Annotated in this window: 67 protein-coding genes (2 of these 67 only partly in view); all 67 read left to right on the top strand. The window is 38.1% G+C overall.

All coding sequences use genetic code 11. The annotated features are described in order from the left end of the window. Positions 1–10 carry the final stretch of a putative DNA-binding protein gene (locus tag CEF19_RS01865; RefSeq protein WP_406565377.1) on the top strand. It extends 299 nt beyond the left edge of the window, so 10 of the gene's 309 nt are visible here — the last part of the coding sequence; its start codon lies off the left edge, out of view; it ends in the stop codon at positions 8–10. A gap of 11 nt (positions 11–21) precedes the next feature. Then, positions 22–1,380, top strand: a complete 1,359-nt coding sequence (ffh, locus tag CEF19_RS01860) for a signal recognition particle protein (protein WP_100404506.1) — start codon at positions 22–24, stop codon at positions 1,378–1,380. Between the two features lie 85 nt (positions 1,381–1,465). Next, on the top strand, positions 1,466–1,738 hold the full coding sequence (rpsP, locus tag CEF19_RS01855; protein WP_100408167.1) for a 30S ribosomal protein S16: 273 nt from the start codon (positions 1,466–1,468) through the stop codon (positions 1,736–1,738). 22 nt (positions 1,739–1,760) lie between these two features. Then, positions 1,761–1,991, top strand: a complete 231-nt coding sequence (locus CEF19_RS01850) for a KH domain-containing protein (RefSeq protein ID WP_100404505.1) — start codon at positions 1,761–1,763, stop codon at positions 1,989–1,991. A gap of 67 nt (positions 1,992–2,058) precedes the next feature. Continuing rightward, on the top strand, positions 2,059–2,478 hold the full coding sequence (locus tag CEF19_RS01845; protein ID WP_100404504.1) for a YlqD family protein: 420 nt from the start codon (positions 2,059–2,061) through the stop codon (positions 2,476–2,478). Then, on the top strand, positions 2,462–2,977 hold the full coding sequence (rimM, locus tag CEF19_RS01840; protein ID WP_100404503.1) for a ribosome maturation factor RimM: 516 nt from the start codon (positions 2,462–2,464) through the stop codon (positions 2,975–2,977). The genes CEF19_RS01845 and rimM overlap by 17 nt, the downstream gene beginning before the upstream one ends. Next, entirely contained in the window at positions 2,974–3,705 is a 732-nt protein-coding gene (gene trmD / locus CEF19_RS01835) for a tRNA (guanosine(37)-N1)-methyltransferase TrmD (RefSeq protein ID WP_100404502.1), read from the top strand. The genes rimM and trmD overlap by 4 nt, the downstream gene beginning before the upstream one ends. A gap of 136 nt (positions 3,706–3,841) precedes the next feature. Further along, complete coding sequence (rplS, locus tag CEF19_RS01830; protein WP_100404501.1) at positions 3,842–4,186, top strand: 50S ribosomal protein L19; 345 nt, start codon at positions 3,842–3,844, stop codon at positions 4,184–4,186. Between the two features lie 144 nt (positions 4,187–4,330). After that, the gene (gene lepB / locus CEF19_RS01825; protein ID WP_100404500.1) at positions 4,331–4,882 is read left to right on the top strand and encodes a signal peptidase I; all 552 of its coding nucleotides are present in this window, start codon (positions 4,331–4,333) and stop codon (positions 4,880–4,882) included. A gap of 9 nt (positions 4,883–4,891) precedes the next feature. Further along, a complete protein-coding gene (gene ylqF / locus CEF19_RS01820; RefSeq protein ID WP_100404499.1) occupies positions 4,892–5,746 on the top strand; it encodes a ribosome biogenesis GTPase YlqF in 855 nt (284 codons plus the stop codon). Positions 5,747–5,923: 177 nt separating this feature from the next. Beyond that, positions 5,924–6,700, top strand: coding sequence for a ribonuclease HII (locus tag CEF19_RS01815; protein WP_100404498.1), 777 nt, complete (start codon positions 5,924–5,926; stop codon positions 6,698–6,700). 18 nt (positions 6,701–6,718) lie between these two features. Continuing rightward, entirely contained in the window at positions 6,719–8,479 is a 1,761-nt protein-coding gene (locus CEF19_RS01810; protein WP_100404497.1) for a hypothetical protein, read from the top strand. After that, positions 8,476–8,742, top strand: coding sequence for an EscU/YscU/HrcU family type III secretion system export apparatus switch protein (locus CEF19_RS01805; RefSeq protein WP_100404496.1), 267 nt, complete (start codon positions 8,476–8,478; stop codon positions 8,740–8,742). The genes CEF19_RS01810 and CEF19_RS01805 overlap by 4 nt, the downstream gene beginning before the upstream one ends. 127 nt (positions 8,743–8,869) lie before the next feature. Then, positions 8,870–9,046 (top strand): small, acid-soluble spore protein, alpha/beta type, encoded by a 177-nt coding sequence (locus tag CEF19_RS01800; protein ID WP_100404495.1) that lies wholly within the window; start codon positions 8,870–8,872, stop codon positions 9,044–9,046. Between the two features lie 218 nt (positions 9,047–9,264). Continuing rightward, a complete protein-coding gene (gene sucC / locus CEF19_RS01795; protein WP_100404494.1) occupies positions 9,265–10,422 on the top strand; it encodes an ADP-forming succinate--CoA ligase subunit beta in 1,158 nt (385 codons plus the stop codon). Positions 10,423–10,440: 18 nt separating this feature from the next. Then, positions 10,441–11,355: a succinate--CoA ligase subunit alpha gene (gene sucD, locus CEF19_RS01790; protein ID WP_100404493.1), complete on the top strand. Its 915-nt coding sequence runs from the start codon at positions 10,441–10,443 to the stop codon at positions 11,353–11,355. 133 nt (positions 11,356–11,488) lie between these two features. Further along, positions 11,489–12,295: a DNA-processing protein DprA gene (gene dprA / locus CEF19_RS01785; RefSeq protein WP_319830060.1), complete on the top strand. Its 807-nt coding sequence runs from the start codon at positions 11,489–11,491 to the stop codon at positions 12,293–12,295. Positions 12,296–12,463: 168 nt separating this feature from the next. After that, positions 12,464–14,536, top strand: coding sequence for a type I DNA topoisomerase (gene topA, locus CEF19_RS01780; protein WP_100404491.1), 2,073 nt, complete (start codon positions 12,464–12,466; stop codon positions 14,534–14,536). Between the two features lie 147 nt (positions 14,537–14,683). Beyond that, positions 14,684–15,994 (top strand): FADH(2)-oxidizing methylenetetrahydrofolate--tRNA-(uracil(54)-C(5))-methyltransferase TrmFO, encoded by a 1,311-nt coding sequence (gene trmFO / locus CEF19_RS01775; RefSeq protein WP_100404490.1) that lies wholly within the window; start codon positions 14,684–14,686, stop codon positions 15,992–15,994. Positions 15,995–16,056: 62 nt separating this feature from the next. After that, positions 16,057–16,962, top strand: coding sequence for a tyrosine recombinase XerC (gene xerC, locus CEF19_RS01770; RefSeq protein WP_100404489.1), 906 nt, complete (start codon positions 16,057–16,059; stop codon positions 16,960–16,962). 24 nt (positions 16,963–16,986) lie between these two features. Further along, on the top strand, positions 16,987–17,532 hold the full coding sequence (gene hslV / locus CEF19_RS01765; protein ID WP_100404488.1) for an ATP-dependent protease subunit HslV: 546 nt from the start codon (positions 16,987–16,989) through the stop codon (positions 17,530–17,532). Positions 17,533–17,557: 25 nt separating this feature from the next. Continuing rightward, a complete protein-coding gene (gene hslU, locus CEF19_RS01760; RefSeq protein WP_198510225.1) occupies positions 17,558–18,955 on the top strand; it encodes an ATP-dependent protease ATPase subunit HslU in 1,398 nt (465 codons plus the stop codon). A 22-nt stretch (positions 18,956–18,977) separates the two neighbouring features. Continuing rightward, a complete protein-coding gene (gene codY / locus CEF19_RS01755; protein WP_100404487.1) occupies positions 18,978–19,760 on the top strand; it encodes a GTP-sensing pleiotropic transcriptional regulator CodY in 783 nt (260 codons plus the stop codon). 442 nt (positions 19,761–20,202) lie between these two features. Next, positions 20,203–20,598, top strand: coding sequence for a flagellar basal body rod protein FlgB (gene flgB, locus CEF19_RS01750; RefSeq protein ID WP_100408165.1), 396 nt, complete (start codon positions 20,203–20,205; stop codon positions 20,596–20,598). A gap of 3 nt (positions 20,599–20,601) precedes the next feature. After that, positions 20,602–21,060, top strand: a complete 459-nt coding sequence (flgC, locus tag CEF19_RS01745; RefSeq protein WP_198510224.1) for a flagellar basal body rod protein FlgC — start codon at positions 20,602–20,604, stop codon at positions 21,058–21,060. A 21-nt stretch (positions 21,061–21,081) separates the two neighbouring features. Then, a complete protein-coding gene (gene fliE, locus CEF19_RS01740; RefSeq protein WP_100404486.1) occupies positions 21,082–21,384 on the top strand; it encodes a flagellar hook-basal body complex protein FliE in 303 nt (100 codons plus the stop codon). A 51-nt stretch (positions 21,385–21,435) separates the two neighbouring features. Continuing rightward, positions 21,436–23,004 (top strand): flagellar basal-body MS-ring/collar protein FliF, encoded by a 1,569-nt coding sequence (fliF, locus tag CEF19_RS01735; protein WP_100404485.1) that lies wholly within the window; start codon positions 21,436–21,438, stop codon positions 23,002–23,004. A gap of 21 nt (positions 23,005–23,025) precedes the next feature. After that, positions 23,026–24,030, top strand: a complete 1,005-nt coding sequence (gene fliG, locus CEF19_RS01730; RefSeq protein WP_100408163.1) for a flagellar motor switch protein FliG — start codon at positions 23,026–23,028, stop codon at positions 24,028–24,030. Continuing rightward, the gene (fliH, locus tag CEF19_RS01725; protein ID WP_157800861.1) at positions 24,023–24,817 is read left to right on the top strand and encodes a flagellar assembly protein FliH; all 795 of its coding nucleotides are present in this window, start codon (positions 24,023–24,025) and stop codon (positions 24,815–24,817) included. The genes fliG and fliH overlap by 8 nt, the downstream gene beginning before the upstream one ends. Before the next feature lies 1 nt (position 24,818). After that, the gene (gene fliI, locus CEF19_RS01720) at positions 24,819–26,135 is read left to right on the top strand and encodes a flagellar protein export ATPase FliI (protein WP_100404483.1); all 1,317 of its coding nucleotides are present in this window, start codon (positions 24,819–24,821) and stop codon (positions 26,133–26,135) included. 5 nt (positions 26,136–26,140) lie between these two features. Beyond that, positions 26,141–26,578: a flagellar export protein FliJ gene (gene fliJ, locus CEF19_RS01715; protein ID WP_100404482.1), complete on the top strand. Its 438-nt coding sequence runs from the start codon at positions 26,141–26,143 to the stop codon at positions 26,576–26,578. 14 nt (positions 26,579–26,592) lie between these two features. Continuing rightward, positions 26,593–27,153 (top strand): MotE family protein, encoded by a 561-nt coding sequence (locus CEF19_RS01710; protein ID WP_100404481.1) that lies wholly within the window; start codon positions 26,593–26,595, stop codon positions 27,151–27,153. Positions 27,154–27,185: 32 nt separating this feature from the next. Beyond that, on the top strand, positions 27,186–28,346 hold the full coding sequence (locus CEF19_RS01705; RefSeq protein WP_100404480.1) for a flagellar hook-length control protein FliK: 1,161 nt from the start codon (positions 27,186–27,188) through the stop codon (positions 28,344–28,346). A gap of 5 nt (positions 28,347–28,351) precedes the next feature. Next, positions 28,352–28,855 carry a flagellar hook assembly protein FlgD gene (flgD, locus tag CEF19_RS01700; RefSeq protein WP_227521893.1) on the top strand — a complete coding sequence of 168 codons (504 nt, stop codon included), beginning with the start codon at positions 28,352–28,354 and terminating at the stop codon, positions 28,853–28,855. A gap of 17 nt (positions 28,856–28,872) precedes the next feature. Continuing rightward, positions 28,873–29,259 carry a TIGR02530 family flagellar biosynthesis protein gene (locus CEF19_RS01695; protein WP_227521892.1) on the top strand — a complete coding sequence of 129 codons (387 nt, stop codon included), beginning with the start codon at positions 28,873–28,875 and terminating at the stop codon, positions 29,257–29,259. 78 nt (positions 29,260–29,337) lie between these two features. Next, positions 29,338–30,261, top strand: a complete 924-nt coding sequence (gene flgG, locus CEF19_RS01690; protein ID WP_100404478.1) for a flagellar basal body rod protein FlgG — start codon at positions 29,338–29,340, stop codon at positions 30,259–30,261. 81 nt (positions 30,262–30,342) lie between these two features. After that, on the top strand, positions 30,343–30,552 hold the full coding sequence (locus CEF19_RS01685; protein ID WP_100404477.1) for a flagellar FlbD family protein: 210 nt from the start codon (positions 30,343–30,345) through the stop codon (positions 30,550–30,552). A gap of 3 nt (positions 30,553–30,555) precedes the next feature. Continuing rightward, entirely contained in the window at positions 30,556–30,987 is a 432-nt protein-coding gene (gene fliL / locus CEF19_RS01680; protein ID WP_100404476.1) for a flagellar basal body-associated protein FliL, read from the top strand. A gap of 36 nt (positions 30,988–31,023) precedes the next feature. Next, complete coding sequence (gene fliM / locus CEF19_RS01675) at positions 31,024–32,016, top strand: flagellar motor switch protein FliM (protein ID WP_100404475.1); 993 nt, start codon at positions 31,024–31,026, stop codon at positions 32,014–32,016. Next, positions 32,009–33,190: a flagellar motor switch phosphatase FliY gene (fliY, locus tag CEF19_RS01670; protein WP_100408161.1), complete on the top strand. Its 1,182-nt coding sequence runs from the start codon at positions 32,009–32,011 to the stop codon at positions 33,188–33,190. The genes fliM and fliY overlap by 8 nt, the downstream gene beginning before the upstream one ends. Positions 33,191–33,211: 21 nt before the next feature. Next, positions 33,212–33,574 carry a response regulator gene (locus tag CEF19_RS01665; RefSeq protein WP_100404474.1) on the top strand — a complete coding sequence of 121 codons (363 nt, stop codon included), beginning with the start codon at positions 33,212–33,214 and terminating at the stop codon, positions 33,572–33,574. 36 nt (positions 33,575–33,610) lie between these two features. Next, positions 33,611–34,330 carry a flagellar biosynthetic protein FliO gene (locus CEF19_RS01660; RefSeq protein WP_227521891.1) on the top strand — a complete coding sequence of 240 codons (720 nt, stop codon included), beginning with the start codon at positions 33,611–33,613 and terminating at the stop codon, positions 34,328–34,330. Continuing rightward, positions 34,320–35,027: a flagellar type III secretion system pore protein FliP gene (gene fliP / locus CEF19_RS01655; protein ID WP_100404473.1), complete on the top strand. Its 708-nt coding sequence runs from the start codon at positions 34,320–34,322 to the stop codon at positions 35,025–35,027. Before CEF19_RS01660 ends, fliP begins: the two co-directional genes overlap by 11 nt. 14 nt (positions 35,028–35,041) lie before the next feature. Then, positions 35,042–35,311, top strand: coding sequence for a flagellar biosynthesis protein FliQ (fliQ, locus tag CEF19_RS01650; RefSeq protein WP_100404472.1), 270 nt, complete (start codon positions 35,042–35,044; stop codon positions 35,309–35,311). Next, entirely contained in the window at positions 35,311–36,087 is a 777-nt protein-coding gene (gene fliR, locus CEF19_RS01645; RefSeq protein WP_100404471.1) for a flagellar biosynthetic protein FliR, read from the top strand. The genes fliQ and fliR overlap by 1 nt, the downstream gene beginning before the upstream one ends. A gap of 3 nt (positions 36,088–36,090) precedes the next feature. Continuing rightward, positions 36,091–37,182, top strand: a complete 1,092-nt coding sequence (flhB, locus tag CEF19_RS01640; protein WP_100404470.1) for a flagellar biosynthesis protein FlhB — start codon at positions 36,091–36,093, stop codon at positions 37,180–37,182. A gap of 27 nt (positions 37,183–37,209) precedes the next feature. Then, the gene (gene flhA / locus CEF19_RS01635; protein WP_100404469.1) at positions 37,210–39,246 is read left to right on the top strand and encodes a flagellar biosynthesis protein FlhA; all 2,037 of its coding nucleotides are present in this window, start codon (positions 37,210–37,212) and stop codon (positions 39,244–39,246) included. Next, complete coding sequence (gene flhF / locus CEF19_RS01630; protein ID WP_100404468.1) at positions 39,243–40,379, top strand: flagellar biosynthesis GTPase FlhF; 1,137 nt, start codon at positions 39,243–39,245, stop codon at positions 40,377–40,379. Before flhA ends, flhF begins: the two co-directional genes overlap by 4 nt. A 1-nt stretch (position 40,380) precedes the next feature. Continuing rightward, on the top strand, positions 40,381–41,244 hold the full coding sequence (locus CEF19_RS01625) for a MinD/ParA family protein (protein ID WP_100404467.1): 864 nt from the start codon (positions 40,381–40,383) through the stop codon (positions 41,242–41,244). A gap of 32 nt (positions 41,245–41,276) precedes the next feature. Beyond that, the gene (locus CEF19_RS01620) at positions 41,277–42,329 is read left to right on the top strand and encodes a protein-glutamate methylesterase/protein-glutamine glutaminase (RefSeq protein WP_100404466.1); all 1,053 of its coding nucleotides are present in this window, start codon (positions 41,277–41,279) and stop codon (positions 42,327–42,329) included. Positions 42,330–42,350: 21 nt separating this feature from the next. Further along, complete coding sequence (locus CEF19_RS01615) at positions 42,351–42,992, top strand: chemotaxis protein CheC (RefSeq protein ID WP_100404465.1); 642 nt, start codon at positions 42,351–42,353, stop codon at positions 42,990–42,992. After that, positions 42,985–43,473 (top strand): chemotaxis protein CheD, encoded by a 489-nt coding sequence (locus CEF19_RS01610; RefSeq protein WP_100404464.1) that lies wholly within the window; start codon positions 42,985–42,987, stop codon positions 43,471–43,473. Before CEF19_RS01615 ends, CEF19_RS01610 begins: the two co-directional genes overlap by 8 nt. Next, on the top strand, positions 43,470–43,799 hold the full coding sequence (locus CEF19_RS01605; protein WP_100404463.1) for a hypothetical protein: 330 nt from the start codon (positions 43,470–43,472) through the stop codon (positions 43,797–43,799). Before CEF19_RS01610 ends, CEF19_RS01605 begins: the two co-directional genes overlap by 4 nt. 16 nt (positions 43,800–43,815) lie before the next feature. Then, a complete protein-coding gene (locus CEF19_RS01600) occupies positions 43,816–44,592 on the top strand; it encodes a FliA/WhiG family RNA polymerase sigma factor (RefSeq protein WP_100404462.1) in 777 nt (258 codons plus the stop codon). A 38-nt stretch (positions 44,593–44,630) separates the two neighbouring features. After that, entirely contained in the window at positions 44,631–46,010 is a 1,380-nt protein-coding gene (locus CEF19_RS01595) for a DUF342 domain-containing protein (protein ID WP_100404461.1), read from the top strand. Between the two features lie 18 nt (positions 46,011–46,028). Continuing rightward, positions 46,029–46,337 (top strand): hypothetical protein, encoded by a 309-nt coding sequence (locus tag CEF19_RS01590; RefSeq protein WP_100404460.1) that lies wholly within the window; start codon positions 46,029–46,031, stop codon positions 46,335–46,337. 11 nt (positions 46,338–46,348) lie between these two features. Further along, complete coding sequence (locus CEF19_RS01585; protein WP_100404459.1) at positions 46,349–46,846, top strand: DUF6115 domain-containing protein; 498 nt, start codon at positions 46,349–46,351, stop codon at positions 46,844–46,846. 157 nt (positions 46,847–47,003) lie between these two features. Next, positions 47,004–47,729: a 30S ribosomal protein S2 gene (gene rpsB, locus CEF19_RS01580; protein WP_100404458.1), complete on the top strand. Its 726-nt coding sequence runs from the start codon at positions 47,004–47,006 to the stop codon at positions 47,727–47,729. Positions 47,730–47,880: 151 nt separating this feature from the next. Then, positions 47,881–48,759, top strand: a complete 879-nt coding sequence (tsf, locus tag CEF19_RS01575; RefSeq protein WP_100404457.1) for a translation elongation factor Ts — start codon at positions 47,881–47,883, stop codon at positions 48,757–48,759. A 73-nt stretch (positions 48,760–48,832) separates the two neighbouring features. Then, on the top strand, positions 48,833–49,549 hold the full coding sequence (gene pyrH / locus CEF19_RS01570; RefSeq protein ID WP_100404456.1) for a UMP kinase: 717 nt from the start codon (positions 48,833–48,835) through the stop codon (positions 49,547–49,549). 1 nt (position 49,550) lies between these two features. Then, positions 49,551–50,108, top strand: a complete 558-nt coding sequence (gene frr, locus CEF19_RS01565) for a ribosome recycling factor (protein ID WP_100404455.1) — start codon at positions 49,551–49,553, stop codon at positions 50,106–50,108. Between the two features lie 121 nt (positions 50,109–50,229). Further along, positions 50,230–50,994, top strand: a complete 765-nt coding sequence (locus CEF19_RS01560; RefSeq protein ID WP_100408159.1) for an isoprenyl transferase — start codon at positions 50,230–50,232, stop codon at positions 50,992–50,994. 19 nt (positions 50,995–51,013) lie between these two features. Beyond that, a complete protein-coding gene (locus tag CEF19_RS01555; RefSeq protein WP_100408158.1) occupies positions 51,014–51,811 on the top strand; it encodes a phosphatidate cytidylyltransferase in 798 nt (265 codons plus the stop codon). Between the two features lie 50 nt (positions 51,812–51,861). After that, positions 51,862–53,007: a 1-deoxy-D-xylulose-5-phosphate reductoisomerase gene (locus CEF19_RS01550; RefSeq protein ID WP_100404454.1), complete on the top strand. Its 1,146-nt coding sequence runs from the start codon at positions 51,862–51,864 to the stop codon at positions 53,005–53,007. 22 nt (positions 53,008–53,029) lie between these two features. Continuing rightward, on the top strand, positions 53,030–54,286 hold the full coding sequence (gene rseP, locus CEF19_RS01545) for an RIP metalloprotease RseP (protein WP_100404453.1): 1,257 nt from the start codon (positions 53,030–53,032) through the stop codon (positions 54,284–54,286). A gap of 25 nt (positions 54,287–54,311) precedes the next feature. Then, the gene (locus tag CEF19_RS01540) at positions 54,312–56,018 is read left to right on the top strand and encodes a proline--tRNA ligase (protein ID WP_100404452.1); all 1,707 of its coding nucleotides are present in this window, start codon (positions 54,312–54,314) and stop codon (positions 56,016–56,018) included. A gap of 83 nt (positions 56,019–56,101) precedes the next feature. Further along, positions 56,102–57,671, top strand: the 5' portion of a protein-coding gene (locus CEF19_RS01535) for a PolC-type DNA polymerase III (RefSeq protein WP_100404451.1). 2,729 nt of this gene lie beyond the right edge of the window; 1,570 of the gene's 4,299 nt are visible here — the first part of the coding sequence; its start codon is at positions 56,102–56,104; the stop codon falls past the right edge of the window.

Here is a 57,671-nt window from a genome sequence, read left to right as displayed (position 1 = left end):
ATTGGATTAGGAGGCGACATCATGGCATTTGAAGGTTTAGCGGAACGGTTACAAGAAACGTTAACAAAGATTCGTGGTAAAGGAAAAGTAAGTGAGCAAGACGTAAAAGATATGATGCGTGAAGTGCGGCTTGCCCTACTAGAAGCGGATGTTAACTTTAAAGTTGTTAAGGAATTTATTGCAACAGTCAGAGAGAAATCACTCGGACAAGAAGTAATGAAGAGTCTTACACCTGGCCAACAGGTCATTAAGGTTGTTAATGAAGAATTAACAACATTAATGGGAGGCGAACAAAGCAAAATTGCTGTAGCGAATAAGCCCCCTACGATTGTAATGATGGTTGGTTTACAAGGTGCGGGTAAAACGACAACGACAGCAAAACTTGCGAATCATCTTCGTAAAAAGCATAATCGTCAGCCTCTTTTAGTTGCGGCCGATATTTATCGACCTGCGGCAATTAAACAGCTGGAGACGCTAGGAAAACAAATAAACATGCCTGTGTTCTCATTAGGAGATCAAGTCAGTCCTGTTGAAATTGCTAAACAAGCAATTGAAAAAGCAAAGGAAGACCATCATGACTATGTCCTGATTGATACAGCTGGTCGATTGCATGTTGATGAAATATTAATGGATGAGTTAAAGCAAATAAAGGAATTAGCAAATCCAGACGAAATTTTACTTGTTGTTGATGCAATGACGGGTCAAGATGCGGTTAATGTTGCTGAAAGTTTCAATGAACAGCTTGATATAACAGGGGTTGTTTTGACTAAGTTAGACGGTGATACTCGAGGTGGAGCAGCAATTTCGGTCAAAGCTGTTACGAACACACCGATTAAGTTTGCCGGTATGGGGGAAAAGATTGACCAACTTGAACCATTTCATCCAGAACGGATGGCCTCAAGAATTCTTGGCATGGGGGATGTCCTGACCTTAATTGAAAAGGCCCAAACCAATGTTGATGAAGAAAAAGCACGTGAGCTTGAAAAGAAAATGAGAAATAACGAATTCACATTTGATGATTTTCTTGAACAGCTTGACCAAGTGCGAGGTATGGGGCCCTTAGATGAGCTTTTAAACATGATGCCTGGCTTAAACAAAGCAAAAGGTATGAAGAATTTACAAGTTGATGATAAGCAAATTGGTCGTGTTGAAGCGATTGTTCGTTCAATGACAAAGCAAGAGAAGAGCGAGCCTAGTATTATGAATGGTAGCCGTCGTCGAAGAATTGCTAAAGGAAGCGGGACAACGATACAAGATGTGAACCGATTACTCAAGCAATTTGAAGATATGAAGAAGATGATGAAGCAGATGACGGGGATGACTTCTGGCAAAGGTAAGAAAAAAGGCAAAGGCCTTGGAGGCTTTAAGCTTCCATTTTAAGCGGAAATCGTTTTTTCTAGTTGACTCTGGGAAAATTGATGATATTATAAATAATTGTGTAAATATTTTTGGAGGTGTTCAACGAATGGCAGTAAAAATTCGTTTAAAACGTATGGGTTCTAAGAAAGCCCCATTTTATCGTGTAGTAGTAGCAGATTCTCGCGCACCGCGTGACGGTCGTTTCATTGAAGAAATTGGAACGTTCAATCCATTAACTCAACCAGCTAAGGTTGATCTTCAAGAAGAAAAGGCACTTGACTGGATGTTAAAAGGCGCGAAGCCTTCTGACACAGTACGTAATCTTTTCTCAAAAGCAGGTTTAATGGAAAAGTTACACAACGTAAAAAATCAAAAGTAATTCTTCCGCGAAGGAGAATGCGATGAAAGCGTTAGTTGAACATATTGCGAAATCTCTTGTTGACCAGCCCGATAATGTTCGAGTAGAGGAACAGCAAGAAGGACAAACTCTTTGCTTAAAGCTAACCGTCCATCCTGATGATATGGGGAAGGTTATCGGTAAGCAAGGTCGAACAGCTAAGGCAATGCGTTCTGTTATTTATGCAGCAGCAACAACGCAAAATAAAAGAGTGCGACTTGACATCGTTGATTAACAAAAAGGGTGAGGGATTCCTCTCCCTTTTTGTTATCTTTCGATGAAATTACCTTGGAGAGTGAGTCATGAAACTTTTGCGAAAGGTTACGGTAAAACAAATCTTAACCGAAGCTAAAAAGAAAACCCTGTTAAAACAATTTGATTTAGAGGTTATTCAAATCGAACGTGAAATAGAGCAAATGAAGTTTCAACTGCATAAAGCACTAAAGGATGTCACGGAGAAGAGTGAAAAGGTAATGGTCCGGACCCGCTTCCAGCAAGAAATTGAGAATAGAGAAGAACAATTAAAATCACTTGCGTTTAAAATTCAACAATTACATAAACTAGAAATCGGAACTGAAATGAATGAAGGCACGGTTGAATCAATAAGTGAGGTTCAAGTAGGGGATCGTTGGTCTGAAAGTGGCAGAACTGAAATTATTATAAAAGATGGGTTCATTCATGAATTTCGAGAAAGTAGGAATGAAGATGACAGAATGGTATAGAGTTGGAAAAATTGTAAATACGCATGGAGTTAGAGGAGAAATTCGAGTAATTTCTGCAACCGATTTTGCTGAAGAACGTTATGCAAAAGGTACGAAATTAATGGTGAAAGTGAATGATAAGGAAATTCCGGTCATTGTTGCCCATCATCGAACACATAAAAATTTCGATCTTCTTCAATTTGAGGGCTACAATAACATTAATGATGTTGAGGTTTTTAAAGGACATCAATTGTACGTGTCTGCAGACCAATTAAATGAACTAGATGAAGATGAATTTTACTATCATGAGATTATTGGTTGTACAGTAATGACTGAAGAAGGTGAAGATTTAGGTAAGGTGAAAGAAATCATTGAAACTGGAGCTAATGATGTTTGGGTTGTCAAACGTACAGCTGGGGGGAAAGACTTATTAATTCCATATATTGAGCAGGTTGTTCGTGAAGTTGAGATTGACAAGAAATTAATAGTGATTCATGTACTTGAAGGACTATTAGAATGAAAATTGATGTCCTAACGCTATTTCCAGAGATGTTTTCAGGGGTCTTTGGTTCTTCGATTTTAAAGAATGCTAAAGAAAGCGGAGTAGTGTCATATCGAATCATTAATTTCAGAGAATATGCTGATAACAAACATAAGAAAGTCGATGATTATCCTTACGGTGGAGGAGCAGGAATGGTTCTAAGAGCCCAGCCGATATTTGATGCTGTTGATGCGCTAACAAACCAAATGCAGAAGAAACCAAGGGTTATCCTGCTTTGTCCACAAGGGGAACGTTTCACCCAAAAAAAGGCAGAGGAATTAGCCGAAGAAGAACATATCATCCTACTATGTGGCCATTATGAAGGGTATGATGAACGAATTCGGGAGCACTTAGCGACCGATGAAATATCAATTGGAGATTATGTATTAACAGGCGGTGAACTTGGTGCAATGGTCATTGCTGATAGTGTGACACGTCTTTTACCTGGCGTACTTGGTAATGCAGAGTCTGCCATTACCGATTCATTTTCAACTGGATTACTCGAGCACCCTCATTATACGCGGCCTTCTGATTTTCGTGGCATGAAAGTGCCAGACATTCTTTTGTCTGGCCATCATAAAAATATTGATGCATGGAGAGAGCAGGAATCATTTAAACGTACTTGGGAGCGAAGACCAGACTTACTTGAGGATCGAAAGTTAACGACTGAAGAGGAAAAGCGGTTAAAGAATTTAAACAAAAGGTGACGTGAAAAACTGCAATAGAAACCTTGTAATCTGTCTACGCTTATGCTAGTATAGAGTTTGTGGCTTATGCCAGTTATTACGATGTTCCGCTGCGGGATTACTGATAAGAACATCTGTATGGAAGGAGTGGAATTATATGAACAACATTATCCGAGAAATTACTAGTGAGCAATTACGGAGTGATCTTCCTGCGTTTCGTCCTGGTGACACGTTAGTGATCCATGTTAAAGTTGTCGAGGGAACTCGTGAGCGTATCCAGTTATTCGAAGGCGTTGTTATTAAACGTCGTGGTACTGGAATTAGTGAAACATTCACTGCACGTAAAGTGTCTTACGGTGTAGGAGTTGAACGTACATTCCCATTACATTCACCTAAAATCGCTAAGATTGAAGTGAAACGTCGCGGTAAAGTACGTCGTGCTAAACTTTACTATCTACGTAGCTTACGTGGAAAAGCGGCTCGTATTAAAGAAATTCGATAAGTTACAAAAAAAGAAGCTTAGACAACTAAGCTTCTTTTTTCGTCAAAGACTAAATTTATTGGTATTGGAGTACATAACTACCTCACAAGAGAAAACGTATGGTAAAATAAGTAGAAATGAATGGACATGATGGAGGCTATCTAGATGACAAAAGGGAAATCTGATTCTTGGGAATGGGTAAAAGCTGTTGCAATTGCACTTATTCTAGCTTTTGTAATCCGTTATTTTTTATTCGCACCGATTGTTGTGGATGGACAATCAATGATGCCCACACTTGAGCATAGTGACAGAATGATTGTAGACAAAATAAGTTATGCCTTTAGTGAACCAGAACGTTTTGATATTATTGTATTCCATGCTCCAGATGGGAAAGACTATATTAAGCGAGTCATTGGTGTCCCCGGCGATAGGGTGGAGTATAGAGGAGATGTGCTATACGTAAACGACCAAGCTGTTGAAGAACCATATTTGGAGAATTTAAAATTAGTTTATGAAGGAGAAACTTTAACGGGTGATTTTCAATTAATCGATATTACGAGTGATACCGTGGTCCCTGAGGATCAGTTATTTGTTTTAGGGGACAACCGACGTCACAGTAAAGACAGTCGGGATATTGGAACAGTACACATTGATAAAGTGGTTGGGAAAGCAAATATTGTATTCTGGCCTTTCTCTGATATACGCATAGCAAAGTAGGTGGTACGAATGTCAAAGACCATACAATGGTTTCCAGGGCATATGGCAAAAGCAAGAAGAGAAGTGACGGAAAAGCTAAAGTTAATTGATGTTGTTATTGAATTACTTGACGCGAGAATACCTTTAGCATCACGAAATCCCATGATTGATGAAATTGTAGCCCACAAACCTCGACTTATCTTACTAAATAAATCTGATTTAGCTGATCCAAAGATAACAGCCAAATGGAAAAGTTGGTTTGAAAAGCAAGGTCATATGGTTCTTTCTATCAATTCACAAACTGGAAAAGGAACCGAACAAATTGCCTCAGCTTGTAACGAGCTTGCAAAGGTATTGTTTGAAAAGTGGAATACCAAAGGGATGAAGCCCAGGGCAATTAGAGCGATGATTTTAGGTATACCAAATGTCGGAAAATCAACGCTTATTAACAGACTAGCATCTAAGAAAATTGCAAAAGTTGGAGACCGTCCCGGGATAACCAAACAACAACAGTGGATTAAAGTTGGAACAGAGTTAGAATTGCTGGATACACCTGGTATATTGTGGCCCAAGTTTGAAGACCAACTAATAGGTTTTCGATTGGCTGCAACGGGAGCGATTAAAGATGAATTGCTTGATTTCCAAGATATTGCTCTTTATGTATTAAATTATTTAAAGGAAATGTATCCAGATAGAGTAAAGAATCGCTATAAGCTTGATGAAGTTCCTGATGACGGGCTGGCACTTTTTGACATGATTGGTATGAAACGAGGATGCTTGTTACCTCGTGGGTATGTTGATTACGATAAGGCTGCTGAAATTATTTTACGCGAACTACGATCCGGTACCCTAGGTCAAATTTCGTTAGAAAAACCTATTGACTAAAAGAGTGCGTTAAAGCGTCTGTCAAAAAAGGACCATCACTTTTGAACTGACACTAAAAAGAAGCTGTTAGAAGAACATTTTTTTTGTTTTTTCTAGCGGCTTTTTTATGGTCATATTCAGTAATGATTAAAATATTGTTAGCTTTAGTCGATATATATAGAAAGAAAAGGTGTGAAAATGAGACATTTAGCAATAAAAGAAATCGAGAAACGATTATATGAAAATATTAATGTAGAAGCAGGCCTTTTAGAAGAATTGCAATTAGATAATCGAAAAGGTGTTCAACGTTTACTAGAGAAATATAAAAGAGAACTAAATCGAAAAAAAGAACTAGAAACCATGCATGAAGAAATGTGGACGTATGAAAAACAAATTTGGGCAAAAGGTTATACAACCATTGCAGGCTTAGACGAAGTAGGCCGAGGTCCCTTAGCTGGGCCAGTCGTTGCTGCAGCGGTCGTTTTACCGCGCACATTTAAGTTACTAGGGTTAACAGACTCTAAAAAGCTATCCAAAGAAAAAAGAGAGCTATTTTTTCAATACATTAAAAAACATGCATTAGCCTATTCTATTCAAATGGTAGATGCAGCGACAATTGACCAGGTTAATATTTATCAGGCAACGAAAATAGCGATGACAAGGGCGGTGGAAGCGCTTGATCTTAAGACAGATTTTTTACTTTTAGATGCTATTAATTTGCCACTAGCTATTAAACAACAATCTTTAATTAAAGGCGATCAAAAGAGTATCACTATTGCAGCTAGTTCGGTTCTAGCTAAGGTGACACGCGACCGCTATATGGAAGAGCTTGCTATTAAATATCCTGAATATGGTTTTTCAAACCATGTAGGCTATGGTACAAAAGAACATTTAGAAGCGATTAAGAGGAATGGTATAACATCAGAGCATCGACGTTCATTTCGACCTGTAAGTGAAGCGGTTATCCATACATAATAGGGAAGGAGAGTCATGATGCTGAATCCACATATTGAAGGGCCTATTTCGCGTAAAGCAGAATGGTCGTCAGTAAAGTCTGTCTCTTTTTCAACTGGAGATGTGTTTTTAGGCCGAATAACCAAGCTTTTTTCACATAACTTAGCAACATTATCGGTAAATGGGGTAGCATTATCAGCCAGGCTTGAAGCGGCATTAACAACAGGTCAAAGCTATTGGTTTGAGGTGGAGGAAGGTAGTGGAGTGCCAAGATTACGCGTGATTGATGATAATCGACTCCGTCAACGTGAAGGACTTTCTGCTCAACCGTCAGCACAAGAATTGATAAAACAATTAAACCTACCAAATTCAAAAGCGGTCGAAGCTCTTTTAAAGCAGTTTTCAGATCAACAACTACCATTTACGAAAGAATCGATTTTGTCTGGTGCACAGTTGTTATCTCAGCTAAATCGTTATGATAAAGATACGATGCAACTTCTGCAATCGATGATTCATAGACAGCTACCACTTACCAAAGATACATTTCAAGCCTTTCAAGCGGCTATGCAGCAAGCACCTTTGAGTGAACAAATGAACCAACTCTTGCGTGAAGTAAAAGAGTCTAATCACCCCTTTGCACAACAGATAGGAAATGTTGTAAATCGTTTTTTTACAGAAAGCCAAGTACCACCAACTCGCTCTCCGGTAACTGAATTACTGATGATGTATTCGAGTAATCGTTATACTGATGAAGCTAGACAAGGTGCTCAAGCTTTTTTAGAGAAACTAGGAATTGTTTCAGGGAAAAGTCACGATCATGTCTACGAACAGTTTCGTGAAGCTATTTTTCGACCTGAAAATCGTGCAATTGTCCAACAATTATGGCCAAATATATCTGTTGGCCAAGGTCTACCAATTTCTTCTCTTGATCCTAAGACGTTATTTGAATTAATGGTTTCAAGGTTGGAAATTCCAGCGGGGAAGGAAGGAGTACCTCAACTTCAACAATTGTTACAGTTGTTTCGTCCTGGCCTTCAAGCGACTCAAGTACTAAACCAATGGATTAGCCTACCAAATGAGCAACTCCATCCAAGTGAGAGACTAGCGATGCAACAAGTGCTAGAAACAACGATTTCTCAGACGAAAACAAATGGTCAAGAACGGTCACCAATTGCGAATCATCTACAAAATGTTTTAGGTCTACTAGGATATAATCATGAAAACGAAGCAACAAGGCTTTTGCAAGGGGATTTAATAAGAGAGACAGTACAATCAGAACGCTTAAAAGCAACACTATTAATGATGCAACAACAAGACTCACCCACTTCAATTAAAGAAAAAGTTGACCAATTGATTCATCGTATTACTGGACAACAGCTTCTAGCGCAAGAACAGTCTGGTCCATTACAACATATTGCCTTGCAAATGCCACTTTCATTAGGTTTATTCAAAACAGACATGTCGATGCAGTGGGAAGGCAAGAAGACTAAGGATGGTCAGCTTGATGCAAACCATTGCCGTATTTTATTCTATCTAACGCTCGAAACACTAGACGAGGTCATTGTCGATGTTCAAATCCAAAATCGTTTAATGGCGGTGACGATTTTTAATGAACAAGATCGCCCAGATGGATTAGTGCAACACTTACTCCCTTCACTTAAAGAAGCATTATCTAGTCACAACTATCAGCTCTCTTCCTTTACGTGGAAAGAGATGAAAGAAGTGAATGTTCCTCAAACGAAAGCAAAAGACGCTTATCAACAACAGGTCGGTTATCAGGGAGTGGATGTTCGGATATGAATCCAGATAAGAAGAAACAAGCAATAGCTCTTCGTTACGACCCAAAGAATCAAGACTCACCTAAAGTTACGGCAAAAGGTAGAGGACTTGTTGCCGAAGAAATAGTCCAACGTGCGAAAGAACATCAAATTCCAATTCAGGAAGACCCTACGCTGGTAACTTTATTAAGTCAATTGGAAATAAATCAGACCATCCCCCCTGAGCTATATGAGGTCGTAGCAGAAGTGTTTGCTTTTATCTATCGAATTGATCGAAATCTTTAATTATTGAGGTACTGTTAGTAATTTTGGACATACTAACGGTGCCGATTTTATATTGAAGGTAGTATTCAAACTTTCATGTATAGTTAGGCATGCTTTTAAAGCCATATTTAATTGGAGGGATAAAATCATGCAAAGTAATAAATTAGTGGTTCCTGAATCAGAGGCATTTCTTCAGCAGTTTAAAGAGGAGTTTGCCCATGAATTTGGAGTCTTTCATTCAGTACAAGAAATTGATGCGCAAGCAAAGGATATGACTAAATCTGTTTTAACAAAGAGTGAGAAAAGCAAAAAATGTGATGATTAACGACAAAGCGAAGGCAAAACGCCTATAGAATTGAGATTTAATTATTTATGAATTCGAAGCACAATCATTCATATAAATAAATAATTAAATAAATTGTCACAGGGAGGGCATTTACTCTCCCAAAATGTTAAAAAGAGTGTTAAAATGAAGAAGGATTTGGCCATTCATCCAATAAAAAGAATGGAATGTAGGTAAATTGATAGGAGGCTGGAGAGAGAATGAATATCCATGAGTATCAAGGGAAAGAACTTCTACGTAAGTATGGAGTTGCAGTACCAAACGGAAAAGTAGCGTTCTCAGTTGATGAAGCTGTTGAAGCTGCAAAAGAATTAGGCACAGATATTTGTGTGGTTAAAGCACAAATCCACGCAGGAGGCCGCGGAAAAGCCGGCGGTGTTAAAGTTGCCAAAAACCTGGATGAAGTTCGTACATACGCTAATGAGATTCTAGGAAAAACACTAGTCACTCATCAAACTGGGCCAGAGGGAAAAGAAGTAAAGCGCTTACTAATTGAAGAGGGCTGCGACATTAAAAATGAATACTACATTGGCCTAGTTTTAGACCGTGCAACTTCACGTGTTGTTATGATGGCATCTGAAGAAGGCGGAACGGAAATTGAGGAAGTGGCAGAAGCGACTCCGGAGAAGATTTTCAAAGAAGTCATTGATCCAGCAGTGGGCTTACAAGGATTCCAAGCACGTCGTCTGGCGTTTAACATTAATATTCCAAAAGAGCTTGTTGGACAAGCTGTTAAATTTATGATGAGCTTATACAAAGCTTTTGCAGAAAAAGACTGTTCAATTGCCGAAATTAACCCTCTTGTTACAACGGGTGATGGTAAGGTAATGGCTCTTGATGCGAAGCTTAATTTTGATTCAAATGCTCTTTATCGTCAAAAAGATATCTTAGAGTACCGTGACTTAGAAGAAGAGGACGCGAAAGAGATTGAAGCATCTAAATATGACTTAAGCTACATCTCTCTTGATGGAAACATTGGTTGTATGGTAAATGGAGCAGGACTTGCTATGGCAACAATGGATATTATCAAGCATTATAGTGGTGACCCTGCAAACTTCCTAGACGTTGGTGGCGGTGCTACAGCAGAAAAGGTAACAGAAGCATTCAAAATTATTCTTTCAGATGAGAATGTTAAAGGAATATTTGTAAACATCTTTGGTGGGATTATGAAGTGTGACATCATTGCAAATGGTGTTGTTGAAGCAACGAAGCAAGTTGGTCTTGAGATTCCACTTGTTGTTCGTTTAGAAGGAACAAATGTTGAATTAGGAAAGCAAATCCTTAAAGATTCAGGTTTGAATATTACAGCTGCTGATTCAATGGCTGATGGCGCACAAAAAATAGTTTCATTAGTGTAGAAAGGCGGGACGTGGAGAATGAGTATCCTTATTAACAAAGATACAAAGGTAATCGTACAAGGAATTACTGGAGCAACTGGTTTGTTCCACACAAAACAAGCAGTTGAATACGGTACAAATGTAGTTGGTGGTGTAACACCTGGTAAAGGTGGAACAGAAGTTGAAGGTATTCCGGTATTTGATACAGTGGAGCAAGCCGTAAATGCAACCGGAGCAAATGCATCGGTTATTTATGTACCACCTGCATTTGCAGCTGATGCAATTATGGAAGCAACAGACGCTGGATTAGATCTTGCGATATGTATTACTGAAGGAATTCCAGTTATGGACATGGTTAAAGTGAAGAGATACATGGAAGGCAAGAAGACTCGATTAATCGGGCCAAACTGCCCAGGTGTTATCACACCTGACGAATGTAAAATTGGCATTATGCCTGGTTATATCCACAAGAAAGGTCATGTGGGTGTAGTTTCTCGTTCGGGCACATTAACATACGAGGCTGTTCATCAACTCTCAACAAATGGCATTGGACAATCTTCTGCTGTTGGTATTGGTGGAGACCCTGTAAATGGTACAGACTTTATTGATGTATTAAACCTTTTCAATGAGGATCCAGATACGTACGCGGTTATTATGATCGGTGAAATCGGTGGTACGGCTGAAGAAGAAGCAGCTGAATGGGTAAAAGCCAACATGACGAAGCCAGTTGTTGGATTTATCGGTGGTCAAACAGCACCTCCAGGTAAACGTATGGGCCATGCTGGTGCGATTATCTCAGGAGGTAAAGGTACAGCTGCAGAAAAAATCAAAACGATGGAAAACTGCGGTATTAAAGTAGCAGAAACTCCTTCTGTTATGGGTGAAACGCTTATTTCTGCTCTTAAAGAAAAAGGACTACTTGAAAAATGTGTCACACACGAAGTAGCTAAATAAAATAAGGCAAAGAAAGCTCGTCATTTGATGGGCTTTCTTTGGTTTTTCATAAAGTGAAAGGATGTGGCTAGACGTGTCAATTCGTGAAAGGTTGATACATATCCATTGTTGTCGAGGGGTGACATGGTCCGTTTTGAAACGAATCTACGATGACGATACAACCCTTGAAAAAGTTTTCGGATACACGATGTTTGATTTAAAAAAACGCTTTCTCTTGAAAGAAAAGCAAGTAGAAGTCTTTTTTTATGACCTTCATCATTATTCGACAAATAACATCATTGCTGCTCTTGAATGTCGTAAAATTGCCACAACTACAATTTTCGACGAAAACTACCCCGCCTTACTACGGCAAATTTATGACCCTCCCTGGGTGTTATATGGCATCGGAAATTTCTCCTTGATTCATACTAAACAAATTGGTGTCGTAGGAACCCGTTACCCAACCAAACTTGGTGAAAAAAGCATAGAAAAAATTCTTCCATCTTTAATTGACAATCAATGGACTATTGTTAGTGGTTTAGCAAAAGGCATTGATAGTCTTGCACATGAACAAACCATTGCCCATAATGGCTATACTGTAGCTGTTTTAGGCTCTGGATTACAGTATCCTTACCCTCCTTCCAATCTAGAACTGTTTCAAGAAATTTGTAAAAATCATCTAGTTATCTCTGAATATCCTCCCAATGTCCCCCCAGCAAAATGGCAATTTCCAGCAAGAAATCGCATTATTAGCGGATTATCAAAAGCCATTCTAGTCGTAGAAGCCCAAGAGCGGAGTGGTTCGCTTATTACGGCAGACCAAGCATTAGAACAAGGTAGAGACGTATATGCTGTGCCTGGACCCATTTTCTCTCCCAAATCAGACGGAACGAATTTTTTAATCCAACAAGGAGCAAAACTAATACGATCAGCTGAGGATATTCTGATTGAAAATCTATAAAAAAAATGAAATTTTGTTTGGTTTCTTCATTATATTATATGTCGGATTTTATCCAATTCTCTTTAATTAGTGGAATCTTTTTCTAACTTGTGTTTGACAAAAGATGAAAGTCTGTTTAATAATGAGGAAAGTTTAAGTTTTACTATCTTCGAGAGAGGGAGTTGCTATATGGCCGATTATTTAGTAATCGTTGAATCTCCCGCCAAAGCAAAGACCATTGGAAAGTACTTAGGAAAGAAATATATAGTGAAAGCTTCAATGGGACATGTAAGGGACTTACCAAAAAGTCAAATGGGAGTAAACGTCGAACAACAATTTGAACCAAAGTATATTACAATCCGCGGGAAGGGCCCCGTGTTAAAAGAATTAAAAACTGCCGCAAAAAAAGTTAAACGCATTTATCTCGCGGCTGACCCCGATAGGGAAGGGGAGGCAATTGCTTGGCATTTGGCACATAGTTTAGATATTGACGAAACTTCAGAATGTCGAGTTGTGTTTAATGAAATTACTCAACAAGCAATAAAAGATGCCTTTAAAGTGCCGCGAAAAATTAACATGGATCTAGTTGATGCGCAACAGGCTCGTCGTATTCTAGACAGGCTCGTAGGTTATAATATTAGTCCATTATTATGGAAAAAGGTAAAAAAAGGACTAAGTGCAGGGCGAGTCCAATCGGTCGCGGTAAAAATGATTATTGACCGAGAAAAAGAAATTAAAGCTTTCGTTCCTGAGGAATACTGGAGTATAGAGGCACAATTTACACTTGGTAATGAACCTTTTGAAGCGAAATTTTATGGGATTGACGGAGAAAAACAAGATTTACGTTCAGAGCAAGAGGTCAACGACGTCCTTTCAAAAATAAAAGGAGATAAATTTGACGTTACATCTGTAAAAAAACGCGAACGTAAAAGGAACCCTGTGACTCCATTTACAACTTCATCTTTGCAGCAGGAAGCAGCACGTAAATTAAATTTCCGAGCGAAGAAAACGATGATGGTTGCACAGCAACTTTATGAAGGAATTGAACTAGGAAAAGAAGGAACGGTTGGGTTAATTACATATATGCGTACTGACTCAACAAGAATTTCTGAAACTGCACAGGTTGAAACAAAGGAATATATCGAGAAAAACTACGGTACTGAATATTGTAGACAAGGGGAACGAACGGTTAAGAAAGATAAAAAATCACAAGATGCACATGAAGCCATTCGACCTACTTCAGTATATAATGACCCGAAAATGTTAAAAAGTTTCTTGTCACGTGACCAATTACGTTTATATAAACTTATTTGGGAACGACTTGTTGCAAGTGAAATGGCTCCAGCGATAATGGATACAATGTCAGTCGACCTAATGAATCAAGGTGTTATGTTTAGAGCAACAGGCTCTAAAGTGAAGTTTCTCGGATTCATGAAAGTCTATATTGAAGGAAATGATGATGGCAAAAAGGAAGAGGATCGTCTCTTACCAGATTTAGAAGAAAATCAAGTTGTCGAAAAGGCTGATATTGAACCGAATCAACATTTTACGCAGCCGCCACCTCGTTATACAGAAGCTCGCTTAGTGAAAACTTTGGAGGAGTTAGGGATTGGTCGTCCTTCTACTTTTGCCCCAACCTTAGATACAATACAGCGACGAGGTTATGTCGCATTGGAAGACAAACGATTTGTTCCAACTGAACTAGGAGAAATCGTTCTTGAATTAATTGTTGAATTTTTTCCGGAGATTCTAGATGTTGAGTTTACTGCAAAAATGGAAAATGATCTTGATTCAATTGAAGAAGGTGAGCATAATTGGATCGAGATTATTGATGGGTTTTATACAGGGTTTGAGAAACGACTAATGGTTGCAGAAGAGGAAATGAAAGAAGTAGAAATTAAAGACGAACCCGCAGGTGAAGATTGCGAAAAATGTGGCAACGATATGGTCTATAAAATGGGTCGGTATGGAAAATTTATGGCATGTTCAAATTTTCCAGATTGTCGCAATACAAAAGCAATAGTAAAAGATATTGGTGTGAAATGTCCTTCCTGTCATGAAGGAAATATTGTTGAGCGTAAAAGTAAGAAGCGTCGAACCTTTTTTGGTTGTGACCGCTACCCGGATTGTGAATTCGTTTCATGGGATAAGCCAATTGCAAGGCCATGTCCGAAATGCGAAAGTCTTCTAGCTGAGAAGAAAACGAAAAAGGGCGTTCAAGTACAGTGTACGTCATGTGACTACAAAGAAGAAAACAATTGACTATAGCGTATTTGTTGAATTGCACCGAAAAAAGTATTATGATGTAAAAGGTTTATTATCTGAATACGACATGACTATTGCCTTCACCTAGATTAGGTGAAGGCGTTTCTACGCCGTCAACCGAGATTAAAATGGAGGTTAATATAAATGAATCAACAACAATATGTAAATGTGATTGGTGCGGGATTAGCTGGCAGTGAGGCAGCTTGGCAATTAGCTAAAGAAGGAATCCACGTACATTTATATGAAATGCGTCCCGTGAAGCAAACACCGGCTCACCATACTGACAAGTTTGCGGAACTTGTTTGCAGTAATTCACTTCGTGCTAATGGACTAACAAACGCTGTTGGTGTATTAAAGGAAGAAATGCGTCAATTAGATTCAGTGATTATTGGTTCTGCAGATAAGGCGTCTGTTCCAGCAGGAGGTGCGTTAGCTGTCGATCGGCATGAATTCGCAGAGAATGTGACCAATCAAGTGAGAAACCACCCCAATGTGACTGTGATGACTGAGGAAGTGACCGATATTCCTGAAGGTCCAACGATTATTGCCACAGGACCTTTAACGTCAGAGAGTTTATCCAAGAAATTACTAGAGTTAACAGGTGAAGACTACTTATACTTTTACGATGCAGCTGCACCGATTCTTGAAACTGAATCAATAGATATGGACAAGGTTTATTTAAAATCTCGCTACGATAAAGGCGAAGCAGCCTATTTAAATTGTCCGATGACTGAAGAAGAGTTTGATCGTTTTTATGAAGCTCTCATCGCTGCAGAAACAGTGCCTTTAAAAGAATTCGAAAAGGAGATTTTCTTTGAGGGTTGTATGCCTATTGAGGTTATGGCAAAGCGTGGAAAGAAAACGATGTTATTTGGACCATTGAAACCAGTTGGACTAGAACACCCAGAAACAGGGAAACGTCCTTATGCAGTCGTTCAACTTCGTCAGGATAACACAGCTGGAACGCTTTATAATATAGTAGGTTTTCAAACTCACCTTAAATGGGGACCTCAAAAGGAAGTGCTAAAGCTAATCCCTGGGTTGGAAAATGTAGAAATTGTTCGTTACGGTGTGATGCACCGAAATACGTTTGTTAATTCACCAAATCTTCTGCTTCCTACGTACCAATTCAAAAATAGAAAAGACCTTTTCTTCGCGGGACAAATAACAGGAGTTGAAGGCTACGTTGAATCTGCAGCGGCTGGGCTTATTGCCGGATTAAATGCTGCTAGGTTTGTTCAGGGCAAGGAAGTATTAACTTTTCCGGAAGAGACAATACTTGGTAGTATGGCTAATTATATTACAACAGCTAACTCTAAAAATTTTCAACCAATGAATGCCAATTTCGGGTTAGTTCCTCCGTTACCGGAACGAGTTCGAAATAAACAAGAAAGATATGCACAGTTAGCTGCACGAGCATTGGACACAATTCAGAATTTTGTGAAAAAATTGTAAACAATCTTGCCAGAGTCTATAGAATCATGTTAAGATTTAGAAGCTCTGTGAGGTGGAAATAGATGTTAACTGAACAAAAGTGGGTTGATTTATTTAAACGATACCTTCAAGTGGAAAAAAACAGCTCTACCCATACAATTGAGAATTATATGCGTGACCTCAACCATTTTCAGTTCTATTTAAATGAAAAATTAGGCATTAATTCGGTTCGGTCAGTTACGTACAAAACAGTTAGACAATATCTACAGTTTCTCTACGTACAGCGATATGCGAGAAAAACGGTATCTCGGAAAATTTCTGCGATAAGGAGTTATTTTCGATTCCTAATGAGAGAACAATTTTTAGTTGAAAATGTCTTTAACCTAGCACATCTCCCTAAATCAGAGGGGAAGCTACCAAATTTTCTTTACGAGGACGAGATATCGATACTGTTTGAATCAATGACAGGGACAAAGCCACTTGATTTACGAGATAAGGCAATAATTGAAATGCTTTACGCAGCTGGACTTCGTGTCAGTGAGTGTAGTCAATTAAAAATAAAAGATATTGATTTCTCAATTGGAACTGTTTTTGTTATCGGAAAAGGACGAAAAGAACGTTATGTTCCAATTGGTTCATTTGCAACGGATGCATTGTCAAATTATTTAGAAAATGGCAGATTGAAACTTTTACAAAAGGGTATAGAAGATAAGCATGATCTCTTTTTAAACTATAAGGGTGGTGCCTTGTCTGAGAGAAGTATTCGAACCATTTTGTCTAAGCGAGTAGAACAAGCTGCTCTTTTACAGCATGTTCGCCCCCATGATATAAGACATTCATTTGCTACACATCTCCTAAACAATGGAGCTGATTTACGTGTGGTGCAAGAGTTACTAGGACATAGTCATTTATCAACGACCCAAATATATACTCATGTAACAAAAGACCGTTTGAGAGATGTTTATATGAACCATCACCCGCGTGCATGAGTGCTGAATTAAAGGAGGAAAGATATGAGCTCATCGTTTCATGCAACAACGATATTTGCTGTTCATCATAATGGGAAATGTGCAATGGCTGGCGATGGACAGGTGACATTTGGTAATGCAGTCGTCATGAAGCACACAGCAAAAAAAGTTCGTAAAATTTATCATGGTAAAGTCTTAGCAGGGTTTGCCGGATCTGTAGCAGATGCATTCACTTTGTTTGAAAAATTTGAAGGACGGCTAGAAGAGTATAATGGAAATTTACAAAGAGCTGCTGTTGAGCTTGCAAAGGAATGGCGAAGTGATAAAGTTCTTCGCAGACTTGAGGCGATGCTTATTGTGATGAACAAGGATGATATTCTTCTCGTTTCTGGTACTGGTGAAGTTATCGAACCAGATGATGGAATTCTAGCAATAGGATCAGGTGGAAATTATGCACTCTCCGCAGGTCGAGCATTAAAAAAGTATGCACCAGATTTAGCAGCGATTGATATTGCGAGAGCAGCTTTGGAAACAGCAGGTGAAATTTGCGTTTATACGAATTTAAATCTAGTAGTAGAAGAATTGTTATAAAAACTTCTAGAATGGAGTGTGATTCATGTTGAAAAATGAGCTAACACCTAGACAAATCGTAGAAAAGCTTAACCAATACATCGTAGGGCAAGAAGGGGCGAAAAAGTCCGTTGCTATCGCTCTACGTAATAGATACCGTAGAGGACTACTTGACGAGAAGTTAAGAGATGAAGTGACTCCAAAGAATATTCTTATGATTGGACCGACAGGGGTAGGTAAAACAGAAATCGCCCGCCGTTTAGCTAAACTTGTTGGTGCACCTTTTATAAAGGTTGAGGCAACGAAATTTACGGAAGTCGGTTATGTTGGACGCGATGTAGAATCGATGGTTCGTGATTTAGTTGAAACAAGTATTAGACTTGTGAAAGAAGATAAAATGATTGGTGTAAAAGAACAAGCTGAAAAACATGCCAATCAACGAATCGTTGACTTACTTGTTCCAACAACTAAAAAACAAACTAACTATAAAAATCCGTTTGATATGCTTTTTGGTAATCAAGACTCATCGGAAGTTGAAGAAGAACCATCAACCGAAGAACAAGGAACTGCACAACGTAAAAGGCAAATGTCTCATAAGTTAGCGCTTGGAGAATTAGAAGACCATTTTGTGACAATTGAAGTCGAGGAACAATCCCATAGCTTTATGGATATGTTTCAAGGCGCAGGTATGGAGCAAATGGGCATGAATATGCAAGAAATGCTTGGCAATATGATGCCAAAAAAACGTAAAAAACGTCGACTCTCCGTTACTGATGCTCGTAAGATTCTTATAGAGGAAGAAGCACAGAAATTAATCGATATGGATGAAGTTACACAAGAGGCTGTGTCGAGAGCCGAGCAATTAGGCATAATCTTTATTGATGAAATTGATAAAGTAGCCGGAAAAGGCCAGCAATCCGCAGATGTATCCCGTGAAGGCGTTCAACGAGATATCTTGCCAATTGTTGAAGGTTCAACTGTCGTTACGAAGTATGGACCTGTTAAAACAGATCATGTGTTATTTATTGGGGCTGGAGCATTTCATATCGCAAAGCCATCTGATTTAATTCCTGAATTACAAGGACGTTTCCCAATTCGTGTGGAACTTGCAAATTTATCAGTAGACGATTTTGTGAGAATCTTAGTTGAACCAGATAATGCGTTAATTAAGCAATATATAGCTCTTTTAAACACAGAAGGTATAAAAGTTTCTTTTTCGGACGAAGCTGTTCATAAGATTGCGACAATTGCTACTGAAGTAAACCAAGACACTGAAAACATCGGAGCGAGAAGATTACATACACTTCTTGAACGTTTATTAGAAGATTTATCTTTTGAAGCACCAGACATTACATTAGAAGAAATCGTGATTACTGCAGAATATGTGGAAGAAAAATTGGCATCAATTGCAAAAAATCGTGATTTAAGTCAATATATTTTATAGAATTTCAGGAGGAGACAAGGAAATGGATTTACTTTCGAGGTCAAGAAAAATTAATGACATGCTACAAAAATCAGGGGTGCAGCATGTCAATTTTAGAGATATGGCTGAAACACTGCGTGATGTTATTAGCTCTAATGCTTTTGTAGTAAGTAGAAGGGGGAAATTGTTAGGCTTTGCTATAAAGCAAGAAATTGAAAACGATCGTATGAAAAAAATGCTTGAAGACCGACAATTCCCAGAAGAATATACAGAAGGATTATTTAAAATTGGGGAAACTTCTGCAAACTTAACTGTAGATAGTGAGTTCACAGCATTCCCTGTTGAAAACAAGGAATTGTTTCCTAATGGCTTAACAACCATCGTACCAATTCTTGGGGGCGGACAACGCTTAGGCACTCTTGTTTTAGCAAGATTAAATGATCGATTTAATGATGATGATTTAATTTTAGCTGAATATGGGGCAACAGTTGTTGGAATGGAAATTTTACATGAAAAAACACAAGAGATTGAAGAAGAAGCAAGAAGTAAAGCGGTAGTTCAAATGGCAATAAGCTCTTTGTCATACAGTGAACTTGAAGCTGTTGAACATATTTTTCAAGAGCTTGATGGGAAAGAAGGACTCCTTGTTGCGAGTAAAATCGCTGACCGTGTGGGAATTACTCGTTCCGTTATTGTAAACGCTCTGAGAAAACTGGAGAGCGCTGGGGTTATCGAATCCCGTTCTTTAGGGATGAAAGGAACGTATATTAAAGTTTTGAATGATAAATTTTTGTTAGAGTTGGACAAATTAAAGGCAAGCAAATAAGACCGGCATATTAATAGTTGCGGATATGTAAAACCAAGGCAGACAAATTGGATGTTCGAAGGGTTCATTACACCCTCGGACATCCTTTTTTTGTTAAAATGAAGTTGTCAATTTTTTTGCTTACATATCATTTGAATCTTTGAGACAATATTCGACGGTAACCTTTTATTTTTTTTGCGAGAAATTTGTAGAATTGTGACGTAAAAAATTAAGAATTGTAATATAATGAAGGTATTAAATGGAAACACATGACAAAAGTCTAGTTTTTTTAATAGTGCTTTCTAATCTAAAATTGATTTTAACAAATCCCTGTTAGACTTTTCTCGTAGAATTGATTAAAATTCTCGTAGAATATAATTTGAGAATAATGTAGGATTTTAGAGTTTTTAATAGAATTATAAGAGATTTTTACTTATTTAGTAGAATGAAAGGTGTGGGAATGTTGAATTTGTTTTCAAGCAGTTCGTTTCGGGTATTGGAAAAGGGGCTAGATGGCTCACAATTGAGACAAAAAGCCATATCTCAAAATATTGCGAATGTCGATACGCCAAATTATAAAGCAAAAGCTGTTAGCTTTAAAGAAACTTTAGATGATGTTATGAACCAAAAATCACTAAAAGCTTACAGAACAAATCAACAGCATCTTGAATTTAATACGATGAATAAGGAACCGAAAATTCAAATATCTCAAAATACAATGTACAATCATAACTTAAATAATGTGGATATCGATCAGGAAATGGCGAGTTTAGCCAAAAACCAAATTTATTATAATGCTCTTATTGAACGAATAAATGGACGCTTCTCTAGTATGAAAAATGTCATAGGAGGCAGATAATAGATGACGATTTTTAACGGGTTTAATACAAGTTCTTCTGCTTTAACTGCTCAAAGACTTAGAATGGATGTTATCTCAGCTAATATGGCCAATGCAGAGACAACAAGAGCAAAATTTGTTAATGGAGAATGGCAGCCCTATCAAAGAAAGATGGTTATGATGCAACCGAATGAAAAACAACCTTTTTCAAGCTTTCTACGGCAATCAATGGGTAGTAACAATCCATCGACAGGTGAAGGAGTAAAGGTCTCTGGGATTATTGGTGACCAAACGCCATTTAAGCTCGTTTATAACCCAGAGCATCCTGACGCCAATGAGCAAGGATACGTTCAACTACCAAATGTTGACCCTTTAAGAGAAATGGTTGATTTAATGAGTGCTACTCGTTCATATGAGGCCAATGTAACAACATTAAATGCATCAAAAAATATGTTATTGAAAGCATTAGAAATCGGTAGGTAAGTTAATTAGGGGGAATAAGTAATGGAAATAAGGGGAATACAATCACCTTTTATGATAAACAGAAATGAAGTACCGAGTTCTAATGTCACACCTGCTGAGGCACAAAATTCGTTTAAAGCTTCGCTTAGTCAAGCGATTAAAGATGTGAATGCCTTACAACAAGAATCCGCTGCGAAGACAGAATTGCTAGCTAAGGGAGAAATTGATAATTTACACGATGTCATGATTACAGGTCAAAAAGCAAGCATAACTCTGCAAGCTACGGTTGAGGTGCGAAATAAAGTGATAGAAGCATATCAAGAAGTTATGCGAATGCAAGTATAAGAGATTGAAAAAATATTTAGTATTTTGTAGTTGTGGGACGTAGGAGGATATATGAAAGAAAAACTATCACTATATAAGCAGAAGACGACCGAATATTGGAGTGGTAGAACTTCTAGGCAAAAAGGAATTTTAATCGGTTCCATTTTAGCGGTTATTGCATTATTTTTTCTCTTAGCTTTCTTTGGTACGCGGACTAGCTATGTTCCTCTTTATAACGATTTATCGTTACAAGAGACGGGGCAAATTAAAGAAACTCTTGACGCGAGAGGAATAAGTTCTACCATTTCCAATAATGGCACGACAATCCTTGTACCTGAAACCTTAGTTGATTCACTTAAAGTCGAATTAGCAGCGGAAGGCATTCCCACCAGTGGGAGTATTGACTATTCCTTTTTTAAAGAACAGATGGGTTTTGGGATGACAGATAACGAATTTTCAGTTATGAACCGGGCTGCCATGCAAACAGAACTAGGGAATTTAATTCGCAACATTGATGGGGTAAATCAGGCAAATGTAATGATTACTTTACCGGAGGAAAGTGTTTGGTTAAATGCTGAACAGGACGCATCAACCGCCTCTGTTGTTGTTGATTTAGCACCTGGATATCAACTAGGTTCGAGTCAAGTGAAGGCCTTATATCACTTAGTTTCAAAAAGTGTACCGAATCTACCTATTGATAATATCGTCATTATGAATCAGATGTTTGAAGATTATTTATATGAAAGCGAAGATAACGCTTCAACCTCTACATTAACTGCTTTTGAACAGCAGCGTTCGATTCAAAGAGAAATCGAGAGGGATTTAACCAAAAATGTTCAGCAAATGCTTGGAACTATGGTTGGTAGAGATAAAGTGTTAGTTTCTGTTACAACAGATATCGACTTTACGCAAGAGAACAGAACGGAAGCTTTAGTCGAGCCGGTAGACCCAGAAAATATGGAGGGTATTGCCGTAAGTATGGAACGGGTTTCTGAAGTATATAGTGGAGAAGGCTATCCGGAGGGTGGTATTGCAGGTACTGGTGAAGGTGTTCCAAACTACCCTGGTGTAATCTCTCAAGGGGATTCTGAGTGGGAACGTACAGAAGAGCGGATTAATAATGAAGTGAACCGAATAAATAGAGATATTGTTGAAAGTCCTTATAAAATTCGTGATTTAGGAATCCAAGTAATGATAGAGCCTCCTGAAGGTATGGATGCTTTGCCACAAGATCGTATTGCTGATATTCAACAAATACTTGGAACAATCGTTAGGACAAGTATTAATGGTGCTAATGAATTGCCACAAGACGTGATTAATCAAAAGATATTTGTATCATCACAGCCTTTTGAAGGGAAGCTTGAGTTAGACCTGAATCCTCAAACAGTCCTACCTGCTTGGCTATACATTGTTGGTGGTATACTGATTGCTTTGATTTTACTTCTATTAATCTTGTTATTTAGAAAAAGAAAGCAAGAACAAGAAAAAGAATTAGTCGTAGAGAAATTAATAGAAGAAATTCCAGATCTTCCGGATGAAGAAGGCTTATCTTCTACAAAACGAAAACAACTTGAAAAAATGGCAAAAGAAAAACCAGAAGACTTTTCTAAATTGCTACGTACTTGGTTATCGGAAGACTAGGAGGGAACAGTTTTGGTAAAAATGGCAAAAGAATTATCCGGGAAACAAAAGGCTGCTATCCTTCTGATTTCTCTTGGTCCAGATGTCTCTGCACAAGTATATAAGCATTTGTCAGAGGAAGAAATTGAACAGTTAACTCTTGAGATAGCTAGTGTTCGAAAAGTTGATAGTGTGATGAAAGAAGAAATACTAGAGCAATTTCATTCACTTGTTCTAGCCCAAGACTATATTGCCCAAGGTGGTATTGGATACGCAAAGAGTATTTTAGAAAAAGCACTCGGTGAGTCTAATGCAATGGATATTATTAATCGATTAACATCGACATTGCAGGTAAGACCTTTCGACTTTGCAAGAAAGTCTGACCCATCGCAAATTTTAAACTTTATCCAAAATGAGCACCCTCAAACCATTGCACTTATTTTGTCTTATCTTGAATCTGTACAAGCCGGCCAAATTCTTTCTGAACTTCCTCAGGAGGTCCAGGCAGACGTCGCTAAGAGGATTGCTCTTATGGATAGTACTTCACCCGAAATTGTGAATGAAGTCGAATCGATTTTAGAACAAAAACTTTCTTCGACGGCGACACAAGATTATACAGCTGCAGGTGGTATTGAGGCAGTTGTAGAGGTTTTAAATAGTGTGGATCGAAGTACAGAAAGAACGATATTAGATGCCCTTGAAATACAAGACCCTGAGCTTGCTGAAGAAATAAAGAAACGTATGTTTGTGTTTGAGGATATCGTTACCCTCGATAATCGTTCGATTCAACGTGTCATTCGTGATGTAGAGAATGAAGATTTACAGCTTTCGCTTAAAGTTGCTAGTGACGAAGTGAAAGAAATTGTCTTTAGTAATATGTCGCAACGAATGGCAGAGGCCTTTAAGGATGAAATGGAATTTATGGGGCCTGTCCGTTTACGTGATGTAGAAGAAGCTCAATCGCGAATCGTTGCTGTTATCCGTCGCTTAGAAGAGGCAGGAGAAATTGTTATCGCCCGCGGTGGAGGAGATGATGTTATTGTCTAACATTATTAAATCTAAAAATGCTGAAAAGTCGTTAGCTGAAACCAAAAAAATTGGAATCCGAAAGCTGTTTGATGAAAATGCATTTCAAGATTTAACTTTTGGTAATGAAACCGATAAGCCACTTGTTGATGAGGCACCTCAAATTGAAAAGTTAATTCAGCAAGAATTGGAAGACGCAAAGCAACAAGCCAAACAAATCATTGCAGAGGCGCAAGAAGAAGCCGAGATAATTAAAGGGCAAATGGACGAGAAGCAAAATCAACTGGAACAAGACATAGAGATAGCCATTAATAATAGCCAGCAGCAAGGATTCAACGAAGGTTTTGAACAAGGTAAACAAAGCGGCTTTGAAGAGTACAGTAACCTAATAACTGAAGCAAAGACAATTGTTCAGCGAGCAGAGGAAGATTACCTACAAGTGATTGAACAAGCAGAACCAGTTATTCTTGATTTGGCCTCTACCCTTTGTTACAGAATAATTGGAAAAGGACTTGAACTTGACGAAGAATTATGGAACTCGATGCTTCATCAAGTCATGTTGGAAGTTCGTGAACATGAAAATGTAAAAATTTATGTTCATCCATTATGGTATGAAAGAACTCTTCTCCAAAAAGATGAGCTCCAAAGAATGCTAAGTCATACAGAGAAACTTTACATTTACCCAGACGCTGGACTTGAAGAACAAGGTTGTCTTATTGAAACAAAATTTGGTCGAATTGATGCAACGATTGATAGTCAGCTACGCCAACTGAAGACTCAGTTATTTGAGAAACTTAGGGAGGAATAGCATGAACGTAGGAGACTTGCTTAATCGTATACCTGAAATGTCGCCTTATAAATGGTACGGGAAAGTTTCGAGGGTAGTTGGACTAACGATAGAGTCCAAAGGTCCACAGGCGTCAATCGGAGAATTATGTCATATTTTTGTTGGAAAAACAAAGAAATCAATTGTAAAAGCGGAGGTTGTCGGTTTTCGTGATGAGCATGTATTGTTAATGCCTTTAGACGGTACGTTAGATATATCGCCAGGGAGCTTAGTAGAGGCAACTGGAAAGCCATTGCAAATCAAGGTAGGCTCGGGATTAATTGGAAAAGTAATTGATGGGAGTGGCTCACTTTTAACAGGGGGGGATCTTCCAAAAGGATTAACTTCCTTTCCAACAGAGAATAAACCACCGAATCCATTAGAACGTCCTAGAATTACCGAAAAAATGAGCTTAGGTGTTCGAGCTATTGATAGTTTATTCACTGTTGGTAAAGGACAACGTATCGGGATTTTTGCGGGAAGTGGTGTTGGGAAAAGTACGTTGCTATCTATGTTGGCTAAAAACTCAGCTGCTGATGTCAATGTTATTGCTTTAATTGGTGAGCGTGGTCGTGAGGTGAAGGATTTCATTGAACGAGATTTGGGCGAAGAAGGCTTAAAAAATACTGTTTTAGTTGTCGCTACATCTGACCAACCTGCATTGATGCGCATAAAAGGTGCACTGACAGCCACGGCAGTAGCGGAGTATTTTCGTGACCAAGGCTTAGATGTCAACCTAATGATGGATTCTGTGACTCGCTTTGCGATGGCTCAGAGAGAAGTTGGCTTAGCTGTTGGTGAACCACCTACGACGAAAGGGTACACACCTTCTGTTTTTGCAATGCTTCCAAAACTACTTGAGCGTTCGGGTACAGATAGACTTGGAACCATTACGGCGTTTTATACAGTTCTTGTCGATGGAGATGACATGAATGAGCCTATTGCTGACGCTGTACGGGGGATTTTGGATGGTCATTTAGTTTTAGACCGCAAGCTAGCGAATAGAGGTCAATTTCCAGCTATTAATGTGCTCAAAAGCATAAGTCGAGTTATGGCTGATATTGTGGGAGAAGAGCATCGATACGCAGCTGATCAGGTTAGAAACTTGCTAGCAACATATTATGATTCAGAAGATTTAATTAATATTGGCGCTTACAAGCGAGGGTCTTCTAATGAAATTGACCAATCGATACAAGCGTATCCAAATATAATTTCTTATTTAAAACAATCAACAGATGAAGTTTTAACACTTGATGAATCAGTTAATCGCTTGGTTCAAGAGTTTGGGAGAGGTGAGTAAAATCTATGTCATTTCACTATACCTTGCAAAAGGTGATGGAATTGAAGGAACGAGAAAAGGTTGACGCAGAAGCGGAATATTCTTTTTCTGTTCGACATTTTGAAAAAGTAGCGACAGATTTATATGATTTGTTAAAGAAGAAGGAAGAAATTGAATCGAGTGCTCGAAATCAGATGTCCACAGGCGTTTCCATTTTTATGCTTCAACAAACGGAGAATCAACTTTTACGAATTCAGCAAGGTATTGTGGAATATCAACGTTCCACTCAAATAGCTAGAAGTAAAATGACCGAAAAGCAAGAACAACTAATTACTGCTTCTGTTGAACTAAAAAAGTATGAAAAAATGAAAGAACAAAAATTTATGGAGTTTCAAATTGAACAAAAGAGTATAGATTCAAGACAAATGGATGAAATTTCGGTACAACTTTTTGCAAGACGTTGAAAAAAGGTGAGCTTATGAATGAAAATGAAAAAAAGCATAGTAAATTCCAATGGTTTTTCTTAGTCCTATTCATTCCAACGTTATTTGCATTAATTTTATTTAGTGTGATTTTATCTTTTATTGGGATAGATGTAATAGATCGAGCGAAACAAATTGGTTCTTCTGTACCATTCCTCTCTGATTACATAGAGGATGAAGAAAAAGTGAATTATGAAGAAATGATTACTAATTTAGAAAATACGAATTACCAGTTAGAAATGGAAATAGAACAGCTTCAAAGAGAAGTTGAACAGAATGCTGAAGAAAGAGCCGCCATAGAGAATGAGCGTAACCAAATGGAACAGAGGCTGGCTGTGCAAGAAGAGCTTGCAAATCAGGTAGAACAAGATTTGGTAGAAATTGCAAAGACGTATGAAACGATGTCTGCTAAAAATGCAGCAAGTATTATAGGCGAACTTGAAACAGAGGAAGCCTTGTTGCATGTTTCTCAAGTTTCTACAGAATCAAGAGCAGCAATTCTCTCGAAGATGGAAGCTTCTAAAGCGGCTGAAATTATGCGGAGATTAGTAAATTAATAAAATAAAAATGAGTGAAGGGAGGTGAAAAAATGAATGGTGTAATTCCGCTATTACAAATGATGTCACCTGCAAATAAACAAGTAAACCAAAGTAAGGTTTCATCATCAAAAGATGGAGAAATGACTTTTGGTAATCTTCTAAGTGGATTCTTTGAAGGAGAAGTGGAGAAGCCAAGTATAGCTTCAGATGAAAAATCAAGTCAAGTTTTGAGTGAGGTTGTACTAACAGACCAACTATTTGAATTGCAAGGTATTGAAGAGCTGCTAACATTATTGCCAAAAGAATTTCAAGATATGTTAACGAAATTAATGGCAGGTGAACAAGCGATTGGTAAAGAGGATTTAATGAAGCTTTCCGAGATAGAGCAAGGTATTCTCATATTGCTCTCTATGATTCAGGACACATTCCAGTCATCGGATTCTAGTAAGGTTGAAGGCAAAGTCTTTGACATTCAAAAAATTCCTGGTGAGCTTTTTCCTTTTCTAATAAACGAAAAAATTAAAGAACCAGAGAAGGTACTTGAACGTTTGATTCAGCATCTTCAAGAAAAACTTAACGCTAACCCAAATGCTAACAAATCAACCAAAACATTTGCCGAGATCTTTACAAAAGAAGAGAGTAAGCAGAGTAATCAAACGTTAAGCTTACCAATTATGGTTGACTATCAGAAACCTATTGGGTTAAACGTGAGCCTCACGGGACAAGAGTTTGGACAAGTATTATCTAAAGCCCAACAAGCAACAATACATCTAGGAGAAAACCAACCTCGTGAAGTACGAGAACAACAATTTTTAAAGCAATTTCAACAATTATTGCAAAAAGGTGTTTTTTCTTCTAAACAGGATGGTGTTCAAAGTCTGTCTATCAAATTGTACCCAGCTCATTTAGGACGTCTAGACATTCAACTTACTCAGCTCAATGGATCGATTGTTGCACGTATTTTATCGGGATCCTCAACAACTAGAGAGTTATTAGAGTCACAAGTTGCCCAGTTAAAGCAAGCTTTTTCTCAGCAACAACTAAATGTTGAACGTATTGAAATTTCCGAACAACAGTTTAAACAATTATCTGATGAAGAGGAATCAAGAAAACAGTCCCAAGAGCGTGAAGCAGACGTAGAAGAAGAAAAGCAAGATAGTGCTAATTTTCAGGAAGTTCTTGAAGAAATAACAATAAATGAACAAGTGTAGGTGAGATGATGACAACGATTGATCCAGGAATGTATCTAAGTAATAGACCTTCTGCTACCAATCAAACAGGACAGAACATGTTAGGGAAAGACGATTTCTTGAAATTATTAATGGTTCAATTACAAAATCAAGACCCTTCTAATCCAATGGATGACAAAGAATTCATTGCACAAATGGCTACTTTTTCATCTTTAGAGCAAATGACAAATATGAACCAGTCGATTCAACGTTTCGTAAATTTACAGACGAGTCAGAGCTTGGTACAACATAGTGAATTAATCGGAAAAAAAGTGCAATGGTCCCGAGAAGTGCAAATTGACGATTATCGAACGAAAACAGAATATGCGGATAATCAAGTTTCGTCCGTGAAGCTAGAAAAGGATGGAACATTGAGGTTCCTACTTGATAATGGTCGCTGGATTTCCAATAATCAAATTGTTCAAATTAGTATAGCAGATAATCCATCTGCGACTCCGCCTTCAGATAATAGTGAGGCAAATGAGGAGTAATAGAGGGAGGGATTCTATTGGATCCGAGAATGAATGTAGCTCATTCATTGCGTGCACTTCCGAGACCGACTAAGACACCGAACCACCAAGTAAGTGAAAAGACTGGTGAGTTCCAACGCTTATTCACGGCTCATTTGCAGCAACAACAGGAATTAAAGATTAGTAAACATGCAAAGCAACGAATGGAATCAAGAGGAATTGAGATTACTGAAGCTAAGTGGAACATCATTCAAGAAAAAATGTTAGAAGCTAAACAAAAGGGTGTCCATGATTCATTAGTTATTACAGAAGATGCAGCGCTTGTCGTTAGTGCAAAAAATGCAACGGTGATTACAGTGCTCAACCGAGAAGAAGCACAATCACAAATTTTCACAAATATAAATGGAACGATATTGATTGACTAGAGTTATCTGAGCCGGACCCAATGGGAGGCTTCGACTGTGGACTGAATGAAGCAGTCATAATAAGGAGGAATAAAGTATATGTTACGTTCAATGTATTCTGGGATTTCAGGGATGAGAAATTTTCAAACAAAATTAGATGTTATTGGGAATAATATTGCCAATGTTAACACGTTTGGATTTAAAAAAGGTCGCACAACGTTTAAGGATTTAGTCAGTCAGCAAATTGCGGGTGCTACAGGACCTGGGCAAGGCCAAGGTGGGGTTAACGCAAAACAAGTAGGTTTAGGGATGCAATTGGGTTCAATTGATACCATTCATACACAAGGAAGTTTGCAAAATACAAATCGAGAATTAGACTTGGGTATTTCTGGAGATGGTTATTTTGTTGTGGGACAAGCTACAGGTAATCAGTGGGATGGTGCTATAAAGAACATTGACGTAAACAATGTGAATCTCAATTACACGAGAGCTGGAAATTTTTATTTAGATGAAGATGGATTTATTGTAAACTCAGCGGGTTTATACGGAATCGGACAAACATCAACGGCAGCAGGAGGAAGTGAACCAGATGCGACTTTAACTCAATATGGCCGTATTCAAATACCAACCGATGCTCAGAGCTTTAGTATTGGTGCTGATGGATCTGTGAACTATATTGATGACAGTGGTGCCCTTCGTTTGGCGGGTAGAATGATGGTTGCCAACTTTCCAAATCCAGAAGGACTTCAAAAAACAGGTGATAATCTTTATCAGGTTTCAGCGAACTCTGGGAACGTTGGAGGGGCAGCTTTAGTCGGGGGTAACTCGCCATGGGGTGCTTATTCTATTCCTGGTGCTGGTGGAACAGGAAGTATTGTTGCAGGTACTCTTGAAATGTCGAACGTAGACTTGTCCGAAGAATTTACTGAAATGATTGTTGGGCAACGTGGTTTCCAAGCCAATACAAGAATTATTACAACATCTGATGAAATTCTCCAGGAGTTAATAAACCTAAAGCGTTAATTTAAAAGATTTTATCACACTCAGACATAATAACGAGGGAGGTTTGGGCTAGGGTGCAAACACCTAGCCCTTCCATATTCTATGATTGAATTAATTCGCTTAAATGGACACACTTTTTTGCTGAATGCCTTTTTGATTGAACAAGTAGAGGCGTTTCCCGACACGACAATTACACTGGTAAGTGGAAAAAAAATCATCGTACAAAATGAAGTGAATGAAGTGTATAGATTGGTAAATCAACGATTTCGACAAATTGGTCTTGTTGCTATTCATAAAGATGTGGAGGGCTAATGATTGTTTAAGAATAAGCTAGTTAATATTATGCTCATAATTATCGTCGCTTTAACTTTGGTGGGAGTTGTGACTCTTGTCCTTTGGAATCATTTTACTCATCAACCTGATCCGAATGCAGCGCCAACGATTGATGAGATTAATGCACTATCTTTTGAAACACAGGAAATTACTACAAATCTACTATCAAATGATTTTGCTCGTGCCACGTTTTTAATTCATGTTGAAAATAAAAAAGCATTACAAGAAATTCAAAAACGAGAGTTTCAAGTAGAAAACATCATACTCCGGACCTTATCAGGTAAACGATCTTCAGATTTAGCTGGTCCAGAAGGCATAGAAGGACTTGAAGAAGAGCTAAGGAACCAAATGAATGAATTAATGCAAGAAGGCTCTGTCGTTAAGATTTATACAACGAGTTGGGTGATACAGTAAACCGTTCTTGTTACAAGAGATTGAGAGGTGAGGCTCATGGCTGATATTTTATCACAAGGTGAAATTGATGCGCTTTTATCAGCGCTATCAACGGGGGAAATGGATGCTGATGAACTCAAAAAGGAAGAGACAGAGAAAAAAGTAAAAGTATATGACTTTAAACGTGCATTACGATTTTCAAAAGACCAAATTCGTAGTTTATCAAGAATACATGAAAATTTTGCACGGCTACTCACCACATTTTTCTCAGCTCAACTCAGAACATTTGTTCAGATTTCAGTTGCATCAGTTGACCAATTGCCCTATGAAGAATTTATACGTTCTATTCCAAAAATGACAATACTTAATGTTTTTGAACCTTATCCGCTAGACGGTAGGATAATGATGGAAGTAAATCCTAATGTCGCTTATGCAATGCTCGACCGATTATTAGGTGGCAAAGGTGTTAGTGTTAATAAAATTGAGAATTTAACCGAAATTGAAACGAGAATCATGTCTCAGTTATTTCAACGAACACTAGAAAGCTTTCAAGATGCATGGAGTTCTATTATTGAACTTGATCCCATTATGGAAGAAATTGAAGTGAACCCTCAGTTTGTTCAGATGGTTTCGCCTAATGAAACAGTCGTAGTTATCTCGTTATCTATAACTATTGCAGAAACCTCTGGGATGATTAATATTTGTTTACCGCATGTTGTTTTAGAAGAAGTGTTGCCGAAATTATCGATTCATTATTGGATGCAAGAAAAGAAAAAACAGCGTAAACCTGAGGAGAAGCAGTTAATTGAGAATAGAGTCCAACAAGCTCCTTTGCTTATACAAACTGAGTTAGGACGTTCTGACATTACCATTCAAGAATTTTTGATGTTAGGTACAGGCGATGTGATTTCCCTAAATCAAAAAATTAATAAACCGCTGTTAGTAAGTATAGGTGGTATTCCGAAATACTATGCTCAGCCTGGAAAAACGAAAAATCAAATCGCTGTGCAAGTGACCGATGTGATTGAGGAGGGTGAAAATGATGAATGATGACATGCTTTCCCAAGATGAAATTAATGAATTACTAAAAGGCGTAAGTTCATCAGATGATGATGACCAAATAGGAGAAGACACGGGTAGCACAAGTGGAGATGAGTTAAATGTTGGTGACTATCTGTCTGAGATTGAACAGGATGCTCTTGGCGAAATCGGAAACATTTCCTTTGGAACAGCCGCAACTGCTTTATCAACTTTATTAAATCAAAAGGTTGATATTACGACTCCAACGTTATCGTTAGTTAGACGTTCGGCACTTGAAACTGAATTTCCGCAACCTCATGTAGCCGTTCACGTTGAATATACAGAAGGTTTCGAGGGAATGAATCTACTGGTCATAAAGACATCAGATGCAGCGATTATTGCTGATTTAATGTTGGGTGGAGATGGGACAGATTCATCTAATGAGTTAAGTGAGATGCATATAAGTGCTGTTCAAGAAGCGATGAACCAAATGATGGGTTCTGCATCAACTTCCATGTCGACAATTTTTAATAAAAAAGTTGATATTTCACCGCCTGGAATTGATTTAATGAATGTAAGAGACAATGAAGGGATAGGGAATTTTCCTGAAGATGATATTCTTGTCAAAATTTCATTTCGTTTAAAAGTTGGTGATTTGATTGACTCGAATATTATGCAACTTGTAACGGTTACCTTTGCAAAGCAACTTGTTAATGAGTTAATGAATCCTGGTGGAGAAGGGATTGAAGAACTTGGTCAGATGGGTGGAGAAGAGTCACCTCCAAGTGTTCAAGAACCACAGCACCAGCCACCACAACAACCACAATCACAATATGAGCAACGTGGTCAACAACATTTAGGTGGCCAATTTCAACAACCACCTGTTGATATCCAGCCTGCTGCGTTTTCTCAATTTGAACCACCTGAGTTGTCGCAAAACGAGTCTAATAATCTAAACATACTTTTAGATATTCCACTCCAGGTAACAGTTGAACTTGGTCGTACAAAAAGATCGATTAAAGAAATCTTAGAATTTACACAAGGATCCATCATCGAACTAGATAAATTAGCGGGGGAACCTGTTGATATCCTTGTTAATCAAAAACTGATTGCTAAAGGTGAAGTGGTCGTTATCGATGAAAATTTTGGAGTGCGTGTTACAGATATAGTAAGCAAAGTAGAACGTATAAATAATTTAAAATAGACGAAGGGTTGGAGATAGACCATGTCACATAAAGTGTTAATTGTTGATGATGCGGCTTTTATGCGAATGATGATAAAAGATATATTATCCAAAAATGGATATGATGTCGTTGGGGAAGCAAATGACGGGGCACAGGCGATTGAGAAATATCAAGAGTTGTCACCGGATCTTGTGACCATGGATATTACAATGCCGGAAAAAGATGGAATTACGGCATTAAAAGAAATAAAAACATTTGATCCTAATGCTAAAATTATTATGTGTTCTGCAATGGGACAGCAGGCAATGGTCATTGATGCTATACAAGCAGGTGCAAAGGACTTTATTGTTAAGCCATTTCAAGCAGACCGAGTATTAGAAGCAATAAAAAAGACACTTGGTTAATAATGAATTCTGTGTAAAAAGGGGGTGTCTCCGTTCATGCGCTCGATTCGAGTATCATTATGTCTGGCTATAATCCTACTATTTTTCTATCAACCAAGTATTTTTGCTAACGAAGAAGAAATAGAATCTAGATCTGTCTTAGAATCTCTCAATCCGGAACAAGGAAATGAGACCGAGCAAACACCAAATGAACGTGAAGATCTTCCTCTAGTAGGTAATGAAAGTGAGTCGGATGCCTCTGAGACAGAAGCATTTGCAGAACAGAATGCGTTTATGATATTTGCGCAAATGATAGGCGCATTAGGATTTGTCATCTTTCTATTATATGCTCTGCTCCGCTTTATTAATAAGCGTTCACGTATGTTTCGTTCAACACAAGTACTACAAAATATAGGTGGTGTGCCTCTTGGGGCGAATCGTTCTGTTCAATTAGTAAAAGTCGGGAACCGTGTGTTGGTTGTAGGAGTGGGTGAAACCATTCAGTTACTGAAAGAAATTGATAACGAAGTAGAAATAAATGAACTTATCAATCAGCAGGAAGAGCAATTTGCTCAAATAGATGTTCCGATTAATAAGGTAATGGCATGGGTAACTAGTCGCTTAAAAGGAACGGACTATAAAAAAAGTGAACATTCATTGCCAAATCAGGCAAATCAACAAGCGTTTAAGGAACTTTTGTCCAAACAGCTTTCGGATGTTTCGAAGTCGCAGAAACAAATTCATGAGGCTGTAAGGAGAGAGAAAAATGACAATTGAGCAAATCGTAATTCCTGCTATCACAACTTTTCCTGGCATTAATGCAGACTTCTTAACCGATAATCCTGCAGATGTAGCGACGACAATTCAACTTTTACTCGTCTTAACTGTCTTATCTCTTGCTCCTAGCATATTGATTTTAATGACGAGCTTTACAAGAATTGTCATTGTCTTATCTTTTGTAAGACAAGGGCTCGCCACGCAGTCAATGCCACCAAACCAAGTTTTAATTGGTATAGCTTTGTTTCTTACATTTTTTATTATGGCACCGATTTTTGCTGAAGTGAATGAGCAGGCATTGACTCCGTTTTTAGATGGAGAAATTGACCAAGTTGAGGCTTTTGAAAGAGGTATTGTGCCAATGAAGGAATTTATGGCAAAACACACAAGAGAAAAGGATCTTGCACTTTTTATGGGGTATGCAGGGTTGGAACGCCCAGATTCTCTTGAGGATATTCCTTTGACAGCTCTTGTTCCAGCTTTTGCAATAAGTGAGCTCAAGACTGCCTTTCAGATTGGTTTTCTCATATTTATACCTTTTCTTGTCATTGATATGATTGTTGCAAGTATTCTAATGGCAATGGGAATGATGATGCTTCCACCTGTTATGATTGCACTTCCGTTTAAGATATTGTTATTTGTGCTTGTTGACGGTTGGTATTTAATCGTCCAATCATTACTACTTAGTTTTAATTAGAGGAAGGTGTTTTAATGTCTCCTGAATTTGTTATTAACGTTGCTGAGAAAGGTGTATGGACTGTTTTATTAGTTGCCGGGCCTCTTCTTGCTATTGCTTTAGGTTTAGGTTTACTTGTTAGTATTTTTCAAGCTACGACACAAATTCAAGAGCAAACGCTAGCCTTTATTCCGAAGATTGTTGGAGTTTTGTTTGCTTTAATTGCGTTTGGTCCTTGGATGCTTTCACATTTGACAACTTTCACATATCAAATTTTCAGTAATGTACATCGGTATATTGGGTAATGACGGATTTTGTTAATTTATTACCTGCTTTTCTACTTGTTTTTGTTCGAGTTCTTGCATTCTTTTCCGTCTTACCTATTTACGGACATCGTTCCATTCCAGCTATGCACAAGATAGGACTTGCTCTTATGTTAGCATGGATTATGATATTTACGTTAGATGCTCCATTACTCCTTGTTGATTCTACATATTTTTTATTAATCATCAAGGAACTTCTTGTTGGACTAATGGTTGCTTTAATAGCAACAGTTCTTTTATACGCCATTCAGGTAGCTGGGGGCTTTATTGACATAAAAATGGGTTTTATGATTGCGAACGTTGTTGACCCCCAAACAGGAGCACAAAGCCCACTAATGGGGGGTTATTTATATACATTTGCTTTACTTTTTCTTCTTGCAGTAAATGGTCATCATATGCTGTTAGATGGAATTTTTTATAGCTATCAATTCATTCCAATGGAACAAGTTTTTTTACCATTTGGACAAGGAAATGTCATTCAATATGTAATCAAAACGTTTAATTTGATGTTTATTATTGCTTTTCAGATGGCATTTCCAGTTGTCGGGTCTCTGTTTCTAGTAACTGTTGCACTCGGTATGATTTCTAGAGCAGTTCCTCAGATGAATGTGTTTGTTGTTGGAATGCCGCTTAATATTTTAGTTGGTCTTCCATTAATGATTATTTTTATGGGTGTTTACTTAATGGTCGTTCAAAAGCTTTTTGATGAAATGATTCTAGCAATGAGGACGTTAATGCAATTATTAGGGGGGGCTTAAACTATGGCTTATATTCGGCTAGATTTACAGTTTTTCGCTGATGAAAAAACCGAAAAAGCATCCCCGAAAAAACGACAAGATTCCAGAAACAAGGGGCAAGTTCCAAAGAGTAACGATATAAATACAGCGTTAATTTTGTTAATTGTTTTTCTTTTTTTGTGGCTATTTGGTGGAGCCATATTAGGAACGACAATGACTGATATACTTAAGCATGTCTTTCAATCCTATTTGCTATTAGAAGTAACGGAACAAAATTTCGAAATGATATTTTACGATTTAATTATGCAGGCCGCAACAGTCTTACTTCCGGTTTTGCTCATGGCACTCATTGCTGGAGTGTTTTCAAGTTATATCCAAGTAGGTGCTTTATTTACAACTGAACCACTGAAAATGAGTCTTTCAAAAATTAATCCTCTTAAAGGTTTAAAGCGTTTGTTTTCTATGAGAGCCATCGTAGACTTGTTAAAATCTTTATTGAAAATTACATTAGTTGGAACACTTGTTTTCGTGATACTGTGGTTCAATCTTGAGGATGTTATGTTACTTTCTCAGAAAACGGTAGAGGATGGTTTTCATGTGATCGCACAGTTAACAGCCTTATTGGGAGTAGCGGTTGCTGTTTTGCTTCTTTTTCTAGCGATACCGGATTACTTATATCAAAAATATGACCATGAAAAACAAATCCGTATGTCGAAAAAAGATATTAAGGATGAGCATAAAAATATGGATGGTGACCCGAAAATCAAATCGAAACGGAGACAAAAGCAAATGGAGATGGCCATGTCTCGAATGATGCAAGAAGTGCCAAAAGCGGACGTCGTTATAACCAACCCAACTCACTTTGCAGTTGCCCTCCGTTACGATGAGGAAAATGCAGATGCCCCAATCGTAGTAGCAAAAGGTGTTGATTTTGTTGCACAAAAAATAAAGGGACTTGCTGCTAAACATGATGTTGTCACTGTTGAAAACAAACCATTAGCTCGTGCATTATACGCTCAAACAGATATTGGTCAACAAGTGCCAGAAGATTTATTTAAAGCTGTTGCTGAAGTTCTGGCATTTGTGTATCGCTTGAAAAATAAGCAAGTGAATTAATTTGTTCTATGTTAGGGGAGAAGTGTTGTGAAAGTAAGAGAACTTTCCGTTTTACTCGGGGTAATCTTGATTGTTATTATGTTAATCATTCCATTACCATCTGTTATTTTAGATTTCCTTATAATTATTAATATTTCTCTTGCTTTAATTATTATATTAGTTGCAATGAATACGCACGACCCTCTCCAGTTTTCTATTTTTCCTACGTTATTATTATTAGTCACTCTTTTTCGTTTAGGCTTAAACGTATCAACCACTCGTTCAATTCTTGGTAAAGCTGAAGCAGGGAACGTGATTGATACGTTTGGTAACTTCGTTGTTGGAGGGAATGCCTTAGTTGGTTTTGTTGTGTTCCTAATCTTAATTATCATTCAGTTTGTCGTTATTACAAAAGGGGCTGAACGTGTTTCCGAGGTAGGTGCACGTTTTACCTTAGATGCAATGCCAGGGAAGCAAATGAGCATCGATGCTGATTTAAATGCTGGAATGATTTCAGATATTGAAGCAAAGCAACGACGTGAGAAAATTGAAAAGGAAGCAGACTTTTATGGAGCGATGGACGGGGCAAGTAAATTCGTCAAAGGGGATGCCATTGCTGGAATTATTATTGTTATCATCAATATGATTTTTGGTCTTGTTATAGGAATGATGCAAATGGGTATGGATCTAAGTACATCTGCTACAACTTATACACTTTTAACCGTAGGGGATGGTCTCGTTTCCCAAATTCCGGCATTGCTTATTTCAACAGCAACAGGGATTATTGTCACACGAGCTGCTTCTGATGGTAATCTTGGTGAAGATATTACAAAGCAGCTCCTTGCGTATCCTAAAATGCTCTATATAGCTGGTGGGACTATTTTTCTCTTAGGTGTTGCTACACCAATCGATAAGTTTTTAACTTTTTCAATTGCAGCATTTCTGGCGTTTGGGGGGTATCAACTTTCACGAATGGAGAAAAAGTTAGTAGAACAGGAAGAACAAAAAGTAGAAGATGAACCGAACGATGATATGAAGTCACCTGAGAGTGTTGTTAATCTTCTTCAAATTGACCCTATTGAATTTGAATTTGGGTATGGTCTTATTCCATTAGCAGATGCAAATCAAGGGGGAGATTTACTTGATCGCGTGGTTATGATTCGTCGTCAAATGGCTCTTGAGCTTGGGATGATTGTTCCTGTTATTCGAATTCGTGATAATATCCAACTTCAGCCGAACGAATATACGATTAAAATTAAAGGGAACGAGATAGCAAAAGGCGACCTTCTTTTGGATCACTATATGGCGATGAGTCCAGGAATAGAGGATGAGGGCGTTGTTGGAATTGACACGATTGAGCCTGCTTTTGGATTACCAGCATTATGGATTGGAGAAGATATGAAAGAACAAGCAGAACTCTCAGGATATACGGTCGTTGATCCTCCTTCAGTCGTTTCCACTCATTTAACGGAGATTATAAAAAGGCATGCTCACGAATTACTTGGGCGCCAAGAAACAAAGCAGCTTGTTGATCATCTAAAGGAAACCTATCCTGCATTAGTTGAAGAAGTTACACCAAACGCTCTATCAATTGGTGAAATTCAGAAGGTTTTAACGAACCTGTTGAAAGAAAATATTTCAGTTCGTAATTTACCTATCATTTTTGAGACATTAGCTGATTATGGTCCAATGACTAAGGATATGGAGTTAGTCACAGAATACGTCCGACAATCATTATCACGCCAAATATCTAAACAAGTTACAACACCCGGTGAACCTTTGTATGTTATTACATTAAGTGGTAGTGTTGAAAAGAGAGTGGCAGACGCAGTTCAACAGACAGAACACGGGAATTTTATCTCGATGGATCCAAATGATTCACAAAGAATACTAGAGTCAGCAGCAGTGGAGACAGATCGTTTATCACAAATGGGACAAGTCCCTATTATTCTTTGCTCTCCTGCTGTTAGAATGTATGTAAGACAAATGTTTGAGCGGTATTTACCTCACGTTCCTATACTATCTTATAATGAACTTGAGGCTGATATTGAAGTGCAGAGTGTTGGGGTGGTGAATGTGGAATGAAGGTAAAGAAATATACTGTAAAAACTATGCAGGAAGCGATGCAGCTTATTCGTTCTGAGCTTGGTGATGATGCTGTTATTTTAAATTCAAAGGAAATAGAAAAGGGTGGATTTTTAGGTTTTTTCACCAAAAAGCAACTTGAAGTTATCGCTGCTGTTGACCCTAGTATGAATCTGCCAATTGAACGCCCTCGCCTGTCAGCTAGGGTTCCATCTAAAGGAACTTCGAGAAGCAACACTATCACTAATGATCGTCAAACTAAAGATATCATAAATGAAATAGACCAGTTAAAGAAAATGATCCAAGGCATCAATGAAAAAAGTGAGGCGCCTTCGAAGGAATACCCGGAGCCGTTTCAAGCAATTGAAGAGCACTTACAGTATCAAGGAGTTTCTAAGACGATTCGTCTCAATATTATGAAACACCTACTAAAAGAATGGTACAATCAGGAGAAACAAGAACAAAGCCATGAAAGTATTAATGAACAACTAGTAGATTACATTGAAGGACTTTTAGATCCTCACGATATAGGTGGAATCACTTTTGATAAACAAGTTATTAATATCGTCGGTCCTACAGGGGTGGGAAAGACAACAACGATTGCAAAAGTTGCTGCCCATAGCGTGTTAAAGAAGCACAAAAAAGTTGCTTTAATTACTACGGATACCTATCGTATTGCTGCAATAGAACAATTAAAAACATATGCAAGGATTCTTAATATTCCATTAGAAGTTGCCTATTCTGTAGATGATTTTATTAAGGCTCGTAAGCAGTTTGAACATTATGATTTAATTTTAGTGGATTCTGCTGGGAGAAATTTCAGAAATCGACTTTATGTTGAGGAGCTTTCTAAAGTAATTGATTTTAAAGATGAGGCAGATACGTTGTTAGTTCTATCCTTAACATCTAAGTACGAAGATATGAAGGAGATTATCAGCCAGTTTTCCCTTATTCCGATTCGAAAAGTAATATTAACTAAGAAGGATGAGACCTCTTCATATGGAGCTATGCTTAATATTCCGATAGAATTAGGTTTGGGAGTTGCGTATATAACAAATGGACAAAATGTACCAGACGATATTTTAGAGGCTTCAATTTCTTTTATTTCTAAGAGCCTATTAGAGGTGGAATAACATGAACGATCAAGCTGAAAGCCTTCGCCGCCTTACACAATCTTCAAACGAAAAGAATGCAAAAGTTATTGCAGTTGTAAGTGGTAAAGGTGGAGTCGGCAAGTCAAATGTGTGCTTGAATTTTGCGATTTCCCTTTCTAAACTTGGAAAGAAAGTCGCGATTTTTGATTTAGATATTGGTATGGCAAATTTAGATATATTAATGGGTCTATCCTCTAAATATCATATTGTCGACATGTTGGAAAATCAGCTAACAATTTGGGACATTATTGAGAAGGGTCCAGCAAATATTTCTTATCTAGCAGGAGGATCTGGCTTTTCTTCGTTTATTCAACTAAACGAAGAACTAATGCAACGATTTTTTCAACAGTTAGAACTAATCGGTCAATCATTTGATTATATTTTTCTAGATATGGGTGCGGGTGCAACTAAGGAGAGCATTCAATTTATGTTGGCTGCGCACGAGGTTTTCGTTGTCACAACTCCGGAACCAACAGCGATGACAGATGCTTACGCTATGGTGAAATATATTCACTTACATGATGAAAGCAAACCATTATTTTTAATTGTAAATCGTTCAGAAACAGAACAAGAAGGTCTAAGAACTCTTGCAAGTTTTCAACGAGTCGCAAAACAATTTCTAAATAAAGAATTACAAGTACTAGGGTTTTTACCAAATGATAAAGTTGTGATAAAAGCTGTAAAATCTCAAACTCCTTTTGTCATTTTTGATGAAAAAGCAAAGGTAAGCCTTTCGATGCGTCGCTTGGTTAATGAGTATCTAAATGACTTTGAAAAAGAAGAGGAACGTTCGTTTGGGAGTTTTATAAAAAAAATGAAAATGTTATTTAAGGAAAATAAGTAAGTCATAACACTTTAGAAAGATAGTTGATTAGCGTGGAAAAGAATATTCGTGTACTAGTCGTTGATGATTCCGCTTTTATGCGTAAGGTCATTAAAGATATGTTAAATAAGAATCCTCAAATCCACGTTGTTGGTACAGCTCGTAATGGACAAGACGCGTTAAAATTACAAAACGAGTTAAAACCAGATGTGATAACTCTAGATGTTGAAATGCCTGTTATGAATGGGTTAGAAACACTGAAAGTTATCATGAGTGAAAATCCCTGTCCGGTCATTATGCTGAGTAGTACTACTAAAGAAGGAGCGTACCAAACGCTACTTGCAATGGAGTATGGGGCAGTTGACTTTGTAATGAAAACATCTGGGCCGATTTCGCTTGATTTGGATAAACAAGAAACCATTATTATTGAAAAAGTACTTCTTGCAGCAAAAGCAAAAGTAAGCCCGCCTCAGACGGATGCTTTAAGGCCAGACATTTCTCAGGCCTCTGCAACGTACACGAGAAGGAATGTTTTCATGAGAAAGCTTGTTGCTATCGGAACGTCGACCGGGGGTCCAAAAGCACTTAAAGAAGTATTAACAAAAATTCCAGCTTCCATAAAAGCACCTATTGTTATTGTACAACATATGCCTCCTGGCTTTACCCACTCTTTAGCTACTAGACTCGATTCACTTTCTCAAATATCTGTAAAAGAAGCTGAGAACGGTGAATATTTGAAAAATGGGGTGGCCTATATCGCCCCAGGTGATTATCACATGATTATTGAAAGTGACCGGGGACAATTAAAAGTGGTTACACATAAGAAGGAGGCCAGAGGGGGCCATAGACCGTCTGTAGATGTCCTGTTTGAGTCTTTAGCTAGAATCCCTTCTGTCCAAAAAACAGCAGTAATCATGACGGGAATGGGATCTGATGGAACGGAAGGCTTAAAGAAAATCAAGAAATTCGGGTCATGTTTTGTTATTGCTGAGTCTGTCGATTCAGCGATCGTATTTGGAATGCCTAAGACAGCAATTCAAGCGAATGTAGTAGATGAAGTGGCCCATTTAGATAAAATAGCCGACCTTATTACCCGTAAATGTTAATGTTGAAAAGGAGAGGTTTCGATGGATTTTCTTCACCGTTTAAAACCCTATCACCTAGATGTCTTAAAAGAAATTGGAAATATTGGTGCAGGGAATGCCGCAACTGCTTTATCTACGTTATTAAATCGAACAATTGATATGAATGTGCCTGACGTAAGGCTAGTCTCCTTTCAAGAATTGCCTAACCAGGTGGGAGGAGCGGATACTGAGGTTGCTGCAATTTTCCTGAGAATTGAAGGGGAAGTCAAGGGGAGTATGTTTTACCTTTCTTCCCTTGAAGAAACCGAGCAACTTATTCGTCAATTAACTGGAAATGCCTCCTTTCAATTGACAAATCCACCTTTTGATGAACTTGGACTCTCAGCTCTCCAAGAGGTTGGAAATATTTTGGCAGGTTCGTACTTGTCTTCATTCTCTGATTTTACTAATCTTAACATACAACCTACTGTTCCCGGGTTGAGTATCGATATGGCTGGTGCGATTTTAAGTTATGGACTACTTCCTCTCTCTCAAGTTGGTGATTATGCAATTGTGATAGATACTCAAATTAATGAGTGTAATGATTCAACCAATAAACAAACATCCGGCCATTTCTTTCTTCTCCCTGATCCTGATTCTTTTAAAGTTATTTTTGACGCATTAGGGGTTGAGACAAATGAGTGAGGTCATTAAAGTGTCTATGGCCGATTTAAATACAGTTCTTCCTCCTAATACCATTCGAACATGTGGACTGGGATCCTGCGTAGGAGTCGTAATTTATGATGTTATTACATCTGTTTCTGGAATGGCTCATGTTATGCTACCTGATTCTTCTTTAAGCAAACAAGAAAAACTGAATATGGCGAAATACGCTGATACTGCCATTGTTGAGTTGATGGACCAATTAGAAAGAAAGGGAGCAAAAACTCACTCATTAAAAGCAAAAATTGCAGGCGGCGCTCAGATGTTTGCTTTTTCTACAGGAAATGAAATGATGAGAATTGGACCGAGAAATATCGAAGCAGTTAAGTTGAAATTAAACCAACTCCGCATCCCGATATTAGCGGAAGATGTTGGTGGGAAGAGCGGTCGTACCATCGAATTCAATCCACTAACTAGAAAATTACATATTCGCACAGTCAATCAAGGGACGAAGGAAATATGAAGTTGGTTGGTACGCTTTTCATAAATGCCTTTTTTGCTGTCATAGCTGCTATTATTGCTTTTACTTCTTCCTTATTAAATAATTTACTACTGACTTCTTTATTTAGAGCAGCAATGGCGTTTGTTATCGGATGGATTATAGCTTATTTGTTCCGACTCATTTGGACAATAGCCTCTGTTGATAATAAGCGTTCTGTAAAAGTTTCTGATATAGACGAAGATCCTAAAACAGATGATTCTAATGAATCACAGGAACAAGGTGATACAAATATCGAACCTGAACAAATTTCGCAATATGTAAAAGACTTATTAAAGCCTGATTCATGATAAGGAGGGGAATACTATGGCCCACGCAAATACGAGTGATGAAAAAAAATTGTGGGATAGCTGGTTAACAGACCGAGATAACGACGCGTGTGATTCACTAATTCGATTATACATGCCACTTGTTCATTATCACGTACAACGAATCTCAGTGGGCTTGCCTAAAAATGTCATGAAGGATGATTTACTTAGTCACGGGTTAATGGGCTTATTTGATGCTCTAGAGAAATTTGAACCTAGTCGCGATTTGAAATTTGATACTTATGCTTCATTCCGTGTCCGTGGGGCGATAATTGATGGATTACGGAAAGAAGATTGGCTCCCACGTTCAATGCGTGAAAAGATTAAAAAAGTGGAGGCAATGACAGAACGTTTAGAACAAATAACGGGAAGAAATGTAACTTGCAGTGAAGTAGCAAAAGAACTTGAGATGGACAGTGATGAAGTGGCTCAAATAATGACAGAAAGTTTTGTCTCAAATATGCTCTCCATTGATGAACCGACGCAAGAGTCGGATAGGCAAGAAACCCATGCTGCCTCAATTGAGGACAAGCGTATGATAACTCCCGAGAAATCATTAGTGGAAGCAGCAACAAAAGAAGAGCTAGCAGTTGTGGTATCTCAATTGTCTGAAAAAGAACAATTGGTGATAAGTTTGTTTTACTATGAAGAAATGACTTTAACAGAAATCGGTCAAATATTGAATTTGTCGACTTCTCGTATTTCACAAATCCATTCCAAAGCATTGTTTCGTTTACAGCAGGCGATGAACAAGCAGCTATTATCAGATAAATAGTTTATTTTAAGTTAGAATGATTGAAGGAGAGATGTGGAATGGTTGAGTTAGAACAATTTTTCACTATCCAAATATCTACTGATAAAAGGCAAGCCACATTGGTACAGAATGAAAAGATACCCGAAGAAGAATGGTTAGAAGAGAAAGCACTTCTTCAATTTATTAAGGAACATGGAGTTGTTTATGGCTTAAACGAGACTAATATTACAAATTTTGTCACACATAGACAGAATCTCACGGATCCTTTGGTTATTGCAAATGGAAAGCCTCCGGTAAATGGCCAAAATGCGTTTTTAAAAGCGGTTCAGTTTGATAAAAAAACATCTAATAGTATGGGTGCAGACGATGTCAATCTAAAAGATGTTATTAACATTCCTTCCGTGTTAGAAGGGGATAAAATAGGAGAAAAAGTAGCCGCAACCAAAGGAGAAAATGGACTAAATGTTCTCGGCGAAGAAATAGTCGCAAAAACGGGTAAGGATTTTAAACTTCGCGCTGGTAAAAATACGAGACTTAAAGAGCAGACCATATATTCACTTATTAGTGGACAAGTCAGCGTTGAAAATAAGCTGATTAATGTATTTCCTATTTACGAAGTTAGAGGCGATTTAGATTTGAAGACTGGCAATATAACCTTTGTTGGGAATGTGACGGTTCATGGAAACGTTCCGACTGGTTTTGAAATTAAGGCAGATGGAGATATTAGGGTCACTGGAACCGTCGAAGGGGCTCTACTTGAAGCTGGAGGTTCAATTTTTGTTGGTGCTGGAATTGTTGGCCAAAACAAATCAATAATTAAAGCGAAGCAAAATTTACAGACGACTTTTATTAATGAAGGACATGTTGAAGTCGGTGGGACAATTGAAGTAGTTCAAGCCATTCTACATAGTACATGTAGTGCTGAGAAAGCAATCGTTTGTACTCGAGGAAAAGGAAATATTGTTGGAGGCAGTTTATCAGCGAATGAATTTATTCATGCTAAAGCGATTGGGAATGATATGCAAACAAAAACAACGCTTTATATCGGGCTTCATGAAAGCGTCGTCTTAAAAGAAAGAGAACTTCAAACGGAGTTAGCAAAATCACAGGAAGAGTTTTCGAAACTAGGTCAATTGCTAAAGGTTTATCTTAACAAGGAAAAACAACTAGGGGAGTTGCAAGGAAAGGAAAAGCTACTAAAGCTTCGTGTTTTACATTCTTTTAAAGAAACAAAGGATACTATTGAGATTATATCGGAACAACTAGAGGAAATTAAAGAATTAATGATAGATACCGACGGAGGGTATATACAGGTGGATAATAACTTATTTCCTAATGTCGATGTTCATTTTGGGAAATATCGTAGAAAAGTATTAGCTAAGCATCAAAAGACAAAGATTACGATTACTGATAGTGAAATTACGATTTCAACACTGTAATTAAAGGAGGATACTGGAATGAGTATACGTCCAGTGGAGATGCAAGGCTCGATCCCTCAGTCGCAAAATGCAAGTAAAATTCAAGACCAAATACAACAAAGGGGTCAAGTTGGACAGGAAATCATTTCGGAACACTTGAAGCAGGAAGAATTAAAAAAACGTAGACAAGTTAATGAGACTAATGATTCCGAGAAAACAAGACTACAGAGTGAAGATAAGGAAAAGAACCAGCAACATGAACAAAATAATCAGAAACAAGATAGAAAAAGAAAAGAAACCCAAGCAGACCATCCTTATAAAGGGAAGTTTGTTGATTTCTCAGGATAAAGGAGGCTGGAATGACTACATATTTAACTGTTATTAGTTTAATATTTCATGGTGTAACTTTTCTATGGATTTTAACTCTGATGCAACGCAACAGTAAATTTGAAGATGAGAAAAAAGAGATGTTAAAAATGAAAGCCGACATTGAAGAGACTCTTTTCTCGTATACAAACGAAATGAAAGAAAGTAATGAACAGGTACTTAAAGAAATTAAATTTAGTCTTTCTCAAAGTGAGAATCAGCAAAAAAAGATGAAGGTAAAAAAAACCTTCCCCCCTCAAAATAAAAAGCCGACTGTCAGAGAAAATCCTGTTATCAAAGATCCGAGTGAAGATTATGAACAATACGTTCCTCCTATTCCAGAACAAAAAAATGAAGAGGTGATATACGAACAATCTGATACATCCAAAGTATTAGCTATGGCAAAGCAAGGAATAGAAGTAGAGATGATCGCCAAAAAGTTAAATCTAGGAAAAGGTGAAGTCGAATTAATGTTGAAATTTTATCGTTAATTGGCGAAACGACTTGCATCGGTTACGTCAATGTGGTATATTAATCCACGGTGTTAATCACACACGCCTCTGATTTAAACAAAGGTGCTGATTCGTCAGTCTTGTTTGAAAGTGATGAGAGCGGAGGAAAAAAACCATTTAAAAGGAGGTGTTTGATGTGGCAGTAATCTCCATGAAGCAATTACTAGAAGCTGGGGTACACTTCGGTCACCAGACTCGTCGTTGGAATCCTAAGATGGATCGCTACATCTTCACAGAAAGAAACGGTATTTATATTATTGACTTGCAAAAGACAGTCAAGAAAGTTGAGGAAGCGTACAAATTTGTACGTAACTTAGCAGCTGACGGAGGAAAGGTTCTTTTCGTTGGTACAAAGAAACAAGCTCAAGACTCGGTTAAAGATGAGGCTTTGCGCTGTGGAATGTACTTCATTAACCAACGTTGGTTAGGTGGTACTCTTACAAATTTTGAAACGATTCAAAAGCGTATTACTCGTCTTAAGAATCTTGAAAAAATGCAAGAAGATGGAACGTTTGATGTTCTTCCTAAAAAAGAGGTTATTCTTCTTAAGAAGGAAATGGACCGTCTTGAAAAGTTTTTAGGTGGAATTAAAGATATGAAGGGTGTACCTGATGCACTTTTTGTTATTGACCCACGTAAAGAGCGAATTGCAATTGCAGAAGCTCATAAACTTAACATTCCAATTGTTGCGATCGTAGATACAAACTGTGATCCAGATGAAATCGATTATGTTATCCCAGGTAACGATGATGCAATCCGTGCTGTGAAGCTATTAACTGGCAAAATGGCGGATGCTATTATTGAAGCAACATCTGCTGAAGAGCAAGAAGTTGCTGAAGTCGAAGAAACTACAACGGCTTAATTTCATTTGTTCTTAGTTAAGGGTGGTAAAGGGGGATTGCCCTTTTATCACCTTTTTTACGACTAATTACTTTAAAAGTTTTTCTTAATGATTATTATTAGTTTGTTTCTTGAACAAAATGTACATACTGAATTTTTAGGAGGCGTTATACATGGCTGTAACAGCAGGGATGGTTAAAGAATTACGTGAAAAGACAGGCGCAGGTATGATGGATTGTAAAAAAGCATTAACAGAAACGAATGGTGATATGGAGAAAGCCATTGATTTCTTGCGTGAGAAAGGTATTGCAAGTGCAGCAAAAAAGGCAGATCGTGTCGCGGCTGAAGGTTTAGCATCTGTTAAATCTGAAGGTAATAAAGCGGTCATTCTCGAAGTGAACTCTGAAACAGATTTTGTTGCTAAAAATGAGAATTTCCAGAAACTAGTTAGTGATTTAGCTTCGCACATCCTTACTAATGCACCAGTTTCTGTAGAAGAGGCTCAAGAACAGACTTTTACTGAAGGACAATCTGTTCAGGAATATATTAATTCTTCAATTGCGAAAATCGGAGAAAAAATTTCTCTTCGTCGTTTTGAAATCGTTGAAAAAGAAGATGGAGCATCATTTGGTGAGTACTTACATATGGGAGGACGCATTGCTGTATTAACAGTAGTTAGCTCAGCAGACAGCGATCTTGCAAAAGACGTAGCAATGCATGTAGCTGCTATTAACCCAACGTATGTTTCTCGTGATGAAGTATCACAAGAGGAAGTGGAACGTGAGCGTGAAGTTCTGACTCAGCAAGCTCTAAATGAAGGTAAGCCAGAAAACATCGTTGCTAAAATGGTTGAAGGTCGTTTAAGCAAGTATTTTGAGCAAGTTTGTTTATTGGATCAACCATTTGTTAAAGACGGTGACCAAAAAGTAGGTAAATATGTTGAAGCTAAAGGTGCTTCTGTTAAGTCATTCATTCGTTATGAAGTAGGCGAAGGTATGGAGAAGCGTGAAGATAACTTCGCTGAAGAAGTTATGTCTCAAGTGAAGAAGTAATCCATGAAAGGGGCACAGAGTGTCCCTTTTTTCGAAGAATGTTCTAAACTTGACTTAGGTGATGGAGGTCGCAATGAATAAGTATAATCGAGTTATTTTAAAATTGAGCGGTGAAGCTTTAGCAGGAGAACAAGGGTATGGTATTGATCCACTTGTGATTCAATCGGTCGCATCACAAATAAAAGAAATTGTTGCATTAGATGTAGAAGTGGCTGTCGTTGTTGGTGGCGGAAACATTTGGCGAGGAATGGCAGGAAGTGCAAAAGGCATGGATCGTGCAACAGCGGATTATATGGGAATGTTAGCAACTGTTATGAATTCCCTAGCATTACAAGATAGTTTGGAGGATATGGGGGTACAAACCCGTGTTCAATCCTCAATTGAGATGCGCCAAGTTGCTGAACCATATATTCGAAGAAAAGCAATTCGCCATTTAGAAAAAAAACGAGTAGTTATTTTTGCTGCCGGTACGGGTAATCCGTATTTTTCAACGGATACTACAGCTGCCCTTCGTGCAGCTGAAATCGAAGCGGAAGTTATTTTAATGGCCAAGAATAAAGTGGACGGTGTATACAGCGCAGATCCATCTGTTGATGCGAGTGCTGTAAAATACTCAAGTATTACGTATATGGATGTACTGAAGGAAGGTTTAGCTGTAATGGACTCAACAGCATCTTCCCTATGTATGGACAATAACATTCCACTCATAGTATTCTCGATTATGGAAGAAGGAAATATTAAAAGAGCTGTTCTAGGAGAAGAAATTGGAACGGTTGTAAGGGGGAGCTAATATGTCAGTAGAAGTATTGAAAGATGCAGAGCAACGTATGTCAAAGGCCATTGAAGCGTTAAATCGTGAACTTGCAAAATTGAGAGCGGGGCGTGCTAATCCAGCTTTACTAGATCGCGTGACTGTTGAATATTACGGGGCAGAAACACCGCTGAATCAGCTAGCTACGATGTCTGTACCGGAAGCACGTTTACTAGTTATTCAACCGTTTGATAAAACATCAATTAGTGATATTGAACGTGCCATCCAAAAGTCAGATTTAGGTTTAACACCTTCAAACGATGGTACGATTATTCGGATTGCCATTCCTCCATTAACAGAGGAACGTCGTAAAGACCTTGTGAAAGTTGTTAAAAAGTCAGCTGAAGAAGCAAAAGTAGCCGTTCGTAATATTCGTCGTGATGCAAATGATGATTTGAAGAAATTACAAAAAGATGGAGACTTGACAGAAGATGACCTTCGTCGTAGCACAGAAGATGTGCAAAAGCTTACTGACAAAACTATTGTTAAAGTAGACGAAGTGGCAGATAATAAAGAGAAAGAAATCATGGAAGTATAAGCAAATTCAATGTAAAATAGAGTCGTAAGAGACCCTCTTATTATAGGGGGTTTTTTACACTTTTAGACTATATGTATAGCTAAGGGTGTAACCTGCAGGAGGAAAGATGGAGGGCGTACGGATGCTTGAAAAATTTTCAAAATGGAAAGCCAATTTTACAACAAACGACCTCACCACGAGTGAAGAGTCTAATATACCTAAACATGTTGCTATAATTATGGATGGGAATGGTCGTTGGGCTAAGAAGAAAGGGTTACCGCGAATTGCAGGTCATCGTGAGGGAATGAAAGTCATTAACAAAGTCGTTCGAAAAGCAAATGAGTTAGGGGTAGAAATCTTAACATTATACGCATTTTCAACGGAGAACTGGAAGAGGCCTAAAACAGAAGTAGAATACTTATTGAAGCTTCCAGAGCGTTTTTTAGGGATAGAACTTCCTAAGCTTATTGAACAAAATGTGAAAGTGCGTTTAATGGGCAGTCTTGAGAACCTACCTGAACATACCCTGAGAGCTGTAGAAAAAGCTGTGTATGAAACGAGAAACAATACAGGATTAGTCCTTAATTTTGCTTTGAACTATGGCAGTCGCTATGAAATACTCGAAGCAATGAAGGCTATAGGAAAACAAATCCAAGCTGGAGAAATGACAGAAGATGATATTTCAGAAGAGTCATTCAGCCAATATTTAATGACAGCAGAATTACGTGATCCTGATTTGCTTATTCGTACGAGTGGAGAAATTCGCTTAAGTAACTTTATGTTATGGCAACTTGCCTATAGTGAGTTTTGGTTTACAGACGTTCTATGGCCAGACTTTAATGAGCACCATTTCACCGAAGCGGTCGCAGTATATCAAAAACGGGCTCGTAGGTATGGGGGCATTTAAGAGAGGGGCGGATAAAACGTTGAAGCAACGAATTATAACTGGAATTATTGGTGGGGCCTTGTTTATTAGCATGGTCATGCTAGGAAGTTGGTTTTTTGCCCTGTTTATTACCATTGTGGCCTCAGTTGCGATGGTTGAATTATTAAAGATGAAAAAAATAGCACCCTTTTCATTGATGGGTGGAATTAGTCTTATCTCAATGTGGTTACTTCTTGTACCCACTACTTGGTTTGAGCAAGTAATTCCGATCCATTTTACAAAAGTTGAAATATTTATTTTTCTTATACTAGTTTTGCTTATGTTTACAGTTTTGACGAAGAATACATTTACTTTTGATGAGGTTGGATTTGTTATTCTTTCCTCCGTCTATGTAGGTTTTGGTTTTCATTATTTAATTGTAACGAGAGAAATACCAGATACAGGATTATTTCTAGTTTTTTTTGTCATGTTTTTAATTTGGACAACGGATTCAGGAGCATATTTTGCAGGTCGCGCCTTTGGAAAGCATAAGCTTTGGCCTGACATTAGTCCAAAAAAAACCATTGAAGGTTCTATAGGGGGTATTGTTGCAGCGATAATCGTAGGAACGGTCATCTATCTTATTTTCCCTGAGTATTTGAGCTATATGACAGCAACTCTAATTATTCTAGTTGCATCAACATTTGGTCAATTAGGTGATTTAGTTGAATCAGCTCTAAAAAGGCATTATTCTGTAAAGGACTCAGGGAATGTACTTCCTGGCCATGGAGGGATTTTGGACAGGTTTGATAGCCTTATCTATGTTATGCCTATCTTACATCTTCTTCAACTAATTTAGAAAAAGCTTTGAGAACATATAAGGGATATTTCAAACAGTAGGTGAGTATGTTGAAACATATAAGTTTATTAGGAGCCACTGGCTCGATAGGAACACAAACGTTAGATGTGATTAAACAATACCCAAATCAATTTGTACTTGAAGCTATGTCAGTTGGTGGAAACATTGATTTAGCGTTACAACAAATTAAGACCTTTTCACCTCGGTTAGTTTCTGTTAAAAGCAAAGAAGATTGTGATAAGCTAAGACTCTCTGTCCCATCTACTACAAAGGTCGTATATGGAGAAGAAGGTTTGTTAGAAGTGGCTACGTATGGACATGCGAATATTCTGGTTAATGCTGTTATTGGAAGCATTGGATTGGCCCCTACCATCGCAGCAATACGAGAAGGGAAAACAATTGCTATTGCTAATAAGGAGACCCTAGTAACAGCTGGTCACATTGTAACAAATGAAGCGAAAATGAATCAAGTTTCATTGTTGCCGGTAGATAGCGAGCATTCAGCCATTTATCAGTGTTTAAACGGTGAGAATCACAAGGAGGTCGACCGGTTAATTCTAACAGCTTCAGGAGGAAGTTTCCGGGATCGCTCAAGAGCTGAGTTAAAAGGGGTAACAGTAGTAGAAGCGTTGAATCACCCAAACTGGTCAATGGGTGCTAAAATTACCATTGATTCTGCTACAATGATGAATAAGGGACTCGAGGTGATTGAAGCTCATTGGTTATTTGATATTCCCTATGAACGGATTGATGTTGTCTTACATAAAGAAAGCATTATTCATTCCATGGTCGAATTCATTGACCGAAGTGTTATAGCACAATTGGGAACACCAGACATGAGAGTCCCTATTCAATACGCCTTAACGTATCCGTCAAGACTTGAACGAAGTGTTGAAGAAAGGTTACACTTATGGGAAATAGGTTGTCTTCATTTTTCAAAGCTTGATTTCGATCGCTATCGCTGTATGGCTTTTGCATACGAAGCAGGACGTTTAGGAGGGACTATGCCTACAGTTTTAAATGCTGCTAATGAAGAAGCTGTTGCCGCTTTTCTGGCACATCGAATTACCTTTCTAGAAATTGAGCAGCTTATTGAACAAGCAATGGAACGTCATGAGTTGATTTCGTTTCCTTCCCTCGATGTAATCATTGAGGTTGACAGTGAAACGAGAAGGTTTATCCACTCAAGAATTTAAGTGAAAGGTGGAGAATGAAGCGTTGGAAACATTACTATCCGTTATCATAATCTTTGGCGTACTAGTTTTTATCCATGAATGGGGACATTTATACTTTGCTAAGCGTGCGGGTATTCTATGTCGAGAGTTTGCGATTGGCTTTGGTCCAAAGCTTTTTTCTTTTAAACGTAACGAAACTGTCTATACCATCCGGTTGTTACCTTTAGGTGGATTTGTACGAATGGCTGGAGAAGATCCTGAAATCGTTCAAATTAAACCAGGGTACGAAGTAGGACTTGTATTTAATCAAGAGAAAGAAGTCACACGTCTCATTATTAATAATAAATCAAAGCATCCTGAAGCAAGAGTTGTTCAAATCGAGCAAATCGATTTAGAACGAGAGTTGTATGTTGATGCCTATGATGAAACGGATGAACTTATCAGATATCGTATCCATGAAAAAGCAGAATTAGTTCAAGATGAGCAAGCAACGCAAATCGCCCCTTGGAATCGTCAGTTTGGTTCAAAGACTGTGGGTCAACGGGCGATGGCGATTTTTGCAGGTCCTTTCATGAATTTTGTACTAGCATTTGGTTTGCTTACTCTTCTCGCTCTCTTCCAAGGGATGCCAGTTGATGAACCAATTGTAGGGGATGTTTCTGCTGGGAGCGCAGCTTTTGAAGCAGGTTTGCAGGAAAATGACCGCATTCTAAGTATCGAAAATACACCACTAGATACATGGTCAGACATGACATCGATTATTCAAGAAAATCCAAATCAGTTAATCGTATTTGAAGTAGAACGGAATGGGCAAGTACTCACACTTGATATCACACCAAATGAACGAGAAGGGCAGTTTGGGGAACCAGAAGGCTTTGTAGGGATTGGACCAGCAACCGAGTTTTCTTTGCTTGGATCTGTACAGTTTGGTGCTGAACGAACCTACTTATTTATGACGATGATTTTTGAAGTGCTAAAAATGATGATAACTGGTGAGTTTTCATTAGATTATGTGGCGGGACCTGTCGGGATTTATAATTATACTGGCGAAGCTGCAGCAATGGGGATTTTTGTCTTAATGCAATGGGCAGCTGCACTTAGTGTGAACCTAGGTATTATTAATTTACTACCGATTCCAGCAATGGACGGTGGAAGATTAATTTTCATAGGACTTGAGGCTGTTAGGGGTAAACCTATCGACCCTCAAAAAGAAGGTCTGGTTCACTTTGTTGGTTTTGCGCTACTCATGCTACTTATGATCGTTGTAACTTGGAATGATATTAATAAGTTTTTCATGTGAATACATTGATGAAAGGAATTTTTAGATGAGACAACGTACGTATTTATCGCCTACTTTAAGAGATGTACCAGCAGATGCAGAAATTATAAGTCATCAACTTATGCTTAGATCTGGGTTAATCCGTCAAACGGCATCAGGAGTTTATTCTTATCTTCCCCTTGGAAAGAGAGTACTTCGAAAGGTTGAAGACATCGTCCGTGAAGAAATGGATAATGCAGGAGCACAAGAAGTGCTCCTGCCAGCCATTCAACCAGCAGAGCTTTGGGAAGAATCAGGTCGTTTAGGAGATTACGGTCCTGAGTTAATGCGTCTTAAAGATCGTCATCAACGTGATTTTGTATTAGGGGCGACCCATGAAGAAGTTATTACAACAATAGTTCGGGACGACGTACAATCTTATAAAAAGCTACCTCTGAATTTATATCAAATTCAAACAAAGTATCGTGATGAACGCAGACCTCGTTTTGGAGTTCTACGATCGCGGGAATTCATCATGAAGGATGCCTATTCTTTCGATACTTCAAAAGAAGGACTAGATGCAAGTTATGAAGCCATGTATGAAGCCTATACTAAGATTTTTACAAGGTGTCAGCTTGATTTCCGTGCAGTTGAAGCTGACTCTGGTGCAATAGGTGGGACGGATACACATGAATTCATGGTGTTAAGTGATATTGGAGAAGATACAATTGCTTATTCTGATACCTCTTCTTTTGCAGCAAATACAGAGATTGCTCCTGTTCTAGCAGAGTATGAAAAATCATCTGAAAGTCTTAAAGAACTAGAGAAAATTGAAACGCCCAATGTTCGAACCATTGATGAGGTCTCTTCCTTTGTAAATGTCTCAAATGATAAAATTATTAAATCTCTTTTATACCTTGTTAACGAAGAGCCGGTCCTCGTCTTGGTGCGTGGCGATCATGAAGTGAATGAGATAAAGGTAAGAAATCTTTTTGACAAGGCAACTGTTGAGTTTGCAACAACTGAACAAACCAAAGAGTATTTAAATTGTGAAGTTGGCTTTGTTGGTCCTGTCAATGTCAATATAAAAGTTGTTGCTGACAATGCTGTTGCCTCTGTTGTAAACGGTGTTTGCGGAGCAAATGAAAAAGACATGCATTATCAGTATGTGAACCTTGAACGAGATGCCACGATAGAACAATTTGCTGATCTTCGTACTATACAAGAGGGAGATCCATCTCCTGATGGTCGTGGGACGGTTAAATTTGCTAAAGGTATCGAAGTAGGTCATGTATTCAAACTCGGAACCAAGTATAGCGAAGCGCTTGGTGCTAACTTTTTAGATGAGAATGGAAAGTCACAAACGATGATTATGGGCTGCTACGGCATCGGGGTTTCACGAACTGTCGCTGCCATCGTTGAGCAGAATCATGATGAGTTTGGGCTAGTTTGGCCAACAACAGTGGCACCATTTGATTTACACTTAGTGACAATAAATGTTAAAGATGAGACCCAAAGAAATCTTGGTGAAGCATTATATGAAAGTTTAAAGAAAAGCCGCTTTGATGTCTTATTTGATGACCGTCCAGAGCGAGCTGGCGTGAAATTTAAAGATTCAGATTTAATCGGTTTACCTATTCGTGTAGCTATTGGAAAACGAGCAGCTGAAGGAATTGTTGAACTTAAGATTCGCAAAACTGGGGAAATGATAGAAGTTCAAGTTGATGAGTTAGAAACTGTACTACAAGACCAATTACAAAAACTAGCTAATTAAACACTTGTAACACGTAAGATGGTATCTCCTTGAAGAGATACCATCGCTTTTGTTTCACTGATAAAAGTAAGGAGGGAGAACCGATGACTCAAGAGGAACAGACAAGAAAAGAGAGATTGCAGCTACTCCTCCAGCAACTGCAAATTCCTTCTGAGGTTGTAACAAGGCATTTTTCAGAGGGAAAAATTCAGAAGTTAGTTATTTCAAAAGAACATAAAACATGGCATTTTCATATAACTTTACCAAAACTAGTCCCTGCTTCTGTATATGATTTCTTCTCAGATCGACTAAATCAAAGTTTTAAACATATCGCAACGGTTCAGTTTACTTTTCACTATGATACAGTCCAATTAACTGAAGCTGATTGGGTTGATTATTGGCCATTAATTATCTCCAATCTAGAATCTATTTCTGCAGGATTACAAGATTTATTGCAAAGTCAAGTACCAACTATAGACGGAAAGCGATTGAATATTAATGTTCGGAATGAAACTGAGGCGGTTGCGCTAAAAAGAAAGCTCCATGAACCGTTTCAACTAAGTCTGACAAAGCTTTGCCTACCTCCCATTCAAATTGAAGCAAATATTAAAGAGTCTAAACAAGAATTTGAAAAGTTTGTGGAGCAAAGAGAGCAAGAAGATCATTCGAAAGTACTAGAAGCCATTATTGAAAAGAAAAAACAACAGCAACAATCGGAGGACAATGCGAGTAAGCAAAATCTCGTTCTTGGTTACCAAATAAAGGATAACCCGATGCCGATTGAAGCTATTGTTGATGAGGAACGTCGCGTTACGGTTCAAGGATATGTGTTTTTTTCGGAAACAAGAGAGCTTCGTAGTGGACGAACATTATTAACCTTTAAAATAACAGACTATACTGATTCAATCCTTGTTAAAATGTTCTCACGGGACAAAGAGGATATTCCATTACTGCAATCAGTAAAAAAAGGTATGTGGCTCAAAGTTCGAGGTGGTGTTCAAAACGATACCTTCGTTCGTGATTTAGTTATGATTGGAAATGATTTGAACCAGATTAAGCCAAATGAACGTCTTGACAAAGCTCCCGAAGATGAAAAGAGGGTTGAACTTCACCTTCACACAAGTATGAGTCAAATGGATGGGATGACCTCAGCTGGTCGCTATGTTGAGCAAGCTGCAAAATGGGGACATCAGGCAATTGCAGTAACAGATCATGGTGTTGTTCAAGCTTTTCCTGAAGCCTACTCAGCTGGAAAAAAGCACGGGATTAAAGTCTTGTTTGGGATAGAGGCAAATCTTGTTGATGATGGGGTACCCATTGCTTATAATGATCAGCATCGAAGGTTACTTGAAGATGAATATGTTGTATTTGACGTTGAAACAACAGGTCTCTCGGCTGTCTATAATAAAATTATTGAGCTTGCAGCGGTGAAAATAAAAGATGGTGAAATTATTGACCGCTTTGAGTCTTTTGCCGATCCTCATGAACCGCTAACGAATACAATTATTGAACTTACAGGTATTACCGATGATATGGTGAAGGGCCAGCCCGAAATCGTTGATGTATTAAAAGACTTTCGTGCATTTGTCGGAGATGCGATACTAGTCGCTCATAATGCAAGTTTTGATATGGGATTTTTAAACGTAGGTTATCAAAAAATTGGACAGACAGAGG

It is taken from the genome of Bacillus solitudinis (assembly GCF_002797395.1).
Classification (GTDB): domain Bacteria; phylum Bacillota; class Bacilli; order Bacillales; family Bacillaceae_D; genus Halalkalibacter_A; species Halalkalibacter_A solitudinis.
The sequence above is the reverse complement of the archived record's forward strand: the minus strand, read 5'-3'. Positions and strand labels throughout refer to the sequence as shown.

Bases quoted from the DNA above. Each gene is read 5' to 3' on its own strand.
- ffh (WP_100404506.1), top strand. From the start codon at position 22: ATGGCATTTGAAGGTTTAGCGGAACGGTTACAAGAAACGTTAACAAAG.
- rpsP (WP_100408167.1), top strand. From the start codon at position 1,466: ATGGCAGTAAAAATTCGTTTAAAACGTATGGGTTCTAAGAAAGCCCCA.
- CEF19_RS01850 (WP_100404505.1), top strand. From the start codon at position 1,761: ATGAAAGCGTTAGTTGAACATATTGCGAAATCTCTTGTTGACCAGCCC.
- CEF19_RS01845 (WP_100404504.1), top strand. From the start codon at position 2,059: ATGAAACTTTTGCGAAAGGTTACGGTAAAACAAATCTTAACCGAAGCT.
- rimM (WP_100404503.1), top strand. From the start codon at position 2,462: ATGACAGAATGGTATAGAGTTGGAAAAATTGTAAATACGCATGGAGTT.
- trmD (WP_100404502.1), top strand. From the start codon at position 2,974: ATGAAAATTGATGTCCTAACGCTATTTCCAGAGATGTTTTCAGGGGTC.
- rplS (WP_100404501.1), top strand. From the start codon at position 3,842: ATGAACAACATTATCCGAGAAATTACTAGTGAGCAATTACGGAGTGAT.
- lepB (WP_100404500.1), top strand. From the start codon at position 4,331: ATGACAAAAGGGAAATCTGATTCTTGGGAATGGGTAAAAGCTGTTGCA.
- ylqF (WP_100404499.1), top strand. From the start codon at position 4,892: ATGTCAAAGACCATACAATGGTTTCCAGGGCATATGGCAAAAGCAAGA.
- CEF19_RS01815 (WP_100404498.1), top strand. From the start codon at position 5,924: ATGAGACATTTAGCAATAAAAGAAATCGAGAAACGATTATATGAAAAT.
- CEF19_RS01810 (WP_100404497.1), top strand. From the start codon at position 6,719: ATGCTGAATCCACATATTGAAGGGCCTATTTCGCGTAAAGCAGAATGG.
- CEF19_RS01805 (WP_100404496.1), top strand. From the start codon at position 8,476: ATGAATCCAGATAAGAAGAAACAAGCAATAGCTCTTCGTTACGACCCA.
- CEF19_RS01800 (WP_100404495.1), top strand. From the start codon at position 8,870: ATGCAAAGTAATAAATTAGTGGTTCCTGAATCAGAGGCATTTCTTCAG.
- sucC (WP_100404494.1), top strand. From the start codon at position 9,265: ATGAATATCCATGAGTATCAAGGGAAAGAACTTCTACGTAAGTATGGA.
- sucD (WP_100404493.1), top strand. From the start codon at position 10,441: ATGAGTATCCTTATTAACAAAGATACAAAGGTAATCGTACAAGGAATT.
- topA (WP_100404491.1), top strand. From the start codon at position 12,464: ATGGCCGATTATTTAGTAATCGTTGAATCTCCCGCCAAAGCAAAGACC.
- trmFO (WP_100404490.1), top strand. From the start codon at position 14,684: ATGAATCAACAACAATATGTAAATGTGATTGGTGCGGGATTAGCTGGC.
- xerC (WP_100404489.1), top strand. From the start codon at position 16,057: ATGTTAACTGAACAAAAGTGGGTTGATTTATTTAAACGATACCTTCAA.
- hslV (WP_100404488.1), top strand. From the start codon at position 16,987: ATGAGCTCATCGTTTCATGCAACAACGATATTTGCTGTTCATCATAAT.
- hslU (WP_198510225.1), top strand. From the start codon at position 17,558: ATGTTGAAAAATGAGCTAACACCTAGACAAATCGTAGAAAAGCTTAAC.
- codY (WP_100404487.1), top strand. From the start codon at position 18,978: ATGGATTTACTTTCGAGGTCAAGAAAAATTAATGACATGCTACAAAAA.
- flgC (WP_198510224.1), top strand. From the start codon at position 20,602: ATGACGATTTTTAACGGGTTTAATACAAGTTCTTCTGCTTTAACTGCT.
- fliE (WP_100404486.1), top strand. From the start codon at position 21,082: ATGGAAATAAGGGGAATACAATCACCTTTTATGATAAACAGAAATGAA.
- fliF (WP_100404485.1), top strand. From the start codon at position 21,436: ATGAAAGAAAAACTATCACTATATAAGCAGAAGACGACCGAATATTGG.
- fliG (WP_100408163.1), top strand. From the start codon at position 23,026: ATGGCAAAAGAATTATCCGGGAAACAAAAGGCTGCTATCCTTCTGATT.
- fliI (WP_100404483.1), top strand. From the start codon at position 24,819: ATGAACGTAGGAGACTTGCTTAATCGTATACCTGAAATGTCGCCTTAT.
- fliJ (WP_100404482.1), top strand. From the start codon at position 26,141: ATGTCATTTCACTATACCTTGCAAAAGGTGATGGAATTGAAGGAACGA.
- CEF19_RS01710 (WP_100404481.1), top strand. From the start codon at position 26,593: ATGAATGAAAATGAAAAAAAGCATAGTAAATTCCAATGGTTTTTCTTA.
- CEF19_RS01705 (WP_100404480.1), top strand. From the start codon at position 27,186: ATGAATGGTGTAATTCCGCTATTACAAATGATGTCACCTGCAAATAAA.
- flgD (WP_227521893.1), top strand. From the start codon at position 28,352: ATGATGACAACGATTGATCCAGGAATGTATCTAAGTAATAGACCTTCT.
- flgG (WP_100404478.1), top strand. From the start codon at position 29,338: ATGTTACGTTCAATGTATTCTGGGATTTCAGGGATGAGAAATTTTCAA.
- CEF19_RS01685 (WP_100404477.1), top strand. From the start codon at position 30,343: ATGATTGAATTAATTCGCTTAAATGGACACACTTTTTTGCTGAATGCC.
- fliM (WP_100404475.1), top strand. From the start codon at position 31,024: ATGGCTGATATTTTATCACAAGGTGAAATTGATGCGCTTTTATCAGCG.
- fliY (WP_100408161.1), top strand. From the start codon at position 32,009: ATGAATGATGACATGCTTTCCCAAGATGAAATTAATGAATTACTAAAA.
- CEF19_RS01665 (WP_100404474.1), top strand. From the start codon at position 33,212: ATGTCACATAAAGTGTTAATTGTTGATGATGCGGCTTTTATGCGAATG.
- CEF19_RS01660 (WP_227521891.1), top strand. From the start codon at position 33,611: ATGCGCTCGATTCGAGTATCATTATGTCTGGCTATAATCCTACTATTT.
- fliP (WP_100404473.1), top strand. From the start codon at position 34,320: ATGACAATTGAGCAAATCGTAATTCCTGCTATCACAACTTTTCCTGGC.
- fliQ (WP_100404472.1), top strand. From the start codon at position 35,042: ATGTCTCCTGAATTTGTTATTAACGTTGCTGAGAAAGGTGTATGGACT.
- fliR (WP_100404471.1), top strand. From the start codon at position 35,311: ATGACGGATTTTGTTAATTTATTACCTGCTTTTCTACTTGTTTTTGTT.
- flhB (WP_100404470.1), top strand. From the start codon at position 36,091: ATGGCTTATATTCGGCTAGATTTACAGTTTTTCGCTGATGAAAAAACC.
- flhF (WP_100404468.1), top strand. From the start codon at position 39,243: ATGAAGGTAAAGAAATATACTGTAAAAACTATGCAGGAAGCGATGCAG.
- CEF19_RS01625 (WP_100404467.1), top strand. From the start codon at position 40,381: ATGAACGATCAAGCTGAAAGCCTTCGCCGCCTTACACAATCTTCAAAC.
- CEF19_RS01615 (WP_100404465.1), top strand. From the start codon at position 42,351: ATGGATTTTCTTCACCGTTTAAAACCCTATCACCTAGATGTCTTAAAA.
- CEF19_RS01610 (WP_100404464.1), top strand. From the start codon at position 42,985: ATGAGTGAGGTCATTAAAGTGTCTATGGCCGATTTAAATACAGTTCTT.
- CEF19_RS01605 (WP_100404463.1), top strand. From the start codon at position 43,470: ATGAAGTTGGTTGGTACGCTTTTCATAAATGCCTTTTTTGCTGTCATA.
- CEF19_RS01600 (WP_100404462.1), top strand. From the start codon at position 43,816: ATGGCCCACGCAAATACGAGTGATGAAAAAAAATTGTGGGATAGCTGG.
- CEF19_RS01595 (WP_100404461.1), top strand. From the start codon at position 44,631: ATGGTTGAGTTAGAACAATTTTTCACTATCCAAATATCTACTGATAAA.
- CEF19_RS01590 (WP_100404460.1), top strand. From the start codon at position 46,029: ATGAGTATACGTCCAGTGGAGATGCAAGGCTCGATCCCTCAGTCGCAA.
- CEF19_RS01585 (WP_100404459.1), top strand. From the start codon at position 46,349: ATGACTACATATTTAACTGTTATTAGTTTAATATTTCATGGTGTAACT.
- tsf (WP_100404457.1), top strand. From the start codon at position 47,881: ATGGCTGTAACAGCAGGGATGGTTAAAGAATTACGTGAAAAGACAGGC.
- pyrH (WP_100404456.1), top strand. From the start codon at position 48,833: ATGAATAAGTATAATCGAGTTATTTTAAAATTGAGCGGTGAAGCTTTA.
- frr (WP_100404455.1), top strand. From the start codon at position 49,551: ATGTCAGTAGAAGTATTGAAAGATGCAGAGCAACGTATGTCAAAGGCC.
- CEF19_RS01560 (WP_100408159.1), top strand. From the start codon at position 50,230: ATGCTTGAAAAATTTTCAAAATGGAAAGCCAATTTTACAACAAACGAC.
- CEF19_RS01540 (WP_100404452.1), top strand. From the start codon at position 54,312: ATGAGACAACGTACGTATTTATCGCCTACTTTAAGAGATGTACCAGCA.